Below are 56214 nucleotides of genomic sequence, written 5' to 3'. Positions count from 1 at the left end.
CCCGTGCTCGCCCCCCGGCCGGTGCGCTTTCTGGCGAAGGACTCCTACTTCACCGGCACCGGGATCTCCGGGCGTCTGAGTTCGGCGTTCTTCCGGGGGATCGGCGCCGTCCCCGTCGAGCGGGGCGCGGGTCAGGCCGCGCAGGCGGCGCTCGACACGGGGAAGGCCCTGCTCGACGACGACAACGCCTTCGCGCTCTACCCCGAGGGCACCCGCTCGCTCGACGGACGGCTCTACCGCGGTCGCACGGGCGTGGGCTGGCTCGCGCTGACGACGGGTGCGCCCGTCGTCCCGGTCGGCCTGATCGGAACAGACGAGTTGCTGCCCGTCGGCGCGAAGCGGCCGCGACGCGTTCGGGTCACCGTGGTGTTCGGCGAGCCGATCGACGTCAGCGGGCACGGGCCCGCGTCGAGCGGACGGGCGAGAAGACACGCGACCGACCAGATCATGGATGCGATCGCCGAGCTCAGCGGACAGGAGCGCGCGGGGACGTTCAACGAGGCTCCCCCCTCGGGTGCGGCCGAACGGATCGGCCGTGTGCTCCGTCCGGAACGGCTCTGACGGGCTTCGTCGCCTCTCATCCCCCGGTCACGCCGGGCTCAGGGCTCAGGGCTCAGGGCTCAGGGCTCAGGGCTCAGGGTCGTGGCCTCATGCCGTACGGGGAACGCCACCGAGTTCGCGATGAAGCACATCCTGTTCGCGTCCGCGTGCGCCTCGGCCGCGGCGGCGGCCATGCTGGCGGCGGCGACGGTCACGGTGGGTCTGAGCACCGCCTCGGTCACGCGACCTGTTCCGTCCGGCTCCGTGAGCATCGTCGCGCGCGCGGCGTCCGTGTAGGAGACGACGACGACGCCTCGTCGTGTCGCGGCATGCAGGTAGGACAGCAGATGGCACTCGCTGAGGGCGGCCAGGAGGAGTTCCTCTGGGTTCCAGCGCGCCGGGTCGCCGTGGAAGGCGCGGTCCGCCGATGATGGGATCGGCGGCTTGCCGTCCGCGGTGAGCAGCAGCTCGCGCCCGTAGTCGCGGTACCCGGAGGTCCCGCTTCCGCGATTGCCCTTCCATTCGACGGCGACCGCGTAGTGGTGGGATCGGCTCATGGGTCAAGGGTGGCACAGCCGCAGCGGTACGCTGAATGGCGTCCCCGCCCGCACCCCACCCCGGAGTTACCGTGCCTGATGTCTTCCTCGCCGCCGATGCCGAAGAGCTCGCGGTCGTGACCCGCAACGACTTCATCGAGTCGCGCCACCTCGGCTCTGCCGTGGTCATGTCCCAGCACGCGGACGTCATCCGACGGGTCGGCGACATCGACTCCCCCATCCTTCCCCGGTCCTGCATGAAGCCGTTCCAGGCGATCGCCGTCATGAATGCGGGGGTGAACCTCCGTTCCCTCGCCGCCGTGCTTGCCACGGCCAGCCACGCGGGAACCCCCGCCCATGTCTCGGTGGTTCGGAGCATCCTCGCCGAGGCCTCGCTGACGGAGGACGCGCTGCAGTGCCCGGCCGACCTGCCTGCGGACCGCGCCGCACGCGTCGAGGTCCTCAGGGATGGTGGCGGCCCCTCCCCCGTGTACATGAACTGCTCCGGCAAGCACGCCGCGATGCTGCTGGCCTGCGTTCGCAACGGCTGGCCGATCGACAGCTACCTGGACCCCGAGCACCCGCTCCAGCAGCAGATCCTCGACACCGTCGAGCGGTTCACCGGCGAGCGCCCCGTCGCCAGCGCCGTCGACGGGTGCGGCGCCCCGGTGCACGCGATGAGCCTTCGTGCCCTTGCGCGGGGCATCGCCCGCATCCGAACCTCGTCGCCGACCTCACCGTTCGCCCTCTACCGCAACGCGGGGATCTTGGTCGACGCCGTGATGAGCAACGGCTGGGCCATCGACGGGGTCGGGCGGGCGAACACCGTCGTCATCGACAGGCTGAGCGTTTTCGCGAAGCTCGGCGCGGAGGGCGTGATGGTGATGAGCGCGCCGGACGGCACGACGGTCGCGCTGAAGATGCTGGACGGCAGCCTGCGCGGCGCGACGATCGCCGGGCTGACCCTCTTGGCCGGTGCCGGCGCGATCCCCGCGAGCGACATCGACACCGTCCGCGGCGAGCTCGGGCTCGATGTCCTCGGCGGCGGGGTCGTCGTCGGCACGGTGCGGGCGTCGGAGACGATCGCGCTCAACCGCTGAGACGACGATCCGCCGCACGGGGCCGCCGCGTGGAACGACCCACAGGCACCGGTTCACCGTGTAGGGCGGCCGCACAGTCCCACCGTTCAGGAGTGGGAACTCGCTCCGTAGCTCCGAGTCGCAGAGCAGGACGTCGGCGTGGGCCCGTCGGCCCCTCAGCGCGTCCTCGACGCCGATGACCGCCCACCCCCTCGCCCTCATCTCGGCGACGAGCTCGGGGTCCGGCCAGCGGTCCGGGTCCTTGAGCACCACCTGGACCGTCCCCTCGCAGCCGTCCAGGGCCGCTGCCGCATGCCGCCCGCTCGGCGTGAAGCAGTGCCGTCGTGCCGGCGGTGCACCCGGATCGGTGCACTGAACTGGACGACCGCGCCAGACGCCCCTGCCCCGGGGCAGATCGCCCTCGCCGCTCCCGTCCGCATCGTGCGATCCGGCCCGTCCGGGCTCGACAACGGTCACGCCGAGCCGGAGCCGGGTGGACACCGCGTCGAGCCCGACGAGCGGTCCTCCGGACCGACGACTGCTCACGGCGACGACCGTGCCGCGCGCCGGAGCGGCCGCGGCCACCCGGATCAGCCGTTCGATGAACAGCTGCTGCTCGGACGCGCCGAGGCGACTGAGCAGGGTGTCGACGTCATCCATGAGGAGCCGGCGAGGGAGCGCCTCCTGCTCAGCGATCGCGTGATCGGCCCAGGCGAGCACGTCCCAGGCCTCCTCCGGGGTGCGAGCAGCATCAAGGAACACAGTGCCCGGCCGCCCGTCATCGAGCTGGCGTAGGACAGCGGTCCGACCGGACCCGGCCACGCCGACGACGAGGAGCGTCCCGTCCCGCTGCGGATCGAACGTCGCGAGCGACCGTCTGCGCGCATCGTGCTCCTCGCTCATCCCCAGGACCGACCGTGCCGGCCCCGGCACGGAACGGACGCCCGCTGGCCCCCGCTGGCGCTCGACGTCGTGCGATCCACCACCGCTCTCGGCGAGCCGCGCCAGGTCCGCATGCGTGACCCGTGCCGGAAGCGGGTCGAGCCAGAGCGGGTCCGATGCCGCCCTCGCTCCCACATGGGCGGCCCGTGCCATCGCCTCGGAGCGCTGCGCCATCGTGGGGGCTCCCCCGCGGACACGCTGCGTGCTCCCGCCCCGTGCGCACAGGAACGAGCCCACGGTGTCGAGCCTCTCCGCCCCGCGCACGCCGACGACGGCGAGCGACTCCGCGCCGTCGAGGACCGTCAAGCACATCCGCAGAGCGCAGTTGTTCTGGATCCTCGACCGGACCGCGCCGCCCAGGTTCTGTGTACTGACGATCACGTGGATGCCCAGGGAACGACCGCGCGCGGCGAGGTCGCCGAGCACCCGCTCGAACACGGGCGATGCTTCGACGGCGGCGACGAACTCGTCGACGACGACGATCAGTCGCGCCGGGCGCTCACCCGACGCCAGCTCGGTGACGTCCCGGACGCCGGCCAGCGCGCACCGTCTTTCGCGCTCCGCGAGCTCGGAGCTAAGAGCTCTGGCCACCCGGCTCAGGTCGGTGGCGCTGAGGTCGCTGACGAAGCCACGGCAGTGGGGCAGCCCGGCCAGGTCACCGAGGCCGGTGCCACCCTTGAAATCGACGACGGCGAAGGTGAGCCGATCGGGGCTGTGGCGCACGGCCATCCCGAGGAGCCAGGTCGTGATCAGCACGCTCTTTCCCGAGCCGGTGGTCCCCACCACGAGCGCATGTGGGCCGTCCCGGACGAGATCGACCTCGACCGCGGCGCCGTCCGCCCTGCCGACCGAGCCGACCAGGGTCGTGCCGTCGTACGCAGAGTGCTCGCCAGGTGTCCCACCGGTGGGAGAGCCGTCGAGCATCGATCCGGCGATCTCCGACGGCGACTGATCGGCGTCGTCCTCGCTCGCACCCCAGCGCGCCGCCCGTTCACCGAGTTCCCTCGCCATCACGGCGAGCTCCCCCGCCGACACCAGATCGATGCGGCACGAACGGTCCGGCAGGGACGACGCCGGCGTCCGGTCCCTGCCGAGTGCCGCCGGTATGCCATCGGGCACCGTCTCCTCGACACGAGTGCGCCATTCTCCTCCCCGGCTCAGCTCCAAGACATGGGTGGTCCCGGGTGGGATCGGCTCACCGACCGCACAGATCACGATACGGAGCGACCGCGCCCGTTCCGCACCGTCGTGCGCGGGCGTGGGCGGCCCCGCACCGAGAGCCCTGGCCTCGACGACGGAGACGACCACCCCGTCGGCGGATGCGGCGCGCCGTCCCCGATACGAACGCACGCCACGCGTGCACCCGCCGGCGTCCTCGACCGCCAACAGCGAGGGATGGACCAGGCGGAACGCCCCGGCGATCACCGCCCTGGCGACACCGTCGGCGACGGCACGCGGTGCGCGGATCGCCACAACGGAGGGCAGCGGCAGCAGGACGGAGCGCTGCCCCCGAGCCGTCGCCCTGCTCCGACTCGACGAGCCCAGGAGAACCCGCCCGTGGTTCGCGGCCCGGGGTGCCCGGCGATGAACCTCGATGGGTTCCCGCTTCTCCATCCCGACGGGAATCGCGCGACACACGCCGTCCCACTCGGTCCCCCACCCCGCATCGGCTCGCCGTTCCCTCGGCGGTAAGGACGGCGGCGCACCGTCCCCGTGCGAGTCCCGGGGCCGCTGCTGCCCCCGCCGGGGGCGCTCGCGGCCCAGCGCACGCTGGTCGAGGGCCGAGGCGAGCATTCCGGCAGGCGCCAACACCGAGAGCAGCAAGGACACCGGGCTGCCAGTGACCGCGAACATCACCGGTCCGATCGCGGCGGACACCAGCATGCTTCGGACCCGGAACCTGGCAGCGCCACGTGCCGGATCGGGCTGCGCCTGCCGCTCAGCTCCCGGCTCGGACGAGGATGGCTGTGCCGGCCGGGCCGAGAACGGGTCGGAGCGCTCGCCGTGCCGCGCCGGTCGTGTTCGGACGTCTGCTCGGATCATGCCGACGAGCCTGCGTCATCGACCGCCCCATTCCGCCGCGCTGCCCGGGGACCGTGGGATCGTCCCGGCCCTCCGCCGGTGGTGAGGACCGGCCGATGCCCGCCCCGGTGGGACCCGTCAGTCCGACGTCACCATCTCGTCAAGGACGACGACCGACACGTTGTCACGGCCCCCGTTCTCCAGCGCGGCCCCCATCAGGGCGACCACCGCCTGCTCCGGCGACTCCGCCGCGAGAAGGAAGTGCCGGAGCCCGTAGTCGGTGAGCTCCTTCGTCAGGCCGTCCGAGCAGATCAGCCACCGGGAGGCGCGCTCCGGGACCGCGTCACTGTAGTCGGGCACGGACTCGCCCGAGAACCCGACGGCCCGCGTGATCACGTTGCTGTGGGGATGGTGTTCGGCCTCCTCCGGCGTGATCGCGCCGATGCTCAGCAGCTCCTGGACGACCGAGTGGTCGAGCGTCATCTGGCTGAGCTCCTCGCCGACGAGACGGTACACGCGCGAATCGCCGACGTTGAACACCGTCCACGACACCCCCGCCGGCTGGACGGGCGAGGTGTCCGCGAGAATCCCCGTCACCGTGGTCCCGGTGCCCACGTCGCTCTGGCCGATCTCCAGCTCCATGTCCTCGACGGCCTGGTCGAGCGCGTCCGTGACCGCGTCCCTGTCGACGGGCCGCGGGTTCTGCACGGCCTCGGACAGCCGGCGCACGACCGCGGCGCTGGCGATGTCCCCCGCCTCATGGCCGCCCATTCCATCGGCGACGACGAACAGAGGGTACGAGGCGAGGAAGGCGTCCTGATTGACCTCCCTGCGACGGCCGGTGTCGGTCGCCGCGGCCCAGCTCAGCTCGGCGACGACGCCTGCCTCGCCATCCAGGCGCCGCGAGCCCGTCTCCACATGCAGCTGGGTCATGCTGTCCTCTCTCTCCTGATGCCGCGGTGCCCTCAGCACCTAGCGGCTCCCCGACGATGCGGCGAAGATCTCACCGATGTGCGCGGCCTCGCTCGGGTCCGGACGCCACCGCGACGCGGCCGCGTTCTGGGCCGCCTGCTCCGGCGTGGTCGCCCCGGCGATCACACTGCTGAGCGCCGGGCGGGTCAGAAGCCAGCCGAACGTCGCCTCGAGCATGCTGACGCCGCGCTCCGTGCAGAAGCGCTCGTAGGCGTCCATGGCCTCCCACGGTGCCGAGTCGAGCAGGTGGGGACGCTGACGCATGATCCGGCTGTCCTCCGGGCCGCCCGTGCGGCTGAACTTGCCGGTGAACAGACCGTTGTACAGCGGGAACCACGGCAGGAATCCGATCCCGAAGTGCTCGGCGGCGGGAAGCACCTCCCGCTCGGCCGAGCGCTGGATGAGATTGAACTCGTTCTGCGCGCTGATGAAACGCTCGGTCCCGGACAGGGCCGCGGTGAGCTCGGCTTCGGCGATCTGCCATCCGGCGAAGTTGGAGTGCCCGATGTAGCGGATCTTCCCCTCGTCGACGAGCTCGTCGAGCGCGGCGAGGGTCTCGCCGATCGGGGTGACCGGGTCGGGGGTGTGCAGCTGGTACAGATCGATCCAGTCGGTACCGAGGCGGCGCAGCGACCGCTCGATGGCGAGGCGGACGTATCGTCTCGAGCCGCGCGCACCGTGATTGGGGATCCCGGCATCGATGTCGGCGTGGCCGAACTTGGTCGCGACGACGGCCTCGTCCCTGCGGCCCCGCAGTGCGGCCCCCAGCAGGGTCTCGCTCAGTCCTGGCTCGACGCCGTACACGTCGGCGGTGTCGAACAGGGTCACGCCCGCGTCGAGCGCCCCGTGGACGACGGCTCGCGCGCCGGCTTCGTCGTGGCTCTGCGTGCCGCGCCGGCCCAGGTTGTTGCATCCGAGGCCGACAGCGGAGACGATGAGACCGGAACGCCCGAGCGGGCGGTACTCCATGTCAGACATGAATCCCAGGCTACTGCGTTGACGGCCCCGCTGTCCTCCTCAGCCGTCACACCATCGCGGCGGTTCCCATTACCCCTCATTCCCCCGACGGGGACTCCGGTCCCTCACCTAGTGTCCGGGCCATGATCCGCACAGAGAACAGCCATCACCTTCTGATGACCACGCCGCTCGGCGTCCTGCTCCTCACCGCCGACGAGGACGGGACGGCCATCGCCGGGCTGTCGCTGCGGGACGAGCACTCGCCCTGGCCGGAGACGCTCCCCCTCGCGGACGGCGGCCACCCGATGGTGCTCGACGCCGCGGCGGAGCAGATCGCCCGCTACCTTCGCGACCCGGGGGCGCCCCTCGACATCCCCGTCTCCGTGCCGACGGGCACCAGCGCGGAGGAGCGGCGGGTGTGGGAGTCCCTCACCCGGCTGCCGGCGCGGCACGCAATCGGGGTCAGCCGCCTGGCCACGCGCGTCGGGTTGCCCCGACGCACCGTCGAGAGCGCGCTCGACCGGGTGCCCGTGCCACTCCTGCAACCCCGCCATCGGGTGCTCGGTGCGGGCGGGCTTGTGCTGCCCCGCTCCGAGCGACACCGCGGTTCGCTGACTCGGCGCCTCCAGGAGCACGAGCGCATCCCCTCACTGCCCTGACGCTGCCTGTCACACGCTCCGGCGCCGAGGCGGCAGCGATCACGGCGGTGTCGGCCCCGGCCCGCCCCTCACGCCGCGCCATGCTGATCCCAGAGGATCACCTCGCCCGGCGCCGCAGCGTCGAGATCGAACGACATCCCCTCCGCGCGCGCCCAGTCGACGAGTTCACGCGCGGAGGAAGCTTCGTCTGCCGAGCGGATCACCGCCGATGCCAACCGCCCCTTGGCCGCCTTGTTGAAGTGGTTGAGGGCCGCTCCGGAGCCGTTCCCCGACAGCACCCGCACGTACACATGCGGAACGTGCTCGGGTACGGGACTCAGGGCTCTGTAGGACTCGGAGCGGGCATCCACGATGAACTCCTCCTCGTCCCAGACGCCCGCCGTCGCCCGCGTCCAGTGCCGCTTCAACGGACCGACGGGGCGCCCCGTCGTCGCGGACAGACGGTAGGCGGGGATCGCGTCATCGGCACGTACCGGTCCGAACAGCGCCGACTGGACGATGATGCGCCGGCCCGCCGCGGCCCAGTCCCGACCGCTCAGGGACCCGGCGTCGAGCGCGTCGTAGAGCACCCCGGTGTAGCGCTCCAGCGCCCGACGAGTCGGCGACCGCAGAACGACACGGTCGACCTCGACCTCGCCACGGAGCCGATCGCCGAGCTTGAGGACCCGTCGCGCCTCCCCCTCGTCCTGGCACAGCTCCACGAGACGCTCGATGACCTGGAGCCGGGCGTCCCGCAGGGACGGAGCGTAGAGGGCCGAGAGATCGACGGCGGGCCCCGTGCCCCCCTGCTCCTTCGTCTCGGACGGAGGAAGCAGAAGACGCACGGGGCCCGCTATCTGTTGTAGTGCTGGTGTGGAGCGGTCAGGAGACCAGCGACGCGTCGCCGGCGACCACGGAGACCACATCGCGGTCCACGGAAAGGAAACCCTCCGTGGCCGTGGCGATGACCTTGCTGCCGTCGGCGAGGGTCACGCGAACCTCGCCCTTGTCGAGGATCGCGAGGGTCGGGATGTGACCGGGCATAATGCCCATCTCCCCGTCGATCGTCGTGGCCACGACCATCGCGGCCTGCCCCGACCAGACCTCGTGGTCGGCGGCGACGACGCTCACCTGCAGTGAAGAGGACGCGGCCATGATCAGCCGTTCTCCTTCTGGATGCGAGCCCACTGCTCCTCGACGTCGGAGATTCCACCGACGTTGAAGAAGGCCTGCTCGGCGACGTGGTCGAAGTCACCGCGAGCGATCGCGTCGAACGACTCGATGGTCTCCTTCAGCGGAACCGTCGAGCCCTCGACACCGGTGAACTTCTTCGCCATGTAGGTGTTCTGCGACAGGAACTGCTGGATGCGGCGGGCGCGGGCGACGGTGATCTTGTCTTCCTCGCTGAGCTCGTCGACACCGAGGATCGCGATGATCTCCTGCAGCTCCTTGTTCTTCTGGAGGATCTGCTTGACCGTCGTCGCGACCCGGTAGTGGTCGTCGCCGATGTAGCGCGGGTCCAGGATGCGGCTGGTCGAGGTCAGCGGGTCGATCGCCGGGTACAGACCCTTCGAGGCGATCTCACGGCTGAGCTCGGTCGTCGCGTCGAGGTGGGCGAACGTCGTGGCCGGGGCCGGGTCGGTGTAGTCGTCGGCGGGGACGTAGATCGCCTGCAGCGAGGTGATCGAGTGCCCGCGCGTCGAGGTGATGCGCTCCTGGAGCACACCCATCTCGTCGGCGAGGTTCGGCTGGTAGCCCACAGCGGAGGGCATGCGGCCGAGCAGCGTCGAGACCTCGGAACCGGCCTGGGTGAAGCGGAAGATGTTGTCGATGAAGAGCAGCACGTCCTGCTTCTGGACGTCGCGGAAGTACTCCGCCATCGTCAGCGCGCTCAGCGCCACGCGGAGACGCGTGCCCGGCGGCTCGTCCATCTGGCCGAAGACCAGGGCGGTCTTGTCGAAGACGCCGGCCTCCTCCATCTCGTGGATGAGGTCGTTGCCCTCACGGGTGCGCTCACCGACGCCGGCGAACACCGAGACACCACCGTGGTCCTGGGCGACACGCTGGATCATCTCCTGGATGAGGACGGTCTTGCCGACACCCGCACCACCGAACAGACCGATCTTTCCACCCTGGACGTAGGGGGTCAGGAGGTCGATCGACTTGATGCCGGTCTCGAACATCGTCGTCTTCGACTCGAGCTGGTCGAAGGCGGGGGCCTTGCGGTGGATCGGCCAGCGCTCGGCGAACTCGACCGTCTCGTCGCCCTCGAGGTTGAGGACGTTGCCGGTCACGTCGAAGACCTTGCCCTTGGTGGCGTCGCCGACGGGGACGGAGATCTGCTCGCCGGTGTCGGTCACCTCCTGGCCGCGGACCAGACCGTCGGTCGGCTTCAGCGCGATGGCACGGACAACGTCGTCGCCCAGGTGCTGGGCGACCTCGAGGGTCAGCGTCGAAGTGACGTCACCGATGGTGATCGTCGTGGTCAGCGCGTTGTAGACCTCGGGGATCGCGTCGTGCGGGAACTCGATGTCGACGACCGGACCGGTGACGCGAGCCACGCGGCCGATGCCGGCCGGCTTCTGCTCGGTCGCCGCGCCGTCGGCGATGGCGGTGGAAGTCATTGCTCTATCTTCTCTCTTCGTCTTCAGAATCTACTTCGCGGACGACAGGGCGTCTGCGCCGCCGACGATCTCACTGATCTGCTGTGTGATCTCGGCCTGACGGGCGTTGTTGCGGAGTCGGGTGTAGTCGGTGATGAGCTTGTCCGCGTTGTCGCTGGCGGACTTCATCGCCTTCTGTGTCGCCGCGTGCTTGGCTGCGGCCGACTGGAGGAGGGCGTTGAAGATGCGCGACTCGACGTACACGGGCAGGAGCGCGTCGAGCACGTCCTCCGCGTCCGGCTCGAAGTCGTACAGCGGAAGCGGCTCACCCGCGGCGACCTCGGCGACGCCCTCGACGATCGCGAGGGGAAGCAGACGGACCGTCTGCGGCTCCTGCGTGATCATCGTGAGGATCTTGTTGTACACGACGTGGATCTCATCAACGCCGCCCTCGGCGGCCGGCGTCATGAAGGCCTCGAGCAGCTTGCCCGCGATCTCCTTGGCCGTGCCGTGGTGCGGGGTGTCGGTGTCGCCCGTCCACTCCGCGACCCACTCCTGCTTCCGGAACTGGAAGTAGCCGACCGCCTTCCGCCCGATCAGGTAGAAGACGACGTCCTTGCCCTGCGAGCGCAGCAGTTCGGCCAGCTCCATGGCCTCGCGGATCACCTGGGAGTTGAACGCCCCGGCCAGGCCGCGGTCCGCCGTGAAGATCACGACGGCCGCGCGCTCGACGGTGGCGGGCTCGGTGGTGAGCGGGTGGTCGATGTCGGTGTGGGTCGCGACCGCCGACACGGCGCGGGTGATCGCGTCGGAGTAGGGCCCCGACGCCTTCACCCGTGCCTGCGCCTTCTGGATGCGTGAGGCGGCGATGAGCTCCATCGCCTTCGTGATCTTCTTGGTCGTCTGAGCGGACTTGATCCGCTGCGTGTAGACCCGAAGCTGAGCGCCCATGCTTTAGCGGCGACCCTTCACGATCTGCTCCTGGCCCACCTCGGACTCGTCGAGCGCCTCGACCGTCTCGGTGAGCGGCTTGCCCTCCGAGGTCTGGAACTCGCCGATGAAGCGGTCGACCTCGGCCGAGAGCGCGTCACGGGTGTCGTCGTCGAGAACGTTGGTCTCGCGCAGCGTGGTCAGGATCGTGCTGTTGCGACGCAGGTGGTCGAGCAGCTCGGCCTCGAAGCGCAGCACGTCCTCGACGGGGACGAGGTCGAGCTTGCCGTTCGTTCCGGCCCAGATCGAGACGACCTGCTCCTCGACGGGGTACGGCGAGTACTGCGGCTGCTTGAGGAGCTCGGTCAGACGCGCACCGCGCTCCAGCTGACGACGGCTGGCCGCGTCGAGGTCGGAGGCGAACATGGCGAAGGCCTCGAGCGAGCGGTACTGGGCGAGCTCGAGCTTGAGCGTTCCCGACACCTTCTTGATGCTCTTGACCTGCGCGTCGCCACCGACACGGGAGACCGAGATTCCGACGTCGACGGCCGGACGCTGGTTGGAGTTGAACAGGTCCGACTGCAGGAAGATCTGGCCGTCGGTGATCGAGATCACGTTGGTCGGGATGTAGGCGGACACGTCGTTCGCCTTCGTCTCGATGATCGGAAGACCGGTCATCGATCCCGCGCCGAGCTCGTCGGACAGCTTCGCGCAACGCTCCAGCAGGCGGGAGTGCAGGTAGAACACGTCACCGGGGTACGCCTCGCGGCCCGGCGGACGGCGCAGCAGGAGCGACACGGCACGGTAGGCCTCGGCCTGCTTCGACAGGTCGTCGAAGATGATCAGGACGTGCTTGCCGTCATACATCCAGTGCTGGCCGATGGCGGAGCCGGTGTACGGCGCCAGGTACTTGAAGCCGGCCGGGTCGGACGCGGGCGAGGCGACGATGGTGGTGTACTCCATCGCACCGGCCTCCTCCAGCGCGCCCTTCACGGAGGCGATGGTCGAGCCCTTCTGGCCGATGGCGACGTAGATGCAGCGGACCTGCTTCGTCGGGTCGCCGGTCGCCCAGTTCTCCTTCTGGTTGATGATGGTGTCGATCGCGATCGCGGTCTTGCCGGTCTGGCGGTCACCGATGATCAGCTGGCGCTGGCCACGGCCGACGGGGATCATCGCGTCGATCGCCTTGATGCCGGTCTGCAGCGGCTCGTGCACGCTCTTTCGCTGCATGACGCCGGGCGCCTGCAGCTCGAGGGCGCGGCGGCCGACGCTGGCGACCTCGCCGAGGCCGTCGATCGGGGCACCGAGCGGGTCGACCACACGGCCGAGGAACGCGTCACCGACGGGGACGGACAGGACCTCGCCGGTGCGGGTCACCTCCATGCCCTCCTCGATGCCGGCGAAGTCGCCGAGGACGACGACGCCGATCGCGTCCTGGTCGAGGTTCTGGGCCAGGCCCTGAACACCGTTCGAGAAACGGATGAGCTCGTTGGCCATCACACCGGGCAGCCCGGAGACGTGTGCCACGCCGTCAGCCGCGTCGATGACGTGGCCGACCTCGGTCTTGCCGGGCTTGCTCGACTCGTAGCTGCCCACGAAGTCCTTGAGCGCGTCCCGGATCTCATCGGGACTGATTGTCAGATCTGCCATCATCTTCCTTTTGCGTTGCGAAGGCTTCTGGCCTTCGTGGGGTGATCCGCATCGGATCCATGTCGAGAGAGGGTTAGCCGGCCAGTTTCTGCCGGAGCTCGGAAATGCGGGTGCTGACGCTCCCGTCGATCACGTCGCCGGCGATCTCGACCCGCAGACCGCCCAGCAGGCTGGGATCGACGACGACGTCGAGGTCGACCGCCCGTCCGTAGCTGGTGCCGAGCTCGGCGGCGAGCCGAGCCGACTGGTCGTCGTCGAGCGGGGCCGCAGCGCGGACCTCGGCGACCAGACGCCCGGCCTGATCGGCCACGATCCGTGCGGCGTGCACGAGGAGCGCCCGAGTACGACGGCCGCGGGGCGACCGCACCAGGTGGGCGGTGACGGCGACCGCTGCGTCCGAGACCCTGCCGGAGAACAGCCGCTCGACCAGGACGGCCTTCGCCGCCGGATCGCCGAGCCTGCTTCCGAGGGCGAGCTCCAGCTCCGGGTCGGAGGCGATAGCCCTGCCGACGGAGAGGAGCTCCGCGCTGAGCACGCGGGCGTCGGACGTCCGTGCGTAGGCACGGAGACCGATCTCCTCGAGACCGTCGACCAGTTCGGCTGACGAGGACCACCGTGACGACACGACGGCCTCGATCACCGGCAGAGCCTCCGGTGCCGCGCTCTGGCCGAACAACCGCGACACCAGGGCGATGGTCGCCCCCGAGTCGGCGGTGGCGTCGGCCAGGGCGCTCAGCAGTGCGGGGTTCTCCGAGAGCACGCGAGCCGTGGACAGCACGTCGGCCGCCGCGCGGGCGTCGGACGAGGTGCCCTCGAGGACTCCCCGTGCCGAGGCCAGAGCTTCACGCGATGCGCTACCCATGCGGACTACGCCTTCTCGTTCGAGCTGGACTCGAGGTCGGCCAGGAAGCGGTCGACGACGTTCTTCGCCTTGGCGTCGTCGCTGAGCGACTCGCCGACGACACCGGAGGCCAGGTCGAGGGCCAGCGTGCCGACCTCGCTCCGGAGAGCGGTGACGGCGGCCTGGCGGTCGGCCTCGATACGGGCCTGCGCCGCGACGCCGATCCGCTCGGCCTCTGCGGTCGCCTGCTCCTTGGCCTCGAGAACGATCTGCTTGCCGTCCTCACGGGCGGACTCCCGGATCGTGCCGGCCTCGACGCGCGCCTCGGCCAGCTGGGCCGTGTACTGCTCGAGAGCCGCCTCGGCCTGGCGCTGGGCCTCGTCGGCCTTGGCGATGTTGCCCTCGATCGCGGCACCGCGTGCGTCGAGCATCGCCTGGAACTTGGGCAGGTAGCCCTTCCAGAACGCGACCAGGATGATCACGAAGATGACTGCCGACCAGATGATGTCGTAGTCAGCCGGGATCAGCGGGTTGGGGGCCTCCGCCTCGCCTGCTGCCCGTACTAGTGCGTGAAGCATTCACGCCTCCTTGCTACGAGTTCGAGGGATCAGACGAAGATGAAGCCGGTGGCGATACCGATGAACGCCAGGGCCTCGGTGAAGGCGATACCGATGTACATCAGAACCGTGAGGCGACCGGCCAGCTCGGGCTGGCGGGCGATCGACTCGATCGTCTTGCCGACGACGATGGCCACACCGATGGCGGGGCCGATGGCGGCGAGACCGTAACCGACCGTCGCGATGTTTCCAGAGATTTCAGCGAGAACGGTAGTTGCGTCCACGAGTGTTTTCCTTCCGTAGTGGCGATTCCGGCGGGTGCAGGGATCGTTTAGTGTTCGTCAGCCAGCGCGAGCTGGATGTAGACGGTGGTGAGCAGGGCAAAGACGTAGGCCTGGAGAACCGCGACGAGCAGCTCGAACAGGGTGAAGGCGAAGCCGAAGGCGAAGGTTCCGACACCGAGGATGGGGAACAGCCCGCCCGCGGAGAACAGGAAGAAGTGGGTCGCCGCGAAGAACAGCACGAGCAACAGGTGCCCGACCATCATGTTCATCAGCAGACGCAGCGTCAGCGTGACGGGGCGAAGCACGAAGGTCGACACGATCTCGATCGGCGTCACGATGATGTACAGCGGCCACGGCACGCCCGTGGGGAACAGCGCGGTCTTGAAGAACCCGCCGCCGTGCTTGCGGATGCCCGCCCAGATGAAGGCGATGTAGGCGGCGACCGCCAGGACGAGGGGCAGACCGATGACGCTGGTTCCCGCGATGTTGGCGAACGGGATGACACCCGTGAGGTTCATGAAGAGGACGGTGACGAAGATCGCCACGATCAGCGGCGCGAAGCGCTTGCCGTCCTTCTCGCCCAGGAGGTCTTCGGCGACGCTCTTGCGGGGGAGGTCGATCAGCATCTCGATCGCGGACTGGAAGCGTCCGGGAACGATGCGCAGCTTGCGGGTCCCGAGCCAGAAGACGACGAGGATGAGCACCAGGACGATCAGTCGGATCATCATGATCCGGTTGATGGCGAAGGGCGTTCCCTCGAAGAGCACGATCTCGGGGAAGAACTCGGCCACGGACGGTGCGTGGAACTCGCCTCCGTCGGACGCGGTCGGGAGGAGCAGGTTCACGGCCTGGGAAATCAGCGTTATCTCCTGTTTCGGGGCGGGTACCGGAGGCCTCGCAACGACGAACATTCGGAAGACGGCCGGTTATGAGCGCGCCTCAACAGGCTGCACAATCCGGGGAATCTTCCTCCACTGTAGCAAAAACCTCAGCGTCTAACTAATCGAATTGCCCTCGTCGCGGCCTGTGGTCTGACCAGGCAACTCGACGTCGCTGACGTTGCCGATCCGCGCACGCGAGACGATCACGACGTCAAGGATGAGCGAGACGAGGACGCCGGCGATGATGCAGAGCAGGAACACGGTGCGGTCCAGCCACGGCTGGCCAGACAGGGTGAGCACGAGCACGATGAAGATGACGAACTTCAGCACCCAGCCGCCCAGCACGATGGCGAAGAAGGTGGTGACGTAGCCGGGGGTGTCCTGGAACCGGTTCGCGAAGAGGATGCTCGCCGCGGTCATGGTCACCAGCACCGCGGCGACGACGGCGCCGAGCAGCGCGCCGACCAGCCCCGTGCTGCCGACGACGAGCCAGCCCACCACTCCCCCGACGACGGCGATCGCCAGGGCCAGGAGCAGTCCGGCGCGGACGATGGTGCGGAAGACGGGCGTGCTGCTCATGGCAACTCCTCTGGGGTGGGGGTCGGCGTCGGGCTCGGAACGGAACGGGAACGGCGTCGGCTGAGGCGACGGGACAGGATCGGCCAGATCGTGAACAGCGTGCACACGATCACGCCGACCACGAGGAACAGGCCAGCCCACCAGGACGGCCGGATCAGGAACGCCAGCAGGCAGGCGATCGAGATCACGCTCGTCCAGGCGTAGAAGACGAGCACGGCGTTGAGGTGGGAGTGCCCGAGGTCGAGCAGACGATGGTGCAGGTGCTTGCGGTCGGCGGCGAACGGGGACTGACCGGCGCGCAGGCGCCGCAGCACGGCCAGCGAGAAGTCCAGCAACGGGAGGATGAGGATGGCGATCGGCAGGATCACGGGGATGTACGCACCGATGAGCTGACTGCGCCCCAGTGTGGCGTCGCCTCCGGCCGCGCCGAGCGCCTCGGGGTTGATCTGACCGGTCATCGCGATCGCACTCGTGGCCATCAGCAGACCGACGAGCAGGGCGCCGCCGTCGCCGATGAACATCTTCGCCGGGCGGAAGTTCAGCGGCATGATCCCGACGCAGACACCGACGAGGACCGCGGAGATCAGCAGCGACAGGTTGAACCAGCTGCTCTGGCCGAGCTCCCTCACCATCATGTAGCCGTACACGAAGAACACGCTGTTGGCGATGAGCGCGACACCGGCGACGAGCCCGTCCAGTCCGTCGATGAAGTTCACCGCGTTCATCACCAGGACGATGATGAACACCGTCAGCGTGAACGACAGCCAGCTCGACCCGACCGTGAGGCCGCCGATCGGCAAGGAGTAGACCTGCACGCCGAACCAGGCGATCACCCCCGCGGTGACGAACTGCGCCGCGAGCTTGATCATCCAGTCCAGGTCCCAGAGGTCGTCCGCCACACCGATGACGACGATCAGCGTGGCCGACACGAGGACGGCGGGCACCTCGCCGCTGCCGTCGAAGACGATCTGGAAGTACGGGTTCACCGAGGCGACGAGCACGGCGACGAGCACACCGACGTACATGGCCACGCCGCCGAGGCGCGGCGTCGGCCGCGTGTGCACGTCCCGCTCGCGGATCGGCGGATGCCAGCCGCGCTTGAGCGCCAGCTTGTACACGGCGACCGAGACGACGAACGTCACCACCGCCGCGATCAGTGCGATCAGGAGATACTGTCTCACCGGGTCGCCGCTCAGTCCTCGGCCAGGAGACGGCCGACGACGGCCCTCAGGCGTTCGCGGCTGACGGCGCCGTCCCTGAGCACGGTGAGGTCCCCGCCGTGGAGCAGGGCGGTGGCGTCGACGATCGTCGACGCCTGCTCGCCCCCCGACCCCGCCGACAGGTAGACGCCCACCGAGTCGCCGAGCATGGCCTCGGCCTCGGCGGCGGTGCGCGCGGCGGGCTGGCCGGTGAGGTTCGCCGAGGACACCGCGAGCGGGCCGGTCTCGGCGAGCAGCTCGAGGGCGACGGGGTGGTCGGGCATGCGGAGCGCGACCGTCCCCTCCGTCTCGCCGAGGTCCCAGGACAGCGAGGGGTGCGCGAGCAGCACGATCGTCAGGCCGCCCGGCCAGAACTCGTCGATGAGGTCGCGGACGGCGCGGGGGACCTCGCTCGCGAGCGCGTCGACCGTGGTCGCCGCGGGGACGAGGACGGGGGGAGGCGACTGCCGGGTCCGGCCCTTCGCGTCGAGCAGCCGCTGCACGGCGGAGGCGGAGAACGCGTCGGCGCCGACCCCGTACACCGTGTCCGTCGGCAGCACGATGAGCTCGCCCTTGGCGATGGCCTGACGGGCGAGGCGGGTACCGGTCAGCAGCTCGCTGTCGACGCTGCAGTCGAAGATCCTGGACATCGGACCCACTCTACCGCGAGGCGCCGGCGACTCAGCCGTGCCGGCGGGCGTGCGTGACCCTGTCCCTGCCGCTGAGGTCGGGGATCGTCGTCGCCTCTGACCAGCCGGCGGCCGTCAGCAGCTCCCTGATCTGCTCGCCCTGCCGCTCGCCGTGCTCGATGGCCAGGAGACGGCCGGGCTTCAGCAGCTCCGCTCCCCTGACGGCGAGCACCCGCACGACGTCGAGCCCGTCGGGACCGCCGTACAGCGCGAGCTCGGGATCGTGGAGCCGCACCTCCGGGTCGCGGGGGATCGCGTCGTCCGGCACGTAGGGAGGGTTGCTCAGCACCAGGTCGACCGTGCCGTCCAGCTCGTCGAGGGCGTCGCCGAGGTCGCCCCTCACCACGGTCGCGTTGTCCAGGCCGAGGCGACGGCGATTGCCCTCCGCCCACAGGAACGCCTCGACGGAGGCCTCGACGGCCCAGACGCGGCTCGCGGGGCTCTCCGTCGCCACGGAGAGGGCGATGGCGCCCGAGCCCGTCCCAAGATCGACGACGACCGGTCCCCCCGCGGCGGCGGCAACGGAGCCGCCCGCGTGCTCCAGGCGCTCGAGCTCGTCGAGGCCGAGCTGCACGAGCACCTCGGTCTCCGGTCGCGGCACGAAGACACCGGGCCCGACTGCGAGCTCGATCCGGCGGAACGCGGCGACGCCGGTGATGTGCTGCAGAGGTTCGCGCGCCATCCGCCTGCTCACGACCTCGCCGAGCGCGTCGAGCGCCGCCGGGTCCAGCGGCCGCCCGAGCACGATCGCGGTCTGCAGCTGCGCCCTGTCCAGGCCGGAGACGAAGGCGATCAGCAGCTCCGCGTCGACATCGGCGGAGGGGACACCAGCCGAGGCGAGCAGGGCGACGGTCGCGCGGCGCACCGCGCCGGCGGAGGGGTCGGCGACGAGGGAGGGGAAGGGCCGGACCGGCCGGGGGTACTCGGTCATGCGCGCCTGGAAGTCCTCACCCCTGGAGCCTAGCCGAGCGGTCGCGACACCACGCGTCACACGGCGAGGACGAGCCCATACACTGAGACGGAGTCCCCCGACCACCGATCAGGAAGTGCACCCGTGACTGCTTCGATTCACCCCAACATCACCACGGCGTTCGGCAACACCCCCCTCGTCCGGCTCAACCGCGTCGCCGGCGATCAGGCGACCGTCGCCGCCAAGCTCGAGTACTTCAACCCCGGGTCGAGCGTCAAGGACCGTCTCGGCATCGCCATCGTCGACGCCGCCGAGGCCAGCGGCGAGCTGAAGCCCGGCGGCACGATCGTCGAGGGCACCAGCGGCAACACCGGCATCGCCCTCGCCCTGGTCGGTGCGGCGCGCGGCTACCGCGTGATCCTGTCCATGCCCTCGTCGATGAGCCAGGAGCGCCGCGTGCTCCTGCGCGCGTTCGGGGCCGAGCTCGTGCTCACCGAGCCGGCGCTGGGGATGAAGGGCGCCGTCGCGAAGGCGCAGGAGATCGTCGAGAGCACCCCCGGCGCGATCTGGGCGAAGCAGTTCGCCAACGAGGCCAACGCCGAGATCCACCGCAAAACCACGGCGGAGGAGATCTGGCGGGACACCGACGGCGAGGTCGACATCGTCGTCGCCGGCATCGGCACGGGGGGAACCATCACCGGCGTCGGCCAGGTGCTCAAGGAGCGCAAGCCCGGCGTGCAGATCGTCGCCGTCGAGCCGGTCGACTCCCCGATCCTCAACGGCGGCCAGCCCGGGCCCCACAAGATCCAGGGCATCGGCCCCAACTTCGTCCCCGAGGTGCTCGACACCACGATCTACGACGAGGTCATCGACGTGTCCTTCGACGACTCGGTCGCGACGGCGCAGCGTCTCGCCGCGGAGGAGGGCGTGCTCGCGGGCATCTCGTCCGGAGCCGCCGTGTGGGCCGCCGCGCAGCTGGCCGCGCGTCCCGAGAACGCGGGCAAGACCATCGTGGTCATCATCCCCGACACGGGCGAGCGGTACATCTCGACGCCGCTCTGGGCCGGCCTGGCCGACTAGCACGTGTCACCCCTCCGACGCATCCGCGAGGACATCAGGGCGGCCAGGGTCTTCGACCCGGCCGCCCGGTCCTCGTTCGAGGTGTTCCTGAGCTACTCGGGCCTGCACGCCGTGTGGGGCCACCGGCTCGCGAACGCGCTCTGGCGGAGGGGCGTGCGGCTCCCGGCACGCCTGATCTCGCAGTTCACCCGCTTCCTCACCGGCGTCGAGATCCATCCGGGTGCCACGATCGGTCGGCGCTTCTTCATCGACCACGGCTCCGGCGTCGTCATCGGCGAGACCGCGGTCGTCGGCGACGACGTCCTCATGTACCACCAGGTCACCCTCGGCGGCACGACCCGCTCCCCCGGCCGACGCCACCCCACCGTCGGCGACCGCGTCGTCCTCGGCGCGGGCGCGAAGCTGCTCGGCCCGATCACCGTCGGCTCGGACAGCGTGGTCGGCGCGGGCGCCGTCGTCCTGACCGACGCCCCGGACGGCTCCCTGCTCGTGGGCGTGCCGGCCACCGTCCGGCAGCGCGACCGCAGCCAGCGCTGACGCCGGCGGCACGGCCGAACAGCTCGCGGACAAGCGCGGGAGGCGCCGTGGCGGCTCGGAATGCTAGGCGTTGTCGCCGATCTCCGCCAGACGGGCCTCCTCGTCGGCGGTGATCGCCGACTCGATGATCGGGTCGAGCGCACCGTTCATGACGTGGTCGAGGTTGTACGCCTTGTACCCCGTGCGGTGGTCGGCGATGCGGTTCTCCGGGAAGTTGTAGGTGCGGATGCGCTCCGAGCGGTCCATTGTGCGGATCTGGCTGCGCCGGGCGTCGGAGGCCGCCGCCGCCTGCTCCTCCTGCTGGCGGGCCAGCAGCCGGGCACGCAGCACGCGCATCGCCGCCTCACGGTTCTGCAGCTGGCTCTTCTCGTTCTGCATCGACACGACGATGCCGGTCGGCAGGTGGGTGATCCGCACGGCCGAGTCGGTCGTGTTCACGCTCTGACCGCCGGGGCCGGACGAGCGGTAGACGTCGATCTTGAGGTCGTTCTGGTTGATGTCGACCTCCTCCGGCTCGTCCACCTCGGGGAACACCAGCACCCCGGTCGTCGAGGTGTGGATACGACCCTGTGACTCGGTCGCGGGGACGCGCTGCACGCGGTGCACGCCACCCTCGTACTTCAGGTGCGCCCACACGCCCTGCGCCGGGTCGGAGCCGGACGACTTGATGGCCACCTGGACGTCCTTGTACCCGCCGAGGTCGCTCTCCGTGCGCTCGAGCAGCTCCGTCTTCCAGCCCTTCGACTCCGCATAGTGGATGTACATGCGCAGCAGGTCGGCGGCGAACAGCATGCTCTCCGCGCCGCCCTCGCCGCCCTTGATCTCCATGATCACGTCGCGGCCGTCGTCGGGGTCCCGCGGGATGAGCAGGCGGCGGAGTGCCTCCTGCGCCTCGGCGATGGACGCCTCGAGCACGGGGATCTCGGCGGCGAACGCCTCGTCCTCGGCGGCGAGCTCCCGTGCCGCCTCGAGGTCGTCGGTCAGCCCGCTCCAGCGCTGGTAGGCGGCGACGATGCGCGACAGCTCCGCATACCGGCGGTTCACCTTCCGCGCCCTCGCCGCGTCCTGGTGGACGGCGGGGTCGGCGAGCAGCTCCTGCAGCTGCGCGTGCTCGTCGATCAGGACGGAGACGGATTCGAACATGGGGGCCTTCCTGGGTGTGTCGGCGTGCGGACAGGCAACGGGCCCGTCCCCTCCCGGCGATGCGGTGAGGGCACGGGCCCGTGCTGGACGCTAACGGTGGTCGCGGTCGTGCGCTCCGGGGGCGGAGACGGCCGACTTCTGCATCTGGACGAGGAACTCGACGTTGGAGCCGGTCTCCTTCAGCTTGCCGAGGACGACCTCGAGCGCCTGCTGCGGGTCGAGACCCGCCAGCGCGCGGCGGAGCTTCCAGGTGACCTTGACCTCGTCGGCGGCCAGGAGCATCTCCTCGCGCCGGGTCGAGGAGGCGTTGACGTCGACCGCGGGGAAGATGCGCTTGTCGGCCAGCTGGCGGCTGAGCCGCAGCTCCGAGTTGCCGGTTCCCTTGAACTCCTCGAAGATGACCTCGTCCATCTTGGAGCCGGTCTCGACGAGGGCCGTCGCGATGATGGTGAGCGAGCCGCCGTTCTCGATGTTGCGCGCAGCGCCGAAGAACCGCTTCGGCGGGTAGAGCGCGCTGGCGTCCACGCCGCCGGAGAGCACACGGCCCGAGGTCGGCGCGGCCAGGTTATAGGCCCGGCTCAGGCGCGTGATCGAGTCGAGGAGCACCACGACGTCCTGGCCGAGCTCCACCAGGCGCTTGGCACGCTCGATGGCGAGCTCCGCGACGGTGATGTGGTCCTCGGCCGGCCGGTCGAAGGTCGAGGCGATGACCTCGCCCGCGACCGAGCGCTGCATGTCGGTGACCTCTTCCGGCCGCTCGTCGACGAGGACCATCATCAGGTGGACCTCGGGGTCGTTCTTGGCGATGGCGTTGGCGATCTGCTGGAGCACGATCGTCTTGCCCGCCTTCGGCGGGGCCACGATGAGGCTGCGCTGGCCCTTGCCGATCGGGGCGACCAGGTCGATGATCCGCTGGGTGAGCTTGTTCTGCTCCGTCTCGAGGCGGAGCCGCTCCTGCGGGTACAGCGGCGTGAGCGCGCCGAACTCGACGCGCGTGCCGGCGTCCTCGACGCTCAGGCCGTTGATCGACTCGACCTTGACGATGGCGTTGTACTTCTGCCGTCCGGAGCTCTCGCCCTCGCGCGGCTGCTTGATGAAGCCGGAGACGGCGTCGCCCTTGCGGAGGTGGTACTTCTTCACCTGGCCGAGCGAGACGTACACGTCGCTCGGTCCCGGCAGGTAGCCGGAGGTGCGGATGAAGGCGTAGTTGTCGAGCACGTCGAGGATGCCGGCGACGGGGATCAGCACGTCGTCCTCGGCGATCTCCGGCTCGACCTCGTCGCCGGTGCGGCGCTTGCGGTCCCTGCCGCGGCCGCGGCCGCGGGCGGAGCCCTCGTCCTCGGCGTCCTGCTCGTGACCCCTGGGGCCGTTCTGCGCGGTGTCGGCGTCGTGGGTGCTGTCGGCGTTGCCGTTGTTGCCCCTGCCACGGCCACGACCGCGACCCCTGCTGCGGCCGTTGCCCTCGCCGTCGCCGTTGTCCTGGCGGTTGCCGTCCTGGCGGTTGCCGTCCTGGCCGTTGGTGCCCTGGCGGTTCCCGGAACGGCCGGTGCCCTCGCCCTGTCCGCGCTTGTCGTCCTGGCCCGCGTCGCTCTGGCCGCGCTTCTCGGCGGACTTCTGCTCGTTCTGCTGCTCCGACGACGCGACCTCGGCGTCGCCGTTCTGCTGACGGTCCCTGCCCCTGCCCCGGTTGCGACGGCTCGGGCGCTGCTCGGCGGTCTCCTCCTCGGCGGCCGGCGGAACCTGGGCCTGCTCGGTGTCGGCGTTCACGTGCCCACCGGCAGCCACGGGGCCACCGCTGCGGGCACGACGCGAGCCGCGTCCGCTCTCGCCCGCGGGCTGAACGGCGGCGATCGCCTCGGCGAGGCTGGCCTCGATGGCGGCGGCCTCCTCCGGCGCGACGGCGGGCTCGGACGACGCACGACGCGAGCCGCGCTGTCCGCGACCCGAACCACGCGTGCCGTCGGCCCGACGGCCCTCGGCTGCGGGGGTCGCCTCGGGTGCGGGCTCGGCCTCCGGCTCCGCGGACGCGGCCGGAGCCTGGGCCTCAGGAGCGGCCACGGCCTCGGCGGCCGGTGCCTCGACCACGGGCAGCTGGGCGCCCCTGGCGGCGATGATCGCCTCGATGAGCTCCTGCTTACGGAGCTTGGACGCTCCGGAGACTCCGAGACCGGTCGCCAGCTGCTGGAGCGCGGCGACCTTGAGACGGCCGAGTTCGGCGTCCGGGACCTCGGCGGACGAGGTGTTGTTGACGTCTGTCACGTTCGTGGGATTCCTTTCCTCCCGGGCGCTGTGTGCGCAACACGGGGAGTACCACCATCCTTGGGGGCGTGCGTCGCGTCACGGCGACAGGACACTGCACCCCCGAGACACCGCCCGAGCGAAGAGACGCGCGGGCACATGAGGTGATGGGCTGATAGTGCGAATGCAACACGGTGGCAGAGAATGCGCAATTGCGCTCCACCGTGTTGACCCCACACTAGCACCGCCCCGGCCGTGCCGAGACGAAAAGCGTCGCGTTCCTCAGGAATTCACGTCGACGACGCGAGCGCCCCGGATGTCGACCGCCAGGCTGAGTGCCGTCCACGGCACCCCGCTGAGCTCCGCCGCGGCCGCAGCGGCGCGCTCGCGCTCCCCCGGGCCGTTCGCCAGGACGAGGACGGACGGCCCGGCCCCCGACACGACGGCGGGGAACCCGCGCTCGCGCAGCGCCTGGACCATGCCGCTGGTCTGGGGCATCGCCCCCGCCCGGTAGTCCTGGTGGAGTCGGTCCTCCGTCGCGGCGAGCAGCAGCTCGGGGCTCTGCGTCATGGCCGCCACCAGCAGGGCGGACCGGGACAGGTTGAAGATCGCGTCCGCGTGCGGCACCTGCTCCGGCTGGAGACTGCGCGCCAGCTTCGTCGACATCGTCACCTCGGGAACGAGCACGAGCGGCGACACCCCCCTGTGGACGAGGAGCCGCTTGAAGCGCGGGCCGTCCTCCGTGATCCAGGCGATCGTCAGGCCGCCGAAGAGCGCCGGCGCGACGTTGTCGGGATGCCCCTCGAGCTCCGTGGCGATCCGCAGCAGCTCATCGTCGGAGACGGGGCGGTCCGAGCCGACGAGCCCCACCGCAGCCATGATGCCGGCGACGACCGCGGCGCCGGAGGAGCCCATCCCCCTGCCGTGAGGGATCGTGTTCGATGCCTCGATGAGGACGCCGCCCGGCGCGGGGACACCGAGCGCGGCGAAGGTGTGGAGCATCGACGAGGCGACCAGGTTGCGCTCGTCGAGCGGGACCTCGCCCTCCCCCACCCCGGAGACGACGACCCGGACGCCCGGCTCGTCGACGACACTCACCGTCAGCTCGTCGTAGACGCTCAGGGCGATGCCGAGGGTGTCGAAGCCGGGTCCGAGGTTCGCCGAGGTCGCCGGGACGGTGACCCGAACGCGGCGAGGCGCCTCGGTCACGCCGCCGGACCGCCGGAGACGAGCCCGAGGACCTCAGCCACCCGGCGGGTCTCCGCCGGGACGACCGTGGGGCTCACGTCGACGCCGTCGGCGCCCTTCAGCGCCCACTGCGGGTCCTTCAGGCCGTGGCCGGTAACCGTCAGCACGACGCGGGCTCCGGCAGGAACCGCCCCGGCGTCGGAGCGCTCGAGCAGCCCGGCGACGCTGATCGCGGACGCCGGCTCGACGAACACGCCGACCTCGGCCGCGAGGATCTTCTGCGCACGGAGGATGTCGGCATCGCTGATCGCGCCGAAGTAGCCGTCGGTGGCGTCGCGGGCCTCGAGTGCGAGCTCCCACGATGCCGGGTTGCCGATCCGGATCGCGCTGGCGACCGTCTCGGGGTTCTTCACGACCTCACCCCTGACGATCGGGGCGGCCCCGGCCGCCTGGAAGCCGAACATGCGCGGAAGGGTGCTCGCCTCGCCGTGCGCGATCGCCTCGCGGTAGCCGCGGGTGTAGGCCGTGTAGTTGCCGGCGTTGCCCACCGGGATGAAGTGGAAGTCGGGGGCGTCACCGAGGACGTCGACGATCTCGAACGCCGCGGTCTTCTGCCCCTCGATGCGGTCGTTGTTGACCGAGTTCACCAGGTGCACGGGGTAGTTCGCGCTGAGCTCCCTGGCGATGTCGAGGCAGTCGTCGAAGTTGCCCTGGATCTGGATGAGCTCGCCGTTGTGGGCGACGGCCTGGCTGAGCTTGCCCATCGCGATCTTGCCCTCGGGGACGAGGACGGCCGCCGTGATGCCCGCGTGCGCCGCATACGCGGCGGCCGAGGCGGAGGTGTTCCCCGTCGACGCACAGATGACGGCCTTCGCGCCCGCCTCGACGGCCTTCGTGATCGCCATCGTCATACCGCGGTCCTTGAAGGAGCCGGTCGGGTTCATGCCCTCGAACTTGACCCAGACCTGCGCGCCCGTCCGGGCGGAGAGGGCGGGCGCGGGGATGAGCGGTGTGCCGCCCTCGCCGAGGGACACGATGGGGGTCGACTCGGTCACGTCGAGACGATCCGCGTACTCGCGGATGACTCCGCGCCACTGCTTGGCCATTACTCGGCTCCTTCTACTCGGAGGACACTCTCGACGCCGACGACGGATGCGTTGTCGGCGAGGGCGGCGACGGTCTCGCGCAGGGCGGCCTCTCCGGCCGCGTGGGTCCCGATCACCAGCGTAGCGGTGCCCGCTGTGTCGCCCTCGGCGACATCCTGGCGCACGGTCTGCACCGAGACGCCTCCGCGGCTGAACACGCCCGCCACGTCCGCGAGCACACCGGGGCGGTCGGTCACCGTCAGGGTGATGTAGTACCGGGTCCTGACCAGTCCGATGGGGAGGACGGGCAGCTCCGCGTGCGTCGAGCTCGCGATGCCCGGGCCACCGGCGACGTGACGCCGCGCCGCGGAGACCGTGTCACCGAGGACGGCGGAGGCGGTCTCCTGACCGCCGGCCCCCGCCCCGTAGAACATCAGGGGGCCGGCCATCTCCGCCTCGACGAAGACGGCGTTGTTGCCGCCGTGCACCGAGGCGAGCGGGTGGTCGGCGTTCAGCAGCGCGGGGTACACCCTGACCGACACACCGGCGGCGCCGTCCGCATCGACCGCCTTCTCGACGATCGCGAGGAGTTTGATGACGTAGCCGGCCTGCCGCGCCGATTCCACCTGGTCGGCCGTGACGGAGGTGATGCCCTCCCGGTACACGGCGTCAGCGGGGATCTCGGTGTGGAACGCCAGGCTGGCGAGAATGGCGGCCTTCTGCGCCGCATCGTAGCCCTCGACGTCGAGCGTCGGGTCGGCCTCCAGGTAGCCGAGCTCGAGCGCGGTCGCCTGCGCCGCCTCGGCGCTGTCGCCGAAGCGGTGCATCCGGTCGAGGATGAAGTTGGTGCTGCCGTTGACGATCGCGAGGATCCGAGTGACGTTGTCGCCGGCCAGGCTCTCGCGCAGCGGCCGGATGATCGGGATCGCCGCGGCGACCGCCGCCTCGTAGTACACCGCCGCGCCGACGCGCTCCGCCCGCTCGAACAGCTCCGTCCCGTGGGCCGCGATGAGCGCCTTGTTGCCGGTGACCACGTCGGCGCCGCCGTCGATGGCCCGCTCGATGAGCGACTTGGCCGGCTCGATACCGCCCATCAGCTCGATGACGATGTCGGCCCTGAGCACGAGCGACTCGGCGTCCGTCGTCAGCAGCTCACGCGGCAGCTCCCTGTCGCGCGGGGCGTCGAGCCGCCGAACGGCGACACCGACGAGCTCGATGTCCGCCCCGATGCGCCTGGCCAGTTCCTCCCTGCGCTCCAGCAGCACCGCGGCCACCTGGGAACCGACGGTCCCCGCGCCGAGAACCGCCACCCTCACACTGCGATAGTCGTTCATTCCTGGTCCCATCCGGCGTCGCGTGCCAGTAGATCGTCGGCCGTCTCCCCGCGCACGATGACGCGGGCCCGCCCGTCCTCGACCGCGACGACGGCCGGACGGGGCAGGAAGTTGTAGTTGCTGGACAGCTCCCAGCAGTAGGCGCCCGTCACCGGGACGCCGAGCAGGTCGCCGCGACGCACGTCACCCGGAAGGTAGTCCGCGTCGACGACGATGTCTCCCGACTCGCAGTGCTTTCCGGCGATCCGGACGAGCACGGCGTCCTCCGCCGAGGCCCGCGAGAGCACGCGGACGGCGTAGTCGGCCCCGTACAGCGCGGGCCGGGCGTTGTCACTCATGCCGCCGTCGACGCTGACATAGCGCCGACGGGCGGGGCCGCCGGGGGCGTCGACCTCGACGTCCTTGACCGTCCCCGTCTCGTAGAGGGTGACGGTGCTCTGCGCGATGACGCTCCGGCCCGGCTCGAAGGCGAGCACGGGCACGGGGATGCCCCTCCGGGCGCACTGCTCCGCGACGTCGCCGATGATGGCCTCCGCGAGGTCAGCGATGGGGGTCGGGCTGTCGGAGGAGGTGTAGGCCACCCCGAAGCCGCCGCCGAGGTTCAGCTCGGGAACGGGCCCGTCCGCCAGCAGCCGCTCGTGCACGTCCAGCAGACGCGACGCCGACTCGGAGAAGCCCTCCGCCCCGAAGATCTGGGAGCCGATGTGGCAGTGCAGGCCGAGGAAGCTCAGGCCAGGCCGCGAACGGACCTCCGCCACGATCGCTGGCGCCTCCGCGAGGGTGACGCCGAACTTCTGGTCCTCGTGGGCGGTGGCGAGGAACTCGTGGGTGTGCGCGTGCACTCCCGAGTTGACCCTGAGCCGCACCGGCTGCACCCGCCCGAGACGCTCGGCGACGTCGGCGACGCGTCCGACCTCCTCCGCCGAGTCGAGCACGATCGCCCCGATGCCGCTCTCGACCGCCTCCGCGATCTCGCGGTCGGACTTGTTGTTGCCGTGGAATCCGCAGTCGGCCGGGTCGACGCCCGCCGCCCTGGCGACGGCGAACTCGCCGCCGCTGCACACGTCGATGCGGAGCCCCGCCGCGTTCATCCACCCGGCGACCGCGGTCGACAGGAACGCCTTGCCCGCATAGTAGACGTGCACGGAGGTCCCGTGACGCTCCGCCGCCTCACGGAAGGCGGAGGCAACCTCGTCCGCGCGGTCCCGCAGGTGGGCGCGGTCCATCACATACAGCGGCGTCCCGAAACGCTCGGCGAGTTCCGCGACGGGGACCCCTCCGATCCAGACGGCGCCGTCCCCGTCGCGCACGGCCGACGAGGGCCAGATCGCGTCGTCGAGGGCGTTCGCGTCATCGGGAAACCGGAGCCACTCGGGGGCGAGAGGGGATGATGCCACTACGGGGAGCCAATCGTCGGTGCGGGGAGTCGCGCTCGGCCGGGAGCGCCTCCGTCGAGTCTAGCGAGAGCACGGTGACGCCGCGGAATACGGGCCCGCGCCGTGGGTGCCCTCGGCGGGCGACCGCGCCGGACTATTCGCAGCTGCCGAGCGTCGACAGCCCCGAGCCCGACAGCGGGAGCTCGCTCCCCGTGGCGGTGAGCGCGACGCCGGCGGCGGTGACGTCCACGTCGCTCAGCGTCAGCGCGGACGGCAGCCGGTCCGCGACGCAGACGACCACGGGGTCCCCGCCGAGGATGCGGTCGACCAGAGGCTGCGCGTCCAGGTTCAGACCGCCGGCATCCACGCTCGCGTCCACCGGGGTCAACAGGACCTGCCCGTCGGCGACGCTCGGCTCCACCGTGACGCGGTACCCGACCGCGATGCCGAGGACGTCCTGGGTCCCCGCGTAGCTGAGGGTGCCGTCGCCGAGCTCGACGTCCCCGTCCCCGACGGGGAGCAGGTCGAGGCCGGCGAGCTGCGCCGCATCCGTGCTGACGGTGATCGCGACCGTGTCCACCGGGTCCGTGGTGTTCCGCGGGATGCCTGTCAGGGTCGCGTGCGCGGAGAGCTCGACACCGTCCGCGGTGAGGTCGGGCGCATCGATGCTCATCTCGTCGAAACGTCCGGCGATGATCTGCGCGACCGACCAGCCGCCCCCGAGCGTGACGTCGACGTCGCCGCTGACGTTCTCCGGCAGCTTCGCCTCGACCTGACCGGCGACGACGTCCTCGACGGCCTGCCGCGCGAGCCGATCGGAGAGCCAGTACCCGACGACGGCGAGGACCACCAGCACGAGGAGGATCACCAGGGCGGTCACGCCTCCCCTGCCGCGACGCCGTGTGCGTCGCGGCCGGTCTGCAGCCGGTGCCGCCTCGCCGAAGATCTCGCTCATGCCGTCCTCCGTCACATCCGCTCGGGCGCGCTCACGCCGAGCAGCCCGAGACCGTTGCGCAGGACCTGACCGGTGGCCTCGTTCAGCCACAGCCGGGTGCGATGCACGTCGCCGACCTGCTCGTCGCCGAACGGCAGCACGCGCCGGTTGTCGTACCAGCGGTGATACAGCGCGGCGAGCTCCTCCAGGTAGCGGGCGACGCGGTGCGGCTCGCGGAGCTCAGCCGACTGGGCGACGATGCGCGGGAACTCCTGAAGAGCGCCGAGCAGGGCCGACTCGGTCTCGTGGTCGAGCAGTTCCGGGGCGAAGGAACTGAGATCGACACCGGCCTCGGCGGCGTTGCGCGCCACCGACCGCGTGCGGGCGTGGGCGTACTGCACGTAGAAGACCGGATTGTCGTTGCTCCGCTTGCGCAGCTGCTCCGGGTCGATGGTCAGAGGCGAGTCGGCCGGGTAGCGCGCGAGCGTGTACCGCAGCGCGTCCGTGCCGAGCCAGCTCTGCAGGTCGTCCAGCTCGACGATGTTGCCCGCGCGCTTGGACAGCTTCGCCCCGTTGACGCTGACGAGCTGCCCGATGAGGATCTCGATGTCGCGGTCGGGGTCCTCCCCCGCGGCGCCGGCGAGGGCCTTGAGACGGTGCACGTAGCCGTGGTGGTCGGCGCCGAGCAGGTAGATCTTGTGGGCGAAGCCGCGGTCGGACTTGGACAGGTAGTACGCCGCGTCGGCGGCGAAGTAGGTGTAGACGCCGTTTCCCCGCCGGATCACGCGATCCTTGTCGTCGCCGAACGCCGTCGTGCGCACCCAGATCGCGTCGTCCTGCTCGTACACGTAGCCCTGCTCCCGCAGCCGCTCCACCGCGTCGTCGATCGCGCTCGTGCCGGAGGGCCCCGCCTCGTGCAGCGTGCGCTCGCTGAAGAACTCGTCGAAGTGCACGTTGAAGGTCTCGAGCGAACGGCGGATCTCGGCCAGCTGCGCCCGGTACGCCAGCTCACGGGCCGTCGCCAGCCGTTCGGCCGGGTCGAGGTCGAGCAGATCGGGGCGCTCGGCGAGCACGGTCGCGGCGAGCTCGCCGATGTACGCGCCGGGGTAACCACCCTCGGGGGTGGGCTCCCCCATGGCCGCGGCGAGCACCGACAGCCCGAAGGTGTCCATCTGGCTGCCCGCGTCGTTGATGTAGTACTCGGCCTGCACCTCGGCGCCCGAGGCGCGCAGCACGCGGGCGATCGCGTCGCCGAGCGCGGCCCAGCGCGTGTGACCGATGTGCAGCGGCCCGGTCGGGTTGGCCGAGACGAACTCGAGGTTGATCCGCTCGCCGGACAGGGAGTCGTTGCGCCCGTAGGCCTCCGCCTGCTCGACGACGGTCCTGGCGAGCGCACCGGCCGCCGCCGCGTCCAGACGGATGTTGATGAACCCGGGACCGGCGACCTCGGCCGAGGCGATGCCCGGCGTGCCGGCGAGCGCCTCGACGACCTCCTGCGCGAGCTGCCGCGGCGGGACGCCGAGGACCTTCGCCAGCTTCATCGCCACGTTGGACGCCCAGTCGCCGTGGTCGCGGTTCTTGGGCCGTTCCAGCGTCACGACCCCCTCACCGATCTCCTGCCCCGCACCCGGTCGGTGCGCGTCCGCGAGGGGGCGGAGGACGGCGAGGATTGCTGAGGCGAGGTCGTCGGGAGTCACGAGCCCCGATTCTAGCCGACCCCGCGATGACGATCCGGCCCCGATCGGCGCAATCACACCGGCGCGTCATGACGGCTTGGTATGTTCGGATCACACCTCCCGCAGAAAGAGCAGCCATGGCTACCCGTTCCGTCTCCCCCGCCCGTCGCGTCGCCACCACGCTGGCCCTCGCCGCCGCCACCGGTCTTCTGCTGACCTCGTGCGCGCAGGGCACGCCGAGCGCGGCCCCCACGACGCCCACCGCCGAGCCCACCGAGGCCGCGCCGGCCACTGAGTCGGCGGCGCCCGAGGAGACGGCGACGGCGGAGCCCACCGAGGCGGCGCCGGAGTCGCAGGCCATCGACATCCCCTGCTCCGAGCTGATCAGCAACCAGCAGATGTACGACTACAACGCGAACGTGTCGCTCCTGGACACGGTCACGCTCAGCGGGACGAGCAACGTCTCCACCATCCAGGAGCTCGGCGGCCTCACCTGCCAGTGGGTGAACGCGACCTCGGAGGAGACCATCGACGTCGGCGTCGCCAAGCTCGACGACGCCTCCATCGAGAACCTCAAGAACATCGCCATCACCCGGAGCAGCAGCGTTCCCACCTACCGCGAGGGCGGCGCGGAGGAGGGCTACTTCTCGACGGCGGGCAAGGAGGCCCAGGTCTTCGTTGGCGACTACTGGATCGCGCTGCACTCGGAGCTGTTCCTCGAGCCGGGCGACCCGCAGCCTCTCGTCGCCGACGTCATCGCCTCGCTGAACGGGTGACACTCGCGGGTGCACCGCCGGTCGGAGAGTCGGCCGGGGGTGCGCTAGGGTAGTCATCGCGCCTCCGTAGCTCAGGGGATAGAGCGCCGGTTTCCGGTACCGAAGGTCGGGGGTTCGAATCCCTCCGGGGGCACTAGTAAACACAAGGGCGGGGCAGAAATGCCCCGCCCTTTGGTGTAGCCAATCGTGTAGCCATCTGCGATCTTGAGCTCCGCTCCCCTTCGCTCTCGTGCCGCTTCCATGCGCGCTCGTCCCGCCCGGTGCGTTGTGCCGCCCGGTGGGTGCTGTCGTGCGGGCGGGATCCGGTCCGGAACCGGGCGCCGCGTGCCCGACACACAGCGGGCCCCCGGCCGAAGCCGGGGGCCCGCCGACCGTTCACCGGTCGCGTCGCAGCGCGTTCCTAGAAGACGCCGTCGATGTCAGACACGACGACGAGCTTCTCGTTGACGAACTCGTTGAGCCCGAGGTCGAGCAGCTCGCGGCCGTAGCCGGCGTTCTGCACCCCGCCGAACGGGAGGTCGGCCTTCACACCGGTCGGGTGGTTGATGTAGACCATCCCGGTCGTGATCCGCTCGGCGAGCTCCTGGCCGTGCGCCTCGTCGGAGGTGAAGACCGAGCCGCCGAGGCCGTAGGGGGTGTCGTTGGCGATCTCGATCGCCTCGTCCTCGCTGCCGGCACGGAGCACCATGGCGACCGGGCCGAAGATCTCCTTGCGGAACACGGGGTTGTCGCGCGTCACGCCGGTGAGGATCGTCGGCTGGACGAAGGCACCCGTGCTCGGGACGGGCTCGCCGACCTCCGTCGCGGTCGCACCGTGCTCGACGGCCTCCGCGATGAGGGCCTTCACGTCGTCCGCGGCGCCCTGCGAGGACAGTGGCGCGAGCACGGTGTCCTCGTCGAAGGGGTCACCGGCACGCCGGGTGGCGACCTCAGCCGTGAACCGCTCCAGGTACTCGTCGTAGACGCCGTCGAGGACGATCATCCGCTTGGACGAGCAGCAGACCTGGCCCGCGTTCCAGTAGCGGCCGAAGGCACCCCACTCCGCCGACTTGGCGATGTCCGCGTCCTCGAGCACGATGAACGCGTCGTTGCCACCGAGCTCGAGCGTGCTCTTCTTGAGCGCCTTGCCCGCCTGCGAGGCGATGACCGCTCCCGCACCCTCCGAGCCGGTCAGCGCGACGCCGCGGACGCGGAAGTCCTCGATGACCCGGCCGGACTGGTCGCGCGTGAGGTACAGGTTGGTCAGCAGTCCCTCGCGAGCGCCGGCGTCGTGGAACAGCTTCTCCATCGCGGCGGCGGACTGCGGGACGTTCGAGGCGTGCTTGAGGACGACGGTGTTGCCAGCCATGAGCTGGGGCGCGCCGACGCGGACCACCTGGTAGTACGGGAAGTTCCAGGGCTCGACCGTGTAGATGATGCCGAGCGGCTGCTTGAGGATCTTTGCCGACTTGCCCGACTCGGGGCTGTGCTCGAGGACACGGGGCTGGAGCAACCCCTCGCCCCTATCCGCGTACCACTGCAGGATGTCGGCGGACAGGCCGACCTCGGCCCTGGCCTCGGCGATGGTCTTGCCCATCTCGAGCGTGAGGATGCGGGCGTACTCCTCGCTCTGCTCGCGCAGAAGCGCGGCGGCGCGGCCGAGCAGCGCCGCGCGGTCGGCGAGCGGGGTGTCCCTCCACTCCTCGAAGGCGGCCTGCGCGGTGTCGAGCGCCCGGTCGACCTCGGCGTCGGTGGCGTCGGGGAAGGTCGCGACGACCTCGTTGGTGTAGGGGTTCACAGTCTGATAAGCCATGGGATTCGTTTCACTCCTCATCGATCCGTGGGCTGGCGTCCTCGCCATATCGGCGGAGATCCTGCCAGGGCACGCCAACCATAACTCCGCCCGACGACGGAGTGTTCCGCAACGCGGGATCGCAGCCCGCTCGCGTCACGCTGTGAGCGAACCGTCCCCGCGCACCACGGGTTAGGCTGGCCTTCCTGCGGGAAGACCGCCGCGGGACGAGGCGTCGTCGGAGGGACCCCAGTGACCGCACAGCCGCCGGCCGCCCCCGCCCGTGTCGGCGCGGAGCCGCGACGGTCGACGAGGCCGAGGCGGAGGGGCCGCGTCACCGGCGGGCGACGAGCGCTCCTCCTGGGCGGCCTGGTCGTCGGACTCGCCGCTGTGGCCGTGCTGAGCCTCGGCGTCGGCACCAGGGCCGTCTCCCCCGAGCAGCTGCTCGCCGTCCTCAGCGGCTCGCCCGTCGACGACGAGGTCAGGCACGTCGTCGTCGAGATGCGCGGCGCTCGCGCGACGCTGGCCGTCCTCGTCGGGGCGGCCCTCGGCGTCGCCGGGGCCCTCATCCAGGCGCTCACCCGCAACCCCCTCGCGGACCCGGGGATCCTCGGCGTCAACGCCGGGGCGGCCCTCGCGGTCACGATCGGCGTCGGAACGCTCGGCATCGGCGTCGGAACGGGGGCGACCGTGTGGTTCGCCTTCGCCGGGGCCGCGGCGGCCACCCTGATGGTCACCCTGCTCGGGTCGGCCGGGCGTGCGGCGGCGACGCCCCTGCGGCTCACCCTCGTCGGCGTTGCGCTCGCCGCGGTGCTGCTCGGCATCACGACGGCGATCACCCTGCTCGACCCGGCGACGTTCGACAGCATGCGCGGCTGGCGCAGCGGCAGCGTCGCCGACCGGGGCTGGCCGGTCGTGGCCGCCATCATCCCTGCCGTCGCGGCCGGCCTGCTCGTCGCTGGCCTGGCCGCGCGGCCACTCAACGCGCTAGCCCTGGGGGACGACGTCGCGGTGTCGCTCGGGGTCGGCGTCGTCGGAGGGCGCATCGCGGTGATCGCCGCACTCACCCTGCTCGCCGGGGCCGCGACCGCCGCGGCCGGCCCCATCGCCTTCGTCGGCCTCATGGTGCCCCACGCGGCGCGGTGGATCGTCGGCCAGGACCAGCGCTGGGTGCTGGCCTACTCGGCCGTTCTCGGTGCGGCACTCATGCTGCTGGCGGACATGCTCGGCCGGGTCGCCCTCGGCGTGCAGGAGGTCCCCGCCGGCGTGATCACCGCCGTCCTCGGCGCCCCCGTCCTCATCCTCCTCGCCCGGCGGCCGCGGATGGCCGGGCTGTGAGCACCGCACGCCACCCGGGGGGTGTCCAGGGGCCGGGGCGGGGAGCCCGAGCCCCGGGGGGCGCGACGCTCCGTCGCCGAGGTCGCCGGACGCTGAGGTGGGCGGGCGCATCGCTCTCCGTCGACCGCAGGGCCGTCATCGTGTCCGCTCTGCTCGCCGCGGCGATCCTCGTCGTCGGCGTCCTCGCGCTCGGCCTCGGCGACATCGCGCTCGGCCCCGCCGAGGTCGCCTCGGCGCTGCTCGGCACGGCCGATGACCGGACCACCCTCGTCGTCCTGGGCTGGCGGCTCCCCCGCATCCTGCTCGCGCTCAGCATCGGAGCGGCCCTCGCCGTCAGCGGGGCGATCTTCCAGACCCTCACCCGCAACCCGCTCGGCTCGCCCGACGTGATCGGCTTCGCCAGCGGGTCCTACACCGGGGCGCTCGTCGCGATCATCACCGTCGGCGGCGGCTACGCCTCCGCGGCCGCGGGGAGCCTCGTCGGCGGTGTCGCGACCGCACTGGTGGTGTGGACACTCACGCTCGGCCGGGGCACGAGGGGTGTCGCGCTCATCGTCGTCGGGATCGGGGTCTCGGCGCTGCTCGGCGCGGTCAACACCTGGCTCGTCCTCACCGCCGACCTCCAGGTCGCCATGACGGCGGCCGTGTGGGGCGCGGGGTCGCTGAACGGGCTCGGGACCGAGGAGCTCACTCCCGTGGGCATCGGGGTGCTCCTGCTCCTGGCCGCGGCGACGGCGACAGCACCGAGGCTGAGGATGCTGGAACTGGGCGACGACGCGGCGCGCGCCCTCGGGGCCGCCTCGGCGCGCTACGAGTTCTGCCTGCTCCTGCTCGGGGTGGCGCTCACCGCACTCGCGACGGCCGCGGCGGGGCCGATCGCGTTCATCGCGCTCGCCGCCCCGCAGATCGCCCGCCGCCTCACCCGGTCCGGCTCGACGGGGGTCGTGTCGTCCGCGCTGCTCGGAGCGCTCGTGCTGCTCGTCGCGGACACGGCGGCGCAGCACCTGGTCCCCGGCGTTCAGCTGCCGGTCGGGGTGGTCACCGTGGTCGTCGGCGGCTGCTACCTCATCTGGTTGCTCGTGCACGAGGCCAGACGCGGCTGAGGGTGCGACGGCGCCTCCGCTCGCGTGAGCCGGTGCGGTGCACCGGATCGCCGCGCCCCGCGGAGCCGCCGAGGGCCTAGACCGGCGCGGTGACGAAGTCGATGAGCTGCTCGACGCGGCCGAGCAGCTCCGGCTCGAGGTCGAGGTAGTTCCGCACCCGCCCGAGGATCGCCTGCCACGCCCTGGCGGTGTCCGCCTGCGTCCCGGTCGGCAGCCCGAGGTGCGTCATGATGCCGGTCTTCCAGTCGGTGCCGCGCGGGATCGTCGGCCAGGCCCGCATGCCGAGGCGCTCGGGCTTGACCGCCTGCCAGACGTCGACGTACGGGTGCCCGACGATGAGCACGTGCTCGCCGCCGCGGCCACGCATCGTCTCCTCGGCGATGCGGCTCTCCTTCGAGCCAGGAACCAGGTGGTCGACGAGCACCCCGATGCGGCGGCCGGGCTCCGGCCCCCACTCGCGGATGATGGCCGGCAGGTCGTCGATGCCGCCGAGGTACTCCACGACCACGCCCTCGGCGCGCAGGTCGTCCCCCCAGACCTTCTCGACCAGCTCGGCGTCATGGCGACCCTCGACGAAGATGCGGCTGCCGCGCGCAACACGCGCCCGCGACTCGGGAGCCCGCACGGAGCCGGAGGCGGTCCGCGCCGGCACGGAAGGACGTGAGGGGCCGGGGGCGGTGAGGACCGCCTTCCTGCCCTCGTACAGGTAGCCACCGCCCAGGGGGAACACCCGCGTCGCCCCGCGCCGGTCCTCGAGCTGGACGTTGCCCGCCTCCACCCTGATCACCGCGCCGCACCAGCCGTCGTCGCTGCGCTCGATCACGAGGCCGGGTTCGGCGGGGACCGTGATGGGCGCCACGACGCCGCGGTCGCGCCAGCCGGGCGCGAGGACATCGCCGGAGTATCGATTGTCGTCGTGCACCAGACCACGGTACCCAGCCGGACCGCCGCGGCGGCGAGCCACGCGGGTCCGCACGGGCGGGCCCACCGCCGAAGGGCCGAAGACCCGTCCATCCGCGGGCACGGACGACCGGCGCAGTCAGCTGCCGAGCGATCGCAGCCGCCGCCCGTGCCACACGGCGGCGTCGCGCTGGGGATCCGACCAGAGCCGCAGCACGCGGAGCACGACGAGCAGGTGATCGCCGACCGGGTGTACGTCCACGCCGATCGCTCCCACAGCCGCGAGACGCGGCCAGGTGCGCGAGTCGGCCTGGATGGACGCCGACACCATCGGCGGGTCGTGCGAGACGCCGACGGCGAGCGAGGACGTCACCATCACCTCCGGGCACTCCGGGCCGCCCACTGCTGCATCCCACCGACCGTTGGTCCGGCAGCGTGTCGAGCGCATCTCCGCGGCCAACGGCCTCCAGCAGCGCGATCATCCCGGCCCCGCCGTACGGCTCGACGACGTCACCCGGCTGGGCGATGCGCTCGCGCCGCCGCCGCTAGGCGACGCGGACGACGTCGGGCGCGACGAGCTGCGCCTGCAGCCCGAGCAGGAGGGCGTCGAAGTGCTCGGCGTTCGCCCTGGGCGCCTCCGGGTGCCACTGGACGCCGGTGATCGGCAGCTCACGGTGGGCGACCGCCTCGATGACGCCGTCCGGCGCCCACGCGATCGCGCCGAGACCCAGCCCGAGGCGCTCCACGGCCTGGTGGTGGGCGCTCTCGACAGTGATCCTGTCCCCCAGCCCGGCGAGGTAGCCCGGTTCCGCGGCGATGTCGACCGCGTGCGGGTTGAGCACCCGCTGGATGGGGACGTCCTCGTTGCGGTGCTCGTGCTGCTCGCCGAGGTCGGTGATGAGCGTCCCGCCGAAGGCGACGTTGATCAGCTGGTGGCCGCGGCAGATCCCCAGCAGCGGGGTCCTCGTCTGCGCCGCCCTCCGGATCACGGCCAGCTGCGCCTCGTCGGCGAGCGGCCGGTGGATCCCCTCGTTGGGGTAGCCGCGGCGGACGCCGTAGTGCTCGGGGGCGATGTCCTCCCCGCCCATGATGAGGACGCCGTCGGCACCGCCGACCGCGTCGAGCAGGGCGGCCGGTCCGATGTCGGCGGGGGTGCGCACCACGTCCCAGCCAGTGCCGATGGCGCGGTCGACGGCGTTCTGCACGAGGGCGGCGGAGAAGTCCTGGTAGTCGGGCGCCTCGGGGCGCATGCGGGTGACCTCGATCACGGCGAGCGTTGAACGACGCGACGATGCCATGGCCACCTCCCAGGTCGAGTGCATCAGGATCACACCATTCTAGGCGCCGGCACGCGCCCAAACCCAGTGCGCCGCCGTCACACGCCGTCACACCGCGACCGTAGAATCGTCCCGGGGGCGCCCCGGTCCCCCGACGCGACACGAGGTGATCGAATGGCCCGTTTCCTTCTCGTCCCGCTCTGGCAGGGTTCCTCCTCCGCCCGCGGGCTCCGGCTGCAGGCCGGTGCCGAGGCGATCGGGAGCGACCTGCCGCCCCGGAGCACGAGCGGCGTCGATGTCCCGCCCGGCGCGGGCAGCGACCTCGGCACGGGGCTCGCCCGCGCATCGACGATCCTCGCCGTCCGCGACAGCGTGCGGATCGCACTGACCTCGACGACCGAACCGGTCCTCACCGTCGGCGGCGGCCGCTCCGCCGCGCTCGGCGGGATCGACCGCGTGCTCGCCCAGCGGGGGACGCCGCTCGTCGTGGTCATCGCCGCCGACCCCGGCTCCGCCGCCGTGCCGGTCACCGCTGAGGACGGCTCCGTGTCGGCGGACGAGGCCTTCCTCTCCCTGCTCGGCGAGGCGCTTCCCCCCGCGCTGACGCCCGCGCACCCGCTGGCCCCCGAGCGCATCGTCGTCGTCGACGCCAGGGGCGACGAGCAGGCCCAGGGCAGCCGGGCCGCCGGCGTCCCTCTGGCCGATGCGTCCTCCGTCGTGGAGCGTCGCGCGGCCGAGCTGGGAGCGGACGGCTGCTACATCGCCGTCGACCTGCCCGTCCTGGACCCGGAGGACTTCACCGGCGGCGAGCTGGTCCCCTTCGGCCCGAGCACGGCGCAGCTGACGGACGCCGTCGACCGGATCGCCGCGATCCTGCCCGTCCGCGGCGCCTCCCTCACGGGCTTCGCCCCGGCAGGCCCCGCGGACGTGACCGAGTCGATGTCGACCGTCCTCCGGGTCGTCGGCTCGCTCACGAGGGCACTGGACCGATCGTGAGGCGCCTGCTGTTCGACTCACCGGTGAGCCTCGCCGGGTACGCCATCGCCACCGCGATCGGGGCGGCCTGGGGGACGCTGTGGAGCACGGGCCGGATCGTCAGGCGCGACGGCCTGATCGTGTTCACCGGCCTGCCGCGCTGGGCGTACCGACGCGGCGGGATCTGCGTCGGCGCCTGCTACCTGACCGGAGGCACCGTGTCGCCCGCGGTGCTCAGGCACGAAGCCGTGCACAAGGCGCAGTGGCGCCGCTACGGCCTGGCCTTCCCCCTCCTCAACCTGCTGGCGGGAGCGGAGCCGACGACAAACCGCTTCGAGATCGAGGCGGGCCTGACCGACGGAGGCTACCTGCGACGCAGGCCGAAGTCCGCCGGGGCGTCGACGAGGTCGGCGTCCACGCCCGACTCCTCGACGAGCACCTCGTAGGCCGAGGACACCAGGCGGTAGTCGCCGCCGAGCCACGCCGAGCTGAGCCTGACCCCCGCCGCATCGGCGTCGGCATCGGCGTCGGGGAACATCTCTGAGCACCACGCGGCGACGGCGCGGGAGGCCGCCTGCCCGCGCGAGCAGGCCAGCCCCGTGCCCGCCTCGCCGCTGCGCTGCGACCGGACCAGCCAGGTCACCGACATCCGGCTCGGCGCGTCGAGACGGGACACCTGGTCGCCGTCGCCGACCTCGACGAAGATGCGTCCGGAGGCGCACAGCGGGAGGGTCGCGATCATGGCCTCGAGCGAGGCGATCGCGGTCTCGTCCGCCACGAGCAGGTACTGCGGGTGCCGGGCGAACGACCCCACCCCGGACCCGGCGGGACGCGGGGCCCTCGGGGAGCGGGAGAGGGGTCGAGTGGTCATGTCCAGATAAGTATAGGCACGCCTAAGCTGACGCCACCAGGGTCAGCGGCGGATCCGACGCGAGCGGGCCGGGACCGTTCCCCGACCGCCCACGCGATGCCATCGTTACCCACCGGCGGCGACGGCCGCGGTAGCCTGCACTGTAGCTCTCCACACGAGCTCCCCCTCACACGCGAAGGATTCCAGTGACCACCACTCGCCTCCGTGCGGGCCTGCTGTCGGCCGCGCTCTGCCTCACCCTGGCCGCGACGGGCTGCACCCCGACCGCCGGGCCCGACGGCACCGCCACCACCGCGGCGACACCCGCCGAGCTCACCGTCGGCCTCGTCCTGGAGCCGACCGACCTCGACATCAGGCACACCAGCGGGGTGGCCCTCGAGCAGGTCCTCATCGGCAACGTCTACGAGGGGCTGGTCGCGCTCGACGGCGACGGCGGCATCCGCCCGGAGCTGGCCAGCGACTACACCGTCAGCGAGGACGGGCTGCACTACGACTTCACCCTCAACGAGGGCATCACCTTCCACGACGGACGGCCCGTCGGCGCGGCGGAGGTCGTCGCCTCGCTCACCGCCGTCCTCGACGACGACAGCGCCGTCGGACACGACGCGCTGAGCTCCGTCTCCCGCGTGGAGGAGGGCGACGACGGGACCGTCAGGATCACGCTGAGCGAGCCGGACTCCCAGCTGCTGTGGTCCCTCGCCGGCCGGCCGGGCCTGGTCATCCCCGTGAGCGACACCGTCGACCTGTCCGACACCGCGATCGGCACGGGACCGTTCACCCTCGCCGACTGGCGCCAGGGCGACAGCATCACGCTGGACGCCTACGAGGGCTACTGGGGCACGCCCCCTGGGCTCGACGGGGTGACGTTCCAGTACATCACCGACCCCTCGGCCGCGGTCAACGCCGTCCTCGCCGGCGAGGTCGACGTGCAGACGAACGTCGACCCGACGCTCGCCGTGCAACTCGAGGACGTCGACGGCGTCCAGCTGGTCGAGGGACGAACGACCGATGTCTACACGCTCGCGTTCAACAACGCGATCGAGCCGTTCACCGACGTGCGTGTCCGCCAGGCGCTCCGGCAGGCCATCGACCACGACGCCCTCATCGCCGCGGTCGGAGGGGCTGGGGTACGCATCGGCGGCCCGATCCCCGAGCTCGACCCCGGCTACGAAGACCTCACCGACGTCGTCGAGTACGACCCGGAGGCGGCCAGGCAGCTGCTCGCCGAGGCGGGGCAGGACGACCTCACCCTGCGCCTGACCATCCCCAACCACTACCCCGAGGCGATCGGCACGGTCCTGCGCTCGCAGTTCGCCGAGGTCGGCGTCACGCTCGAGGTCACCAGCGTCGAGTTCCCGCTCTGGCTCAACGACGTGTACACCAACCACGACTACGAGCTGAGCATGGTCGACCATGCGGAGGCCCGCGACTTCGGCAACTGGGCGAACCCCGACTACTACTTCGGCTACGACAACCCCGAGGTCATCGAGCTGTACCGCTCTGCGCTGACGGCGACGAGCGATGACGAGGCGGCCGACGCCCTCGCCCGTGCCGCCCGGCTGGTGTCGGAGGACCACGCCGGGGACTGGCTGTACACGGCGACCGCGATCACCGCGGTCTCCGCGGGCGTCACCGGCTTCCCGACCGACTCCACGACGGCACGCCTCGACCTGTCCGACGTGACGCTGGAGCGATGACCCGGATCCTCGCCGCCCGCGCGGGAGCCCTGCTGGCCGGACTCGCGCTCGCGAGCCTGCTGATCTTCCTCGTGCTGCGAGTCGCCCCCGGCGACGCGGCACAGGTCATCGCCGGGACCGACAGCTCGCCGGAGCGCGTGGCGGCGATCCGTGCGCAGCTGGGCCTTGACCGGCCGCTTCCCGTCCAATACCTGGACTGGATCGGAGGCCTGCTCCGCGGCGACCTCGGGGTGTCCAGCGTGACCGGGACGCCCGTCGCCGAGGAGATCGCCCAGAAGCTGCAGGTCACCGCACCGCTCACGGCGATGGCCCTGCTCGTCGCCCTCGTCATCGCTATGCCCCTCGGCGTGGTCGCGGCACTGCGCCGGACTCACCCGAGCGGACGGCTCCTCAGCGTGCTGGCCCAGCTCGCCGCCGCCGTCCCCGTCGTCTGGGCGGGCATGCTGCTCGTCCTCGTGTTCGCCGTCGGCGCCGGCTGGTTCCCCGTCCAGGGCTTCCCCCGCACCGGCTGGGACGACCCGGCGGGCGCGCTGCGGGCGCTCGTGCTCCCCGCCATCGCGATCGGCGTCGTCGAGGGCGCCGTGCTCCTGCGCATCGTCCGTTCCGCGATGATCGACGCGGCCGAGTCCGAGCACGTGCTCGCCTCCGCCGCCCGCGGGGGCACCCTGCTGGGCGCCCGGTTGCGCCGCGGCCTGGCGGGGGCAGGTGTGAGCGTGGTCTCCGTCCTCGGGGTGCAGACCGCGGGACTGCTGGTCGGAGCGGTGATCGTCGAGCAACTGTTCTCCCTGCCGGGGCTCGGCCGGATGCTCGTCGCCGACGTCGGCAACAGGGACCTGGTGAAGGTGCAGAGCGAGGTCCTGCTCCTCACCGCCGCGGTGCTGGTCATCGGCGTCCTCGTCGACCTTGCCCACCGCCTCATCGACCCCCGGCTGCGGGTGCGCTCGTGAGCGCGCCCCGACTCGGCCGCGCGCGGCATCCCCCGCTCCCCCGCACCGCGAGCCGGCGACCGGGCCGCGCCGCGCGGCTCGGCGTCCTCGGCTGGACCGGTGCGGCGCTCGTCACCGTTGTCCTGCTCGTCGCGCTCGTCTCGCTGCTGTGGACGCCGTACCCCCCGCAGGCCGCCGACCCCTACGCGCGATGGGCGGCGCCGGGCGGGTCGCATCTGCTCGGCACCGACGCCTCCGGCCGCGACGTCCTGTCCCTGCTCATGGCGGGCGCACGGACGGCGCTGCTGGTCGCTGTGCTCGGCGGCGCGCTGGCCGGGCTGACCGGTGTGCTGCTCGGCGCGGTCGGCGCGCTCACCCCGCACCGGGTGCGAACCGCGACCGCCGTCCTCATCGACGTCCTCCTCGCCTTCCCCACCGTGCTGCTGGCGATGCTGCTGGCGAGCGTCCTCGGCGGCTCGCTCGGTGTCGTCATCGGCGCCGTCGGGCTGGGCTTCGGGGTGACCATCGCCCGGGTTCTCCGCGGCGAGTTCCGCACCGCCGCGGCCAGCGACTACGTGCTCGCCGCCCGCGCCGCCGGGATGGGCCCCGTGCGGATCCTCCGCGACCACCAGCTGCCCGCCGTCTCCGGCGTCCTCATCGTCCAGCTGAGCTGGACGATGGCGCTCGCCGTGCTCGCCGAGGCCGGCCTGAGCTACCTCGGCTACGGGGCAGGGCCCGAGGTCGCCTCCTGGGGCCGGATGCTGGCCGACATGCAGTCGTACCTCGCCGTCTACCCGCTCACCGTGCTCTGGCCCGGTCTCGCCGTGACCCTCACCGGGCTCGGATTCACGCTGCTCGGCGACGGGCTCCGCGACGCGGGGGGCCGCCGATGAGCGGGGCGACGGGGCTGGTCGTCTCCGGTCTCACCATCGGCATCAACGGCGAGCGGCTGCTCGACGGCGTCGACGTCGCGGTCGCGGAGGGGCAGCGCGTCGGCCTCGTCGGCGGGTCCGGCTCGGGGAAGTCGCTGACGCTCCGCGCCGTCCTCGGGCTGCTCCCCTCCCACGCCGCGCTCGGCGGGAGCATCCGCTGGGACGGCGTCGAACTGCTCGGCGCGCCCGAGCGCGTGCTCGCCCGGGTCAGGGGCGGCGAGATCGGCATCGTGCTCCAGGACCCGGCGACCGCGCTCGACCCGCTCCGCCGTGTCGGCGCCCAGATCACCGAGGGCGCCCGGCGCCACCACCGGGTCGGCCGGGCCGGCGCGCGGGCGCTCGCCGTGCGGCTCGCAGAGGAGGTCGGGCTGCCCTCCCCCGCCGACGCCGTCGACCGGTACCCCCACGAGCTCTCCGGGGGCCAGCGCCAGCGCGTCCAGATCGCCGCGGCGCTGTCCGCCGAGCCCCGGCTGCTTCTCGCCGACGAGCCGACGACGGCGCTGGACACGGTGGTGCAGTCGCAGGTGCTCGAACTGCTCGCCCGGCTCGGGCGCACGCGCGGGCTGTCGACGCTGTTCGTGACGCACGACCTCGCCGTGCTGCGTCGCGCGGCGGACAGCGCCAGCGTCCTCGACGCGGGGCGGGTGGTCGAGCACGGGCCCGTCGAGCGGCTGCTCACCTCGCCGGTGTCCGCGACGGCGCGCGCGCTCCGCGACGCGGCGAGGCTGACCAGCTGGGACGGGGGACGACCATGACGGAGGAGCTGCTCACCGCCACCGAGCTGAGCCGGGTGCACCACGGGCGCGGAGGACGGCAGAGGGTCGCGCTCCACCCGCTGAGCGTCGCCCTGCGCCGGGGCGAGAGCACCGCCGTCGTCGGCGGCTCCGGCTCCGGCAAGTCCTCGCTCGTCCGGCTGCTGCTCGGCCTGGACACGCCGAGCACCGGAACCGTGACGACCGGCGACGGACTGCCCGTGACGGACAGGCGCTGGCTGCGGCGGACCGGGGTGGTGCTGCAGGACCCGGCGACGTCGCTCGATCCGCGGATGCGCGTCGGCCGGATCGTCGCCGAGCCGCTGCGCGGCTTCCGGATCCGCGGTGACCACGACGCGGCGGCGCGGTCGATGCTCGACCGGCTCGGCCTCCCCGGCGACGCGGCCGACCGCTACCCCCACGAGTTCTCCGGAGGTCAGCGGCAGCGCATCGCGATCGCGCGCGCGCTCGTGCACGAGCCCGAGGTCCTGGTCGCGGACGAGCCGCTCAGCGCCCTCGACGTCACCGTCAGGGCACGCATCCTCACGCTGCTGCGGGAGCTGGTCGCGGAGCGGGGGCTGACGCTCCTCCTCGTATCGCACGACCTGGGCATCGTGCAGCGGGTCAGCGAGCGGGTGCTCGTCCTCGACGACGGCCGGCTGGTCGAGGACGGAACGGCGCAGCAGGTGCTGTCCTCACCGCGCAGCGCTGCAGCGCGGCGGCTCGTCGACGCGGCGCCCCGACTGGGCTGACGACGACGGCGGTCAGGGGCGCCGGGGCGCGGCAGCCGATCGCCGCTCGTGCCAGCGCAGCCTGCGCTGCAGCTGCGCGGCCGCCCCGAGCAGGGCGGCCTCACCGCCGGGCCGGCCGATCAGGTGGGCCGCCATCGGAACGCCGTCGGCCGACTCGGCCACGGGGAGCGAGATCGCGGGCAGCCCCGCGACGTTCACGAAGGAGGTGAACGGCGTGTACTGCACCTGCTGGCGGAAGTTCACCTCCATATCGTCCTGGTCGTACCAGTCGTGCGGCCGCGGTGTCATCGCCATCGCCGGGGTGAGGACGGCGTCGTACGGCGCAAAGGCCGCCACCGTTGCCCGCTCGAACGCGGTCAGACCCGCGAGCGCGGCCACGACGTCTGCCGCGCGCATCGACCGCCCGGCCTCCCAGATCTGCCGGGTGATCGGCTGGAGCAGCTCACGCTGGCCCTCCCCGAACGGCACCGAGCCGATCCCCGCGCGCCAGATGACCCGGAAGTGCTCCGCGTATCCGGCCGACGGCCGCCACGGCAGCTCCTCGAGCTCGTGGCCGACCGCGGCGAGCTCGGCCGCGGCGAGCTCGAACGCGGCCACCGCCTCCGGCGCCACATCGATGTCGCACCAGTCGTCCCAGGGGCTCGTGCATGTCATGCCGATCCGCAGCCGCCCCGCACCGCGCACGGCGGCGGAGAGCAGGTCGCCCGGCTCGGGCGATCGCAGGCTCGTGTCGTGCGGCGTGACGCCGCGGTGGCGCTCGCGGTCGAGCATCGCCTCCAGCAGCAGGGCCGCGTCCTCCGCGGTGCGTGCGAGCGGGCCCTGGACGGCGAGGCCGCCGAGCGAGCCGACGCCGTCACCGCCCGGCACCAGTCCGCGGGTCGGCTTCAGCCCGATGAGTCCCGTCGCCGCGGCGGGGATGCGGATCGACCCGCCGCCGTCGCTTCCGCTGGCGAACGGGAGCAGACGCGCCGCGACGGCGGCCGCCGCGCCGCCGCTGGATCCCCCCGCGTTCAGCCCCGTCAGCCACGGGACGGGCGCGGGCGGCTGGATGTCGCTCATCGTGTAGGCGTGCAGTCCGAACTCCGGCGTCGCGGTCTTGCCCAGGCTGACCGCACCCGCCCGGTCGAGCACCTCGACGCCGAGGTCGCTCCTCTCCGCCGGGGTCGTCGGTGTCGCAGCCGACCCCGCACGTGTCGGGACGCCGCGGCGGTTGACCAGGTCCTTGTCGGCCAGGGGGATCCCCCAGAGCATCGCCGCCGTGGGGCCCTGCGCATCCAGCGCTCGCGCCCGCTCCAGGGCGCGCTCCGCGGTCACCGCGGTGAACAGGGCGTCGCGCACGGGCGACTCGTCGATCCGCCGCAGGTAGTGCTCGGCGACCTCCGCGGCGCCCAGGGACCTCCGGCGCAGCTCCTGCCCGAGCTCGACCGCGCTCAGCTCGTCGATCCGGGTCATCGTTCCTTCTTCAGCGACTTCTGCAGCAGCACCGTCCCCAGCCAGCGGTCGAACTTGAAGCCGACCCTGCCCATGCGCCCCGCCTCTGTGAAGCCGAAGGCCTCGTGGAGGGCGAGCGAGCCCTCGGCGCCCTGGTCGGAGACGACGGCGAGGATCTCCTTGAGGCCCGCCTCCCTGCTCCGATCGATGAGCGCACCGAGCAGGGCACGGCCGAGGCCCTTCCCCGTCGAGGCGGCGCGGAGGTAGATGGAGTTCTCGACGGTGAAGCGGTACGCCCGCTTGTCCTTCCACGGCGAGACGAGGGCGTAGCCGAGGATCTGGCCGCTCGGCGACTCGGCGACGAGCACGGGCAGCCCGAGCGCCCGCAGCCGGGCGAACTTGGACCGCCACTCGCGCAGGGTCATGGCGTCCTCGTCGAAGGTCACGACGCTGTTGGCGACGTAGTAGTTGTAGATCTCCCTGATGTCGGGCAGGTCGGCCTCCTCGGCGTCCCTGATGCTGAACGCGAAGGGCGGCTCCGGCTCGGGCGCCGGCCGCAGGTGGCGCGGCAGACGTCGGCGCCTCTGGTATTCCTCTTCCAACACGGTCCCAGGCTACTGAACCCACATGTCGCAGGGGTTACGCCCGCGGTGACGGCGAGCGGCGCCGCGCGGGTCAGAGCAGCGTCGGCGGCGCGTCGACCGCCGGCGGGAGGCTCCAGTCGATCGGCTCGGCACCGCGCTCGCGCAGCAGCGTGTTCGCCCTGCTGAACGGGGCGGAGCCGAAGAAGCCCCGCGACGCGGACAGCGGGCTCGGGTGCGGCGACTCGATCAGCGCCGCCCCCGGGAGGAGCGGCGCGGCGGAGCGAGCGTCCCTGCCCCAGAGGATCGCCACGAGCGACCCGCCCCTGGCGGAGAGCGCGGCGAGGGCCGCACCGGTGACGCGCTCCCAGCCGATGCCCCGGTGTGAACCGGGGGCGCCGACCTCCACGCTGAGCACGCGGTTGAGCAGCAGCACGCCCTGGTCGAACCAGGAGGACAGATCGCCGTGCCCGACCGGGCGGATGCCCAGATCGTCGTGCAGCTCGCGGTAGATGTTCGCCAGACTGCGCGGCAGCGGCCGCACGCGGGGGGCGACGCTGAACGACAGCCCGACCGCGTGCCCCTCACCCGGGTACGGGTCCTGGCCGAGGATGACGACCCTGACCTCGGCCATGTCCCTGCTGAACGCCCGCAGCAGCCGGGCGTCGTCGGGCGCCACCCGACGGCCGGCCGCCCGCTCGCGCACCACGGTCCCGACGGCGGCCTCGAGCGCCTCGGCCTCGCCGAGCAGCGCCGCGTGCCAGCTCTCGTGCACGCCTGCCCGACGCAGGATGCCCTCGGCTTCGCTCACGTGGCGGGAATGGACGAGACCTGCACGCCGTGGTCGGCGGGCAGCACCTGCCAGGCGCTTCCGCTCCCGGCGACGGCGAGCGAGCCGTCGGCGACGACGAGGACGGCCCCCGCGTCGAGGGCGACGCCGCCCGGCAGCTCGCCGGCCTCGGTCAGGGCGATGAGCCGCGTGAGCGTGCCCCGCTCGGCGGCCGACCCGTCGATGCCGACGTCGATGAGACCGATCCCCGGGGCGAGCACGACCTCCTCGGCCGCGTCCTGCTCGGGGATCACCTGGACCCCGCCGATGCGGCTGCCGCCGAGAAGCGCCCTCTCCGCCGCGAGGTCCCTGCCCGCGCCGATGCCGAGGTACGGTTCCCCTGCCGCCGCCCGTCGACGCAGCTCGCCCATGATCGGCTCGATGCCCTCGCGCACGCGGGGCGTCGCCGTGCCCGACACGACGACCCCGGTCGCCCCGGCGAGCGCCACGGCCTCGGCGGGGGCGTCCGGGCCGACGACGGTCACGACGGCCTCCGCGCCGAGCTCGGCGAGCAGGGTCGCGAGCGCGTCGCCCTCCGCCTCCGCGTCGACGAGCACGGCGATCCTGGTGAGGCCCTGCGCGGCATCGGCACGGCGGGACGCGTCAGCGACGAGCGCGGCGACGGTGTCGCCCTGCACCCCGCCCGCGTCCTCGGCCCCGCTGAGCCGGATGCTCACCTGGCGTCCCTGACGCGCAGCGGACCCTTGGCGACGCTGTACGGCGCGGCCTGCGCCACCGGCTTGATGACGACCTCGTCGAGGTTGACGAACGGAGGCAGCTCCACGGCGAACCGGATCGTCTGCGCCACGTCCTCGGCGGTGAGCGGTGTCTCCACCCCCTCGTAGACGGCGTCGGCCCTGGCCTGGTCGCCGCCGAAGCGCACGAGGGAGAACTCCTCGGTCTTCACCATGCCCGGAGCGATGTCGATGACCCGGATCGGCTCGCCGACGAGGTCGAGCCGCAGGGCCCGAAGCAGGGCGCGCTCGGCGAACTTGGCCGCGTTGTACCCGCCGCCCTTCGCGTAGGCCTCCCGGCCGGCGATGCTCGTCACGGCCAGGATGGAGGCGCTGCGCCCCTCCTCCACGCTCTCGCGCAGCACGGGGAGCAGCGCGGCGATGACGCGCTTGGTGCCGAGCACGTTCGAGTCGTACATCTGCTCCCAGTCCTCGAGCGCGGAGTCCTCGACGGAGTCGAGTCCGAGAGCGCCGCCGGCGTTGTTGATCAGCACGTCGGCGCCCCCGCTGCTCCGCACGTGCTCGGCCAGTGCTGCGACGTCCTCGTCGCGGGTGATGTCGGCGACGACCGTGTCGGCGCCGGTCTCCGCGGCGAGCGCCGCCAGCCGGTCGGCCCGACGTGCCACACCAACGACGTCCCATCCCTCGCGGCGCAGGACCCGCACGGTCTCCGCGCCGATCCCCGAGCTGGCACCTGTCACAACTGCACGTCGAATCGTCATGCGACAAGCGTAGACCGGGGCGTCCGGCGCCACGCGCGCCGGTTACCGCAGGTGACCGGCCGTTGGCCTCGGGGTCCGCCACTCCCTACTGTGGTCATGCGGCGTTCGTCGCCACCGTCTACCTCACAGGAGAGCCACCATGACCCTCGACTCGTCGTCCTGGAAGTTCGAGACCGCGCAGATCCACGCCGGGGCGCAGCCGGACCCGGTGACCAACGCACGTGCGACGCCGATCTACCAGACCACCAGCTACGTCTTCAACGATGCGGACCACGCGAAGAACCTGTTCTCCCTGAGCGAGCCGGGCAACATCTACACGCGCATCCAGAACCCCACCCAGGACGTCGCCGAGCAGCGCATCGCCGCGCTCGAGGGCGGGACCGGGGCGCTGCTGGTGTCCAGCGGGCAGGCGGCGGAGACGCTCGCGGTGCTCAACATCGCCCAGGCGGGCGACCACATCGTCTCCTCGTCCTCGATCTACGGCGGCACGTACAACCTGTTCCGCTACACGCTGGCCAAGCTCGGCATCGAGACGACCTTCGTCGAGGACCAGGACGACCCCGACGAGTGGCGGCGCGCGGTGCGCCCCAACACGAAGCTGTTCTTCGCGGAGACGATCGGCAACCCGCGCATCAACGTGCTCGACATCCGGCTCGTGGCCGACGTCGCCCACGAGTCCGGCATCCCGCTCATCGTCGACAACACCATCGCGACGCCGTACCTCATCCGCCCGTTCGAGCACGGCGCCGACATCATCGTGCACTCGGCGACGAAGTTCCTCGGCGGCCACGGAACGGTGATCGGCGGCGCGATCGTCGACGGCGGAACCTTCGCGTGGTCGGCGAACGTCGACCGCTTCCCCGGCCTGACCGAGCCCGATCCCTCGTACCACGGCGCCAGCTACACGACGGCGGTCGGCGACCCGCTGGCGTACATCATCAAGGCCCGTGTGCAGGGGCTGCGCGACCTGGGCTCGGCGATCTCGCCGAACAGTGCCTGGCTGCTCATCCAGGGCATCGAGACGCTCTCGCTCCGGGTCGAGCGGCACGTGCAGAACGCGCAGGAGATCGCCGAATGGCTCGACGCGCACCCGGACATCGCCAGCGTAAACTACTCGGGTCTCCCGTCGAGCCCGTGGTACGCCGCCGCGAACCGCTACGCCCCCCGCGGCGTCGGCGCGGTGCTGTCCTTCGAGCTGAAGGGCGGCGTCGATGCGGGCCGCGAGCTGGTCAACTCGCTGCAGCTGTTCAGCCACCTGGCGAACATCGGCGACGTGCGCTCGCTCGTCATCCACCCCGCCTCGACGACGCACTCCCAGCTCACCCCCGAGCAGCAGCTCACCACGGGCGTCACGCCGGGGCTCGTGCGCCTCTCGGTCGGGCTGGAGAACATCACCGACCTGATCGCCGACCTGGAGCAGGCGCTGGCCGCGGCGAACCGTCTCGTGCAGTCCCGGCGCGACTGAGCGGGGCGGCGTAACAAAGCCGGGGGCCCCCGGCGGATGGACGACAATGGGGGCATGGACTGGCAGAGCTCGGCGGACACCGTACCCTCGGCCCTGATCCCCCCCGAGCAGCTGCTCTCGCTCGGCAAGCCGCCGGTGTCCGGCGCATGGCGTGACGGCGACCCGGTCGGCCGGAGGAGCTTCGCCTCGATCGGCGCGCTCGCCCTCGAGGCCGGCGGGGAGCTTCCGGCGGTCAGGATCGCGTACGAGACCTGGGGCACGCTCTCCCCCGCCGCCGACAACGTCGTCCTCGTCCCGCACGCGATGACGGGCGACTCCCACGTCGCCGGCCCGGCGGGGCCGGGGCACCGAACGCCGGGGTGGTGGGACGACATCGTCGGTCCGGGGCGGGCGATCGACACCGACCGCTTCTTCGTCGTCGCGCCGAACGTGCTCGGCGGCTGCCAGGGCTCGACCGGCCCCTCCGGCTTCGCACCGGACGGCAGGGAGTGGGGCTCACGCTTCCCCTACCTGACGGTGAGGGATCAGGCGGTGGCGATCCTCCGCCTGCTCGACGAGCTCGGGCTCCCCCGCGTCGCAGCGCTCGTCGGCGGCTCGATGGGCGGCATGCACGTGCTCGAGCTCGCCGCGCTCGACCCGGCGCGCTTCGCCTCGCTCGCGGTCCTCGCCTCGACGGCGGCGACGACGGCCGACCAGATCGCGCTCAACGCCGTGCAGCTGGACGCCATCCGCACCGACGAGGCCTTCGAGGGCGGCGACTACTACGACTCCGCCGAGGGACCGCACCGCGGTCTGGCGCTGGCCAGGCGGATCGCCCTCATCAGCTACCGCAGCGCCGACGAGATCAATGCGCGCTTCGGCAGGGCGGCCCAGTCCCGGCTGAACCCGATCGGGCGGTCAGGCCGCTTCGCCGTCGAGTCCTACCTCGACTTCCACGGCAACCGATTCACCCGCCGCTTCGACGCCAACAGCTACCTGTGCCTGACCGAGGCGATGAACTCGCACGACGTCGGCCGCGACCGCGGTGGCGTGGAGGCGGCGCTGTCCCGCATCGACGCGCCGTCCCTCGTCCTCGGGGTCACGAGCGACCGGCTGTTCCCCCTCGCCGACCAGCGGCGCATCGCGCGGGCGCTGCCGGGGAACGTCCTCGGCGACGACGTCGTCGAGATCGACTCGGAGTTCGGCCACGACGGCTTCCTCATCGAGAGCGCCGCGGTCGCCGACGCCCTGCGCACCCTGCTCCGGAGCGTCTGAGCGGCCCCCACCGGGTGGCACGGGGCCGCGCGACGACCGCGCCGCGGCGGACGGATCGGTTAGAGTCCACTCAGAACTCCCGGAGGACCCCCATGATCGTCGCCGAGCTCGCGCGCTTCACCCCCGAGCGCTACGGCATGAGCAGGCAGGAGCAGAACCGCTTCTCCTGGCAGCAGTCCCGGCTGCTGTCCCGCTCGACGCTCGCGATCGGCCTGTCCGGCGTCGTCGCCGCGCTGTGCTGCCTGGCGATCCCCAGCCCGATGCGGCTGCCAGACACCGCGATCGCGGCGACGCTGCTGGCGCTGCTCGGGGCGGTCCACCTGTTCCTGCTGGTGCGGAGGGGGCCGCTGGCGATGGTGGGCGTCATCGTGCTGTCGGTGACGAGTGCCGTGATGATCCTGCTGTCCTCCGGCCCGGTGACGCCCAACTCGAGCGCGTTCGCCATCCTCATGGTGCTGTCCTGGGGCGCGGGCTCGCTCGCGCCGCTGCTCGTGTCCAGCTGGGGCAGGGTGATCGGTCTGGTCGGCGCCTTCGTCGCCGGGCTGCTGCTCGTGTTCGCCGTCACCGTCGACGACACGCTGCGCACCCTCATCGTCGCCCACTATGTGACCGCCTGGGCCCTGTGCGCCGCGTTCGGGCTCTGGCTGCACCGCAGCTTCGTCTCGATGGCGCACCAGGTCGCCGGCATCGGCGAGGGCCACCGGCTCGAGCGGCTCGCCAGCGAGGTCGAGGCCCAGCGGCTGCGCGAGGCGCGCCTGCTCCACGACACCGTCCTGGCGACGCTGTCCATGCTCGCGCACGGTGGTGCGGGCGTTCAGGACCGTGCGCTGCGTCAACAGGCCGGAGCCGACGCCGAGCTCCTCTCCCGGCTGCGCCAGGGCGAGACGCCGGAGCCGCATCGCTCCGGCTCGTACTCGCTCGTCACCCGGAGCGAGCGGAGGACGCAGCGCGGCGACTTCGAGGACCTCGTCGAACGTTTCGAGGGTCACGGCCTGCACATCGACTGGCACGGCAGCACGGCGCTCGCGCTGCCCCCGCCGAAGTCGGACGCCGTGCGGCTGGCCCTGACCGAATGCCTCGAGAACGTGCGCAGGCACGCGGGCACGGCGCACGCGCAGGTCACGCTGAGCGACGACGGGATGACCGTCAGGGTGGTCGTGACCGACGCCGGCCGCGGTTTCGACCCCGATGCTCTCGATCCCGCCCGCCTGGGGTTCCGCGACTCCATCGTCGCGCGCATGTCGGACGCCGGAGGGGGCGCGCGCGTCTTCAGCGCCCCCGGGGCGGGGACGACGGTCGTTCTGGAGATGCCGCGATGACGTTCGTGAGTGAGCCGCGACCGCGCGCGGGGCGCGCCGAGCCCCCCGCGGCCCCGGCGGAGGCACCGGGCGTCCAGCTCGGTCTCGGCCTGCTGGTGTGCGGGCTGATCATGTTCGGGTTCTTCGTGTTCCGTTTCCTGACGATCACGAGCCCCGGCCCGGGTGCGCTGCTCTCCGCCGCCGGCTGGGCGATCCTGCTGGGCGTGCTCGCGGTCGGGCTCGTCGGGCTGCGTCGGAACGGGATGCGGGTGACGTCGCGCATGATCGCCGTCGCGGTGCCGCTGCTGACGATCGCCTGTCTGCTCGACCGATGCGGCACCGTGGTGGCCGGCCCCCCGTACAGCTCCAGCTCGGTGACGGGCGCGATCGGCGGCGTGATCATCGCCCTCGCGCCGTTGCGGCCGACGAGGGAGATGCTCCTCGCGCTCGGGGGGCTCGCGGTTCTCCGGATCATCCCCGACGTGGTGCTCGTGATGCACGCCGGGGCCCTGACCCCGCTGGCACTGAGCAGCGACGTGCTCATCTTCGTCCCCGCGACGCTCGCGATCGCCCTCACCGCCTCGCTGCGCCGCATGGGAGGCATGGCGGCGGACAGGGCCCGTCTGCACGGGACGCTCGCCACACGCAGTGCGGACAGCGGCCACCAGCCGTGGGCGGGGACGCGGATCGGGGCGCTCGACAGTGAGATCGAGGGACTGTTCGGTGCCATCTCGCGCGGCGACATCCCCCTCCCGCTCGATGCGGAGCGCAGCGCCAGGGCCGGGGAGCTCGCCGCGGAGCTTAGACAGCTCCTCCTCAGCGGCAAGCGCGAGACCTGGCTCAACCACGCGGTCGCGGACAGCTCGGTGCTCGCCGGAGCGATCACCGTGACCGACCCCGAGTCGATCGCCTCCGAGCTGGACAGCACCGCCAGGGACGCCCTCGTCTCTGCCCTCTGGCTGCTCTGCTCGGGGCGCACGCGGGGCGCGGTGGCCGGGGAGGTGTCGTTCGCCCGCGCGACGGTTGCCGGAGGCAGCACCCGGAGCGAGCTGCGCATCCGCCTGACCGGGGTGAGGCGACGCGAGGTGGAGTCGAACCTCTGGGAGCTGCTTCGGCAGATCGGTCCGCACAGCTCCGAGGCGAGGGACGGCGGCATCAGCCTGACCGTGACGATCGAGCCGCGGTGACCGACTAAGCTGCCTCTAACGTTCGTCACAGAATGAACCCAAAGGACCCCCATGCCTGAACCATCGGCCCCCATCCGGCTCGCCATCGTCGACGACCACCGCATGCTGCTCGGGGCGCTGACCGAGTGGATCAAGTCAGCGGCGGACGACATCGAGATGGTCGCCGCCGTGGCGTCCTGGCCCGAGCTGCTCACCCACCCCGAGTTCCCCGCCGACGTCGTGCTGCTCGACCTGGACCTGAAGGACAGCATCCCCGTGTCGATGAAGCTGGCGACGCTGACGTCGACCGGCACGCGCACCGTGATGATGAGCACCTACTCGGAGCCCGCGGTCATCCGCGAGTCGCTCAACGCGGGCGCCTCCGGCTACCTGTTCAAGAGCGAGGACGTCGACATGATCGTCGAGTCGATCCGCGCCGCGCACGCGGGCGAGGTCTTCATCTCCCCCGAGCTCGGTCAGGCGCTGAACGCCACCGAGGACGGCACCCCCAAGCTGAGCGCGCAGGAGCGCAGGGTCATGGCCCTCTACGCCAACGGCGAGCCGGTGAAGTCGGTCGCCTACGCCCTCGGCATCTCGGAGGAGACGGCGAAGAGCTACCTCAAGCGCATCAGGGAGAAGTACCGCCAGGCCGGCTACGACGTCGGCACGAAGGTGTCGCTGCGCAAGCAGGCGATCAGGGACGGCGTCATCCTGGCCTGAGCCGGCCCCTGGGCGAGGAGAGCGCGCGGTTGTCGTCGCCGTTCGTGGTGGCCGCAGGGTGCTGCAGGCGTGCCGACGGGCCGCCGAGCTCGGCAGCGCCACAGCGGACGTGCCTCGCCCCGCGAGCCGACCGCCGGGCGGTGAGGCGCGGGCGCGCCTACGCGCCGGACTCCTGCAGGGCCGCCTCCAGCCGCTCCAGCTTGCCGTCGATCTCCCCCGTCCGGCCCGGGCGGATGTCGGCCTTGAGCACGAGCGAGACGCGCGTCCCGTAGGCGGCGACGGCCTCGGTGGCGGCCTTGACGACCGCGAAGACCTCGTCCCACTCCCCCTCGATCTCGGTGAACATGCTCGAGGTGCGGTTCGGCAGCCCGGAGGCACGGACCACCGCAACGGCGGCGGCGACGGCGTCGTGCACGGACCCGTCGTCGTGGGCGGAGGGGCCGCCGGAGGGGGCGACGGAGAATGCGACGATCATGACTGGCCTTCCTTCTGCTCCCGGGGGTGGTCGGGCACGGGCGCCGTGGGAGGGGCGGCGACGGCCGAG

Annotated in this window: 55 protein-coding genes, 1 tRNA gene and 1 pseudogene (1 of these 57 only partly in view); 21 read left to right on the top strand and 36 right to left on the bottom strand. The window is 71.8% G+C overall.

What is annotated here, in order from left to right; all coding sequences use genetic code 11:
- Positions 1–561 carry the 3' portion of a lysophospholipid acyltransferase family protein gene (locus FM119_RS09480; protein WP_087137503.1) on the top strand. 198 nt of this gene lie to the left of the window's left edge, so 561 of the gene's 759 nt are visible here — the last part of the coding sequence; its start codon lies off the left edge, out of view; the stop codon is at positions 559–561.
- 59 nt (positions 562–620) lie between these two features.
- Here FM119_RS09480 and FM119_RS09475 read toward each other — a convergent pair whose 3' ends face one another.
- A complete protein-coding gene (locus FM119_RS09475; RefSeq protein ID WP_087137501.1) occupies positions 621–1097 on the bottom strand; it encodes an OsmC family protein in 477 nt (158 codons plus the stop codon).
- A gap of 71 nt (positions 1098–1168) precedes the next feature.
- Between FM119_RS09475 and FM119_RS09470 the strand changes: the two genes are divergently transcribed.
- On the top strand, positions 1169–2176 hold the full coding sequence (locus FM119_RS09470) for an asparaginase (protein ID WP_245827417.1): 1008 nt from the start codon (positions 1169–1171) through the stop codon (positions 2174–2176).
- A gap of 1449 nt (positions 2177–3625) precedes the next feature.
- Here the strand turns inward: FM119_RS09470 and FM119_RS14365 are convergent.
- From FM119_RS14365 to FM119_RS09455, 3 genes and pseudogenes are all read right to left on the bottom strand, one after another.
- Positions 3626–4021: pseudogene (locus tag FM119_RS14365) on the bottom strand (FtsK/SpoIIIE domain-containing protein); the annotation flags it as partial.
- A 1236-nt stretch (positions 4022–5257) separates the two neighbouring features.
- Complete coding sequence (locus tag FM119_RS09460) at positions 5258–6052, bottom strand: PP2C family protein-serine/threonine phosphatase (RefSeq protein ID WP_087137495.1); 795 nt, start codon at positions 6050–6052, stop codon at positions 5258–5260.
- Between the two features lie 39 nt (positions 6053–6091).
- Positions 6092–7069 (bottom strand): aldo/keto reductase, encoded by a 978-nt coding sequence (locus tag FM119_RS09455; RefSeq protein ID WP_087137493.1) that lies wholly within the window; start codon positions 7067–7069, stop codon positions 6092–6094.
- Between the two features lie 122 nt (positions 7070–7191).
- Between FM119_RS09455 and FM119_RS09450 the strand changes: the two genes are divergently transcribed.
- Positions 7192–7707: a methylated-DNA--[protein]-cysteine S-methyltransferase gene (locus FM119_RS09450; protein ID WP_087137491.1), complete on the top strand. Its 516-nt coding sequence runs from the start codon at positions 7192–7194 to the stop codon at positions 7705–7707.
- Between the two features lie 68 nt (positions 7708–7775).
- On the opposite strand, the gene FM119_RS09445 is transcribed toward FM119_RS09450, so the two are convergent.
- From FM119_RS09445 to prmC, 13 genes are all read right to left on the bottom strand, one after another.
- The gene (locus tag FM119_RS09445) at positions 7776–8531 is read right to left on the bottom strand and encodes a YaaA family protein (protein ID WP_087137489.1); all 756 of its coding nucleotides are present in this window, start codon (positions 8529–8531) and stop codon (positions 7776–7778) included.
- A gap of 37 nt (positions 8532–8568) precedes the next feature.
- Complete coding sequence (locus FM119_RS09440) at positions 8569–8841, bottom strand: F0F1 ATP synthase subunit epsilon (protein ID WP_087137487.1); 273 nt, start codon at positions 8839–8841, stop codon at positions 8569–8571.
- 2 nt (positions 8842–8843) lie between these two features.
- Positions 8844–10310 carry a F0F1 ATP synthase subunit beta gene (gene atpD, locus FM119_RS09435; RefSeq protein ID WP_087137485.1) on the bottom strand — a complete coding sequence of 489 codons (1467 nt, stop codon included), beginning with the start codon at positions 10308–10310 and terminating at the stop codon, positions 8844–8846.
- 30 nt (positions 10311–10340) lie between these two features.
- On the bottom strand, positions 10341–11240 hold the full coding sequence (locus tag FM119_RS09430) for a F0F1 ATP synthase subunit gamma (RefSeq protein WP_087137483.1): 900 nt from the start codon (positions 11238–11240) through the stop codon (positions 10341–10343).
- A 3-nt stretch (positions 11241–11243) separates the two neighbouring features.
- Positions 11244–12869 carry a F0F1 ATP synthase subunit alpha gene (atpA, locus tag FM119_RS09425; protein ID WP_087137481.1) on the bottom strand — a complete coding sequence of 542 codons (1626 nt, stop codon included), beginning with the start codon at positions 12867–12869 and terminating at the stop codon, positions 11244–11246.
- Positions 12870–12942: 73 nt separating this feature from the next.
- A complete protein-coding gene (locus FM119_RS09420; RefSeq protein ID WP_087137479.1) occupies positions 12943–13731 on the bottom strand; it encodes a F0F1 ATP synthase subunit delta in 789 nt (262 codons plus the stop codon).
- 5 nt (positions 13732–13736) lie between these two features.
- Entirely contained in the window at positions 13737–14288 is a 552-nt protein-coding gene (locus tag FM119_RS09415; RefSeq protein WP_087137477.1) for a F0F1 ATP synthase subunit B, read from the bottom strand.
- Between the two features lie 29 nt (positions 14289–14317).
- A complete protein-coding gene (atpE, locus tag FM119_RS09410) occupies positions 14318–14551 on the bottom strand; it encodes an ATP synthase F0 subunit C (protein WP_087137475.1) in 234 nt (77 codons plus the stop codon).
- Positions 14552–14598: 47 nt separating this feature from the next.
- Positions 14599–15396, bottom strand: a complete 798-nt coding sequence (gene atpB / locus FM119_RS09405; RefSeq protein WP_087137473.1) for a F0F1 ATP synthase subunit A — start codon at positions 15394–15396, stop codon at positions 14599–14601.
- Between the two features lie 150 nt (positions 15397–15546).
- Entirely contained in the window at positions 15547–16011 is a 465-nt protein-coding gene (locus tag FM119_RS09400; RefSeq protein WP_087137471.1) for a Cg1360 family ATP-synthase-associated protein, read from the bottom strand.
- A complete protein-coding gene (locus FM119_RS09395; RefSeq protein WP_087137469.1) occupies positions 16008–17192 on the bottom strand; it encodes an MraY family glycosyltransferase in 1185 nt (394 codons plus the stop codon). The genes FM119_RS09400 and FM119_RS09395 overlap by 4 nt, the downstream gene beginning before the upstream one ends.
- 11 nt (positions 17193–17203) lie before the next feature.
- Complete coding sequence (locus tag FM119_RS09390; protein WP_087137467.1) at positions 17204–17860, bottom strand: L-threonylcarbamoyladenylate synthase; 657 nt, start codon at positions 17858–17860, stop codon at positions 17204–17206.
- Between the two features lie 31 nt (positions 17861–17891).
- Positions 17892–18830 carry a peptide chain release factor N(5)-glutamine methyltransferase gene (gene prmC, locus FM119_RS09385; protein ID WP_087137465.1) on the bottom strand — a complete coding sequence of 313 codons (939 nt, stop codon included), beginning with the start codon at positions 18828–18830 and terminating at the stop codon, positions 17892–17894.
- Positions 18831–18953: 123 nt separating this feature from the next.
- On the opposite strand from prmC, the gene cysK reads away from it, so the two are divergent.
- Together cysK and epsC are read left to right on the top strand one after the other, a co-directional pair.
- Entirely contained in the window at positions 18954–19889 is a 936-nt protein-coding gene (cysK, locus tag FM119_RS09380) for a cysteine synthase A (RefSeq protein WP_087137463.1), read from the top strand.
- Between the two features lie 3 nt (positions 19890–19892).
- Entirely contained in the window at positions 19893–20426 is a 534-nt protein-coding gene (epsC, locus tag FM119_RS09375; RefSeq protein ID WP_087137461.1) for a serine O-acetyltransferase EpsC, read from the top strand.
- Positions 20427–20489: 63 nt separating this feature from the next.
- On the opposite strand, the gene prfA is transcribed toward epsC, so the two are convergent.
- The 8 genes from prfA to FM119_RS09335 form a co-directional block, all read right to left on the bottom strand.
- Positions 20490–21569: a peptide chain release factor 1 gene (gene prfA / locus FM119_RS09370; protein WP_087137459.1), complete on the bottom strand. Its 1080-nt coding sequence runs from the start codon at positions 21567–21569 to the stop codon at positions 20490–20492.
- A gap of 90 nt (positions 21570–21659) precedes the next feature.
- Entirely contained in the window at positions 21660–23828 is a 2169-nt protein-coding gene (gene rho, locus FM119_RS09365) for a transcription termination factor Rho (protein WP_087137457.1), read from the bottom strand.
- Positions 23829–24089: 261 nt separating this feature from the next.
- The gene (thrB, locus tag FM119_RS09360; RefSeq protein ID WP_087137455.1) at positions 24090–25016 is read right to left on the bottom strand and encodes a homoserine kinase; all 927 of its coding nucleotides are present in this window, start codon (positions 25014–25016) and stop codon (positions 24090–24092) included.
- Complete coding sequence (thrC, locus tag FM119_RS09355; protein WP_087137453.1) at positions 25013–26101, bottom strand: threonine synthase; 1089 nt, start codon at positions 26099–26101, stop codon at positions 25013–25015. The genes thrB and thrC overlap by 4 nt, the downstream gene beginning before the upstream one ends.
- The gene (locus FM119_RS09350; protein ID WP_087137451.1) at positions 26101–27414 is read right to left on the bottom strand and encodes a homoserine dehydrogenase; all 1314 of its coding nucleotides are present in this window, start codon (positions 27412–27414) and stop codon (positions 26101–26103) included. Before FM119_RS09350 ends, thrC begins: the two co-directional genes overlap by 1 nt.
- On the bottom strand, positions 27411–28811 hold the full coding sequence (lysA, locus tag FM119_RS09345) for a diaminopimelate decarboxylase (protein WP_087137449.1): 1401 nt from the start codon (positions 28809–28811) through the stop codon (positions 27411–27413). The genes FM119_RS09350 and lysA overlap by 4 nt, the downstream gene beginning before the upstream one ends.
- 133 nt (positions 28812–28944) lie before the next feature.
- Complete coding sequence (locus FM119_RS09340; RefSeq protein ID WP_143822678.1) at positions 28945–29745, bottom strand: LmeA family phospholipid-binding protein; 801 nt, start codon at positions 29743–29745, stop codon at positions 28945–28947.
- Positions 29746–29756: 11 nt separating this feature from the next.
- Positions 29757–31421: an arginine--tRNA ligase gene (locus tag FM119_RS09335; protein ID WP_087137445.1), complete on the bottom strand. Its 1665-nt coding sequence runs from the start codon at positions 31419–31421 to the stop codon at positions 29757–29759.
- 116 nt (positions 31422–31537) lie between these two features.
- Here FM119_RS09335 and FM119_RS09330 point away from each other — a divergent pair, with 116 nt between their 5' ends.
- Entirely contained in the window at positions 31538–32176 is a 639-nt protein-coding gene (locus FM119_RS09330; RefSeq protein ID WP_087137443.1) for a hypothetical protein, read from the top strand.
- 60 nt (positions 32177–32236) lie between these two features.
- A tRNA-Arg gene (locus tag FM119_RS09325) sits at positions 32237–32309 on the top strand.
- Positions 32310–32576: 267 nt separating this feature from the next.
- Here FM119_RS09325 and FM119_RS09320 read toward each other — a convergent pair.
- Positions 32577–33968 carry an NAD-dependent succinate-semialdehyde dehydrogenase gene (locus FM119_RS09320; RefSeq protein ID WP_087137441.1) on the bottom strand — a complete coding sequence of 464 codons (1392 nt, stop codon included), beginning with the start codon at positions 33966–33968 and terminating at the stop codon, positions 32577–32579.
- Between the two features lie 231 nt (positions 33969–34199).
- Between FM119_RS09320 and FM119_RS14040 the strand changes: the two genes are divergently transcribed.
- Together FM119_RS14040 and FM119_RS09315 are read left to right on the top strand one after the other, a co-directional pair.
- Complete coding sequence (locus FM119_RS14040) at positions 34200–35285, top strand: FecCD family ABC transporter permease (protein WP_121657463.1); 1086 nt, start codon at positions 34200–34202, stop codon at positions 35283–35285.
- The gene (locus FM119_RS09315; protein ID WP_218778762.1) at positions 35282–36388 is read left to right on the top strand and encodes a FecCD family ABC transporter permease; all 1107 of its coding nucleotides are present in this window, start codon (positions 35282–35284) and stop codon (positions 36386–36388) included. The genes FM119_RS14040 and FM119_RS09315 overlap by 4 nt, the downstream gene beginning before the upstream one ends.
- 76 nt (positions 36389–36464) lie before the next feature.
- Here the strand turns inward: FM119_RS09315 and FM119_RS09310 are convergent, their stop codons facing one another.
- From FM119_RS09310 to FM119_RS09300, 3 genes are all read right to left on the bottom strand, one after another.
- Entirely contained in the window at positions 36465–37310 is an 846-nt protein-coding gene (locus tag FM119_RS09310) for a DUF3097 domain-containing protein (RefSeq protein WP_087137437.1), read from the bottom strand.
- 117 nt (positions 37311–37427) lie between these two features.
- A complete protein-coding gene (locus tag FM119_RS09305) occupies positions 37428–37664 on the bottom strand; it encodes a PNPOx family protein (RefSeq protein ID WP_087137436.1) in 237 nt (78 codons plus the stop codon).
- Between the two features lie 169 nt (positions 37665–37833).
- Entirely contained in the window at positions 37834–38610 is a 777-nt protein-coding gene (locus FM119_RS09300) for a gamma-glutamyl-gamma-aminobutyrate hydrolase family protein (protein WP_143822677.1), read from the bottom strand.
- Between the two features lie 129 nt (positions 38611–38739).
- Here FM119_RS09300 and FM119_RS09295 point away from each other — a divergent pair, with 129 nt between their 5' ends.
- Positions 38740–39561, top strand: a complete 822-nt coding sequence (locus tag FM119_RS09295) for an arginase family protein (protein WP_087137432.1) — start codon at positions 38740–38742, stop codon at positions 39559–39561.
- Positions 39558–39986 carry a Fe-S oxidoreductase gene (locus FM119_RS09290; RefSeq protein ID WP_245827415.1) on the top strand — a complete coding sequence of 143 codons (429 nt, stop codon included), beginning with the start codon at positions 39558–39560 and terminating at the stop codon, positions 39984–39986. Before FM119_RS09295 ends, FM119_RS09290 begins: the two co-directional genes overlap by 4 nt.
- Here FM119_RS09290 and FM119_RS09285 read toward each other — a convergent pair.
- Positions 39905–40411: an SIP domain-containing protein gene (locus FM119_RS09285; RefSeq protein ID WP_087137430.1), complete on the bottom strand. Its 507-nt coding sequence runs from the start codon at positions 40409–40411 to the stop codon at positions 39905–39907. The genes FM119_RS09290 and FM119_RS09285 overlap by 82 nt on opposite strands.
- 185 nt (positions 40412–40596) lie before the next feature.
- Between FM119_RS09285 and FM119_RS09280 the strand changes: the two genes are divergently transcribed.
- Genes FM119_RS09280 through FM119_RS09260 form a run of 5 tightly spaced genes read left to right on the top strand, consistent with a single transcriptional unit; the run spans position 40597 to position 45470 of the window.
- A complete protein-coding gene (locus tag FM119_RS09280; RefSeq protein ID WP_087137428.1) occupies positions 40597–42108 on the top strand; it encodes an ABC transporter substrate-binding protein in 1512 nt (503 codons plus the stop codon).
- Positions 42105–43055 (top strand): ABC transporter permease, encoded by a 951-nt coding sequence (locus tag FM119_RS09275; RefSeq protein ID WP_087137426.1) that lies wholly within the window; start codon positions 42105–42107, stop codon positions 43053–43055. The genes FM119_RS09280 and FM119_RS09275 overlap by 4 nt, the downstream gene beginning before the upstream one ends.
- Positions 43052–43927, top strand: a complete 876-nt coding sequence (locus tag FM119_RS09270; protein WP_087137424.1) for an ABC transporter permease — start codon at positions 43052–43054, stop codon at positions 43925–43927. The genes FM119_RS09275 and FM119_RS09270 overlap by 4 nt, the downstream gene beginning before the upstream one ends.
- Positions 43924–44721 (top strand): ATP-binding cassette domain-containing protein, encoded by a 798-nt coding sequence (locus tag FM119_RS09265; RefSeq protein WP_087137422.1) that lies wholly within the window; start codon positions 43924–43926, stop codon positions 44719–44721. The genes FM119_RS09270 and FM119_RS09265 overlap by 4 nt, the downstream gene beginning before the upstream one ends.
- Positions 44718–45470, top strand: coding sequence for an ABC transporter ATP-binding protein (locus FM119_RS09260; protein WP_087137421.1), 753 nt, complete (start codon positions 44718–44720; stop codon positions 45468–45470). The genes FM119_RS09265 and FM119_RS09260 overlap by 4 nt, the downstream gene beginning before the upstream one ends.
- Before the next feature lie 12 nt (positions 45471–45482).
- On the opposite strand, the gene FM119_RS09255 is transcribed toward FM119_RS09260, so the two are convergent.
- The 5 genes from FM119_RS09255 to FM119_RS09235 form a co-directional block, all read right to left on the bottom strand.
- Positions 45483–46922, bottom strand: a complete 1440-nt coding sequence (locus FM119_RS09255; RefSeq protein ID WP_087137419.1) for an amidase — start codon at positions 46920–46922, stop codon at positions 45483–45485.
- Positions 46919–47506 (bottom strand): GNAT family N-acetyltransferase, encoded by a 588-nt coding sequence (locus FM119_RS09250; protein WP_087137417.1) that lies wholly within the window; start codon positions 47504–47506, stop codon positions 46919–46921. The genes FM119_RS09255 and FM119_RS09250 overlap by 4 nt, the downstream gene beginning before the upstream one ends.
- A gap of 70 nt (positions 47507–47576) precedes the next feature.
- Positions 47577–48293, bottom strand: a complete 717-nt coding sequence (locus FM119_RS09245; protein ID WP_276327884.1) for a uracil-DNA glycosylase — start codon at positions 48291–48293, stop codon at positions 47577–47579.
- Entirely contained in the window at positions 48290–48988 is a 699-nt protein-coding gene (locus FM119_RS09240) for a type 1 glutamine amidotransferase family protein (RefSeq protein WP_087137415.1), read from the bottom strand. Before FM119_RS09240 ends, FM119_RS09245 begins: the two co-directional genes overlap by 4 nt.
- Positions 48985–49767, bottom strand: a complete 783-nt coding sequence (locus FM119_RS09235) for an SDR family NAD(P)-dependent oxidoreductase (RefSeq protein ID WP_087137413.1) — start codon at positions 49765–49767, stop codon at positions 48985–48987. Before FM119_RS09235 ends, FM119_RS09240 begins: the two co-directional genes overlap by 4 nt.
- A gap of 139 nt (positions 49768–49906) precedes the next feature.
- Here FM119_RS09235 and FM119_RS09230 point away from each other — a divergent pair, with 139 nt between their 5' ends.
- The 5 genes from FM119_RS09230 to FM119_RS09210 all read left to right on the top strand — a co-directional run bounded on the left by FM119_RS09230 (position 49907) and on the right by FM119_RS09210 (position 55670).
- Positions 49907–51232 (top strand): bifunctional o-acetylhomoserine/o-acetylserine sulfhydrylase, encoded by a 1326-nt coding sequence (locus FM119_RS09230; protein WP_087137411.1) that lies wholly within the window; start codon positions 49907–49909, stop codon positions 51230–51232.
- A gap of 54 nt (positions 51233–51286) precedes the next feature.
- The gene (gene metX, locus FM119_RS09225; protein WP_087137409.1) at positions 51287–52486 is read left to right on the top strand and encodes a homoserine O-acetyltransferase MetX; all 1200 of its coding nucleotides are present in this window, start codon (positions 51287–51289) and stop codon (positions 52484–52486) included.
- Between the two features lie 92 nt (positions 52487–52578).
- Complete coding sequence (locus FM119_RS09220; protein WP_087137406.1) at positions 52579–53805, top strand: sensor histidine kinase; 1227 nt, start codon at positions 52579–52581, stop codon at positions 53803–53805.
- Positions 53802–54971, top strand: coding sequence for a hypothetical protein (locus tag FM119_RS09215; RefSeq protein ID WP_087137404.1), 1170 nt, complete (start codon positions 53802–53804; stop codon positions 54969–54971). The genes FM119_RS09220 and FM119_RS09215 overlap by 4 nt, the downstream gene beginning before the upstream one ends.
- Before the next feature lie 51 nt (positions 54972–55022).
- Positions 55023–55670, top strand: coding sequence for a response regulator (locus FM119_RS09210; protein ID WP_087137402.1), 648 nt, complete (start codon positions 55023–55025; stop codon positions 55668–55670).
- Positions 55671–55827: 157 nt separating this feature from the next.
- On the opposite strand, the gene FM119_RS09205 is transcribed toward FM119_RS09210, so the two are convergent.
- Complete coding sequence (locus FM119_RS09205) at positions 55828–56145, bottom strand: thiamine-binding protein (RefSeq protein ID WP_087137401.1); 318 nt, start codon at positions 56143–56145, stop codon at positions 55828–55830.
- Between the last annotated feature and the right edge of the window lie 69 nt (positions 56146–56214).

Origin of the sequence: Mycetocola reblochoni REB411, from assembly GCF_900163835.1 — a bacterium.
Classification (GTDB): Bacteria; Actinomycetota; Actinomycetes; order Actinomycetales; family Microbacteriaceae; genus Mycetocola_B; species Mycetocola_B reblochoni.
This window is presented reverse-complemented; position numbering and strand designations above follow the sequence as displayed.

Excerpts from the sequence above, each read along its gene's own strand:
- FM119_RS09455 (WP_087137493.1), bottom strand. The coding sequence starts at position 7,069 with ATGTCTGACATGGAGTACCGCCCGCTCGGGCGTTCCGGTCTCATCGTC.
- FM119_RS09350 (WP_087137451.1), bottom strand. The coding sequence starts at position 27,414 with ATGAACGACTATCGCAGTGTGAGGGTGGCGGTTCTCGGCGCGGGGACC.
- FM119_RS09460 (WP_087137495.1), bottom strand. The coding sequence starts at position 6,052 with ATGACCCAGCTGCATGTGGAGACGGGCTCGCGGCGCCTGGATGGCGAG.
- FM119_RS09415 (WP_087137477.1), bottom strand. The coding sequence starts at position 14,288 with ATGCTTCACGCACTAGTACGGGCAGCAGGCGAGGCGGAGGCCCCCAAC.
- FM119_RS09215 (WP_087137404.1), top strand. The coding sequence starts at position 53,802 with ATGACGTTCGTGAGTGAGCCGCGACCGCGCGCGGGGCGCGCCGAGCCC.
- prfA (WP_087137459.1), bottom strand. The coding sequence starts at position 21,569 with ATGTTCGAATCCGTCTCCGTCCTGATCGACGAGCACGCGCAGCTGCAG.
- FM119_RS09330 (WP_087137443.1), top strand. The coding sequence starts at position 31,538 with ATGGCTACCCGTTCCGTCTCCCCCGCCCGTCGCGTCGCCACCACGCTG.
- prmC (WP_087137465.1), bottom strand. The coding sequence starts at position 18,830 with ATGACCGAGTACCCCCGGCCGGTCCGGCCCTTCCCCTCCCTCGTCGCC.
- FM119_RS09400 (WP_087137471.1), bottom strand. The coding sequence starts at position 16,011 with ATGAGCAGCACGCCCGTCTTCCGCACCATCGTCCGCGCCGGACTGCTC.
- FM119_RS09210 (WP_087137402.1), top strand. The coding sequence starts at position 55,023 with ATGCCTGAACCATCGGCCCCCATCCGGCTCGCCATCGTCGACGACCAC.
- atpA (WP_087137481.1), bottom strand. The coding sequence starts at position 12,869 with ATGGCAGATCTGACAATCAGTCCCGATGAGATCCGGGACGCGCTCAAG.
- FM119_RS09275 (WP_087137426.1), top strand. The coding sequence starts at position 42,105 with ATGACCCGGATCCTCGCCGCCCGCGCGGGAGCCCTGCTGGCCGGACTC.
- FM119_RS09260 (WP_087137421.1), top strand. The coding sequence starts at position 44,718 with ATGACGGAGGAGCTGCTCACCGCCACCGAGCTGAGCCGGGTGCACCAC.
- FM119_RS09300 (WP_143822677.1), bottom strand. The coding sequence starts at position 38,610 with ATGCACTCGACCTGGGAGGTGGCCATGGCATCGTCGCGTCGTTCAACG.
- FM119_RS09205 (WP_087137401.1), bottom strand. The coding sequence starts at position 56,145 with ATGATCGTCGCATTCTCCGTCGCCCCCTCCGGCGGCCCCTCCGCCCAC.
- atpD (WP_087137485.1), bottom strand. The coding sequence starts at position 10,310 with ATGACTTCCACCGCCATCGCCGACGGCGCGGCGACCGAGCAGAAGCCG.
- FM119_RS09430 (WP_087137483.1), bottom strand. The coding sequence starts at position 11,240 with ATGGGCGCTCAGCTTCGGGTCTACACGCAGCGGATCAAGTCCGCTCAG.
- FM119_RS09475 (WP_087137501.1), bottom strand. The coding sequence starts at position 1,097 with ATGAGCCGATCCCACCACTACGCGGTCGCCGTCGAATGGAAGGGCAAT.
- metX (WP_087137409.1), top strand. The coding sequence starts at position 51,287 with ATGGACTGGCAGAGCTCGGCGGACACCGTACCCTCGGCCCTGATCCCC.
- FM119_RS09255 (WP_087137419.1), bottom strand. The coding sequence starts at position 46,922 with ATGACCCGGATCGACGAGCTGAGCGCGGTCGAGCTCGGGCAGGAGCTG.
- FM119_RS09285 (WP_087137430.1), bottom strand. The coding sequence starts at position 40,411 with ATGACCACTCGACCCCTCTCCCGCTCCCCGAGGGCCCCGCGTCCCGCC.
- FM119_RS09440 (WP_087137487.1), bottom strand. The coding sequence starts at position 8,841 with ATGGCCGCGTCCTCTTCACTGCAGGTGAGCGTCGTCGCCGCCGACCAC.
- FM119_RS09420 (WP_087137479.1), bottom strand. The coding sequence starts at position 13,731 with ATGGGTAGCGCATCGCGTGAAGCTCTGGCCTCGGCACGGGGAGTCCTC.
- FM119_RS09450 (WP_087137491.1), top strand. The coding sequence starts at position 7,192 with ATGATCCGCACAGAGAACAGCCATCACCTTCTGATGACCACGCCGCTC.
- FM119_RS09390 (WP_087137467.1), bottom strand. The coding sequence starts at position 17,860 with ATGTCCAGGATCTTCGACTGCAGCGTCGACAGCGAGCTGCTGACCGGT.
- FM119_RS09295 (WP_087137432.1), top strand. The coding sequence starts at position 38,740 with ATGGCCCGTTTCCTTCTCGTCCCGCTCTGGCAGGGTTCCTCCTCCGCC.
- FM119_RS09340 (WP_143822678.1), bottom strand. The coding sequence starts at position 29,745 with ATGAGCGAGATCTTCGGCGAGGCGGCACCGGCTGCAGACCGGCCGCGA.
- FM119_RS09265 (WP_087137422.1), top strand. The coding sequence starts at position 43,924 with ATGAGCGGGGCGACGGGGCTGGTCGTCTCCGGTCTCACCATCGGCATC.
- FM119_RS09230 (WP_087137411.1), top strand. The coding sequence starts at position 49,907 with ATGACCCTCGACTCGTCGTCCTGGAAGTTCGAGACCGCGCAGATCCAC.
- FM119_RS09305 (WP_087137436.1), bottom strand. The coding sequence starts at position 37,664 with ATGGTGACGTCCTCGCTCGCCGTCGGCGTCTCGCACGACCCGCCGATG.
- thrC (WP_087137453.1), bottom strand. The coding sequence starts at position 26,101 with ATGGCCAAGCAGTGGCGCGGAGTCATCCGCGAGTACGCGGATCGTCTC.
- FM119_RS09235 (WP_087137413.1), bottom strand. The coding sequence starts at position 49,767 with ATGACGATTCGACGTGCAGTTGTGACAGGTGCCAGCTCGGGGATCGGC.
- FM119_RS09320 (WP_087137441.1), bottom strand. The coding sequence starts at position 33,968 with ATGGCTTATCAGACTGTGAACCCCTACACCAACGAGGTCGTCGCGACC.
- FM119_RS09220 (WP_087137406.1), top strand. The coding sequence starts at position 52,579 with ATGATCGTCGCCGAGCTCGCGCGCTTCACCCCCGAGCGCTACGGCATG.